The sequence below is a fragment of the Acidobacteriota bacterium genome, assembly GCA_016196035.1.
GTDB lineage: Bacteria > Acidobacteriota > Blastocatellia > RBC074 > RBC074 > JACPYM01.
Window position 1 is genome coordinate 57,672 of sequence record JACPYM010000023.1, and the last position, 43,406, is coordinate 101,077.

The following is a 43,406-nucleotide window of genomic DNA, read 5'->3' on the forward strand; positions in this document are numbered from 1 at the left end:
ACCCAATTTGACGGCTTCTTCCTGAAACACTTCGATAAATTCATTGCCGATGATCTTTCGTTTGCGCTCCGGGTCAGATTCTGCTTTAAGCGAATTCAAAAAGCGCCCCCCCGCCGCGACTCCGACGATTTGCAAATCATCAATTTGCTTAAACGCCTTAAGCACATCCTCAAATTCGTGCTTACGTAAGACCCCATTATCAACAAAGACACAGGTTAAGCGTTTGCCTATAGCTTTTGAGACCAGCGCTGCGGCTACTGAAGAATCAACCCCGCCGGAAAGGCCGCAAATAGCCCTCCCCTCGCCAACTTGCGCACGAATCTGTCGAATTGCATCTTCGATGAAGGACTCAGACGTCCAATCCCCCTTACAGCCACAGATGCTTTTGACAAAATTCTCTAGAATGTGGCTGCCATCAGGCGTGTGCGCGACCTCAGGGTGAAACTGAATCCCATACCAGGATTTGGCGGTGCAAGCCACTGCCCCCAACGAATTCTCACTTGCGGCAAGCACTTCAAACCCTGGCGGCGCAACTGTGACGTGATCTCCATGACTCATCCAAACCGGAAATTCGGTTGGAACATTAGCAAATAAGGGGCTGGTAGCTGTAATGCGTATCGTTGCGGCACCGAATTCACGCCGGGCCGAAGGTTCAACCCGTCCGCCAAGAAAGTAGCTGAGCAGTTGTAAGCCATAACAAATGCCGAGAACCGGAGCACCTAGATGCAAAACCTCAACGGACGAATGCGGAGCATCCTTGTCATACACAGAACTCGGCCCGCCGGATAAAATGACCCCCTTGAGATTTCTTTGTTTCAGCAGTTCGGTTGATTGATTGTAGGGGTGGATTTCGCAATAGACCCCCAGTTCTCGAATGCGCCGGGCGATCAACTGCGTGTATTGCGAGCCGAAGTCCAGTATCACAATAGTTTCGAATGAATTGGACACTCTTTGCACCTCAGTATTTTTCTGATTGAAGATAGGTAAGAGGCCGTGAGTATACGCGAGCCATAACCAGAGAACAACCAGCCTGGCTGAAGCTTGACTGCAAGAACGGTGGCAGGGCTAGCTTATACTTCGATAGAGCCAGATGCTTCATTCGTCTTGCTTTTAGACGGTTGCCGCAGGCGCCCAAACAATCCTAGTAATTTCAAAAGCGGGCCGTGGATGACATACCCAAAACTCAGTACCAACAGCATCAGTTGAGAGTGAAACCAGATCAAAGCCAATAAGAGAGAGAAAAGCGGAAGGGCGATAAATGGCTTGTTTGATTGAAAGCCAATGTCTTTAAAACTGGTATACCGTAACGTACTCACCATTAAGACAGCTAAGAACCCCATCCCTGCAAGTAGTGACCAACTCAAGAACTCTTTTTGTGGTGGCGAATACATGGCAATCGGCAAAGGGGCAAAATGAACTACAGCAGCCAGCATTCCTGCGGCTGGGGGGATGGGTAAGCCAACAAAATAACGTTTATCCAGCTTAGGAGTATTGCCGGGTTGAGCAAATTTCGGAGACCTCGCCATCACATTGAATCGGGCCAGGCGCAAAGCTCCGCAAATCAGGAAAAAAAACGAGATGGCCCAACTCCATTTTTCCAGGCCGATCGTTGAGCCATACCCCCAGGTGTAGGCCAAAACTGCAGGAGCAACTCCGAACGTCACCACATCCGCGATACTGTCCAATTCAACGCCAAATTCACTGGTGGTCTTTGTCATGCGGGCAATTCGGCCATCTAAGCCATCGAAAAGGACAGCGACCCCAATCGCAATCGCGGCCTTATCAAAAAGGTGCGCCGCTTCCGGAGCGGCCAGGTTTTGAAAAGCTTTGGCAGAGTTTATCACTGCGTAAAATCCGCACAAGATATTCCCAATAGTGAATGCACTCGGAATGATATAGATACCTTTCCGAATGCCTCGGCGCGGGGGATTGCCTAGATTCGTTTCACTTGTATTCGTCAATGCGTGTCTCCGCAAATAAATTACACCTATCCAACCTGCGAGGCTCTACTCAACAGATAGTCCCAGGTTATGCACCTTAATCTGGTTAATTGATGGCGTGGATTCTAACACGAAGAGGGCGGAAACGCTGCTGCGTCTCCGCCCTCTCAACTCTTGTTCACATATTTTGCCAAACCAGCCAGCTTAATGCGAGGTATTGCTCGACTTATACTTATGGACGATAGCCTCCATCTGATCTTTCAGATGGAGCTTTTTCTTTTTAAGCAATATCTCTTCCATTTGTTCATCAGTGTTTGGGAAGGATAATTCGGAAAGTTCATGTAATCGTTCATCGTATTGATGATGTTCACTCGCCAAAGCACGATAATGCTCGTCATTAGCGAGAAGAAATTCTTTCAAGGATGTTTCAGTTGCTGGAATGCTCATCGGCTTGTCCTCCTTATAGGTAAGAGTTAGCGTTTAGGCGTCTGGTATCAGACAGGATGTGCAGATGGGCCGGATAATAATCCAAAGCCATTCGGTTTTCAAGATAGTCTCAAATTCAAATCGTGCTCTGCGTCCAAAATCTCAAGTCGAAAAAGGAGTGCGTCTTCTGGCGGGTCTCTGTAATAATCACGTCGTTTGCCAACCAGTACGAATCCGATGGATTTGTATAAACAGGTTGCTGCCAAATTGCTTTCCCGGACTTCTAAAAACGCTTGTCTGACTCCGCACTGCCAAGCCTGCCTAATGGCTACTGTCATCAGAGCCAACCCAATTCCCTGTCGGCGTGCAGTAGCAGCCACTACCAAGCTGTCCACTTCCAATTCATCAGGAACAATATACCCCGAAAACATCCCAATTAAGCTTCTGGAAGATCCCGAATCATGGACTTCTATAGCAGTTAAAAGCAATGATTGAGAATTGGAGACCCGCCGCAATAGAGCCGCTTCACCTAGACTTTGCAGTCCTGAATCAATTTCGAGTTGGCAAGCGGCGGCAACGTCGGGCGCTGAGAGCAGTTCAATTTTATATGCTTTTTTTTGCATATTTGATCTCTGCGTCTGAAGGTCTGAGGTAATAAGCATGCAGTTCGGGATTGGGGTCATTTTCAAGAAAGTCATCCGCGTACAGTGCGAGCGTGACTGCCAGCGATGATTCCGGCCATTCGCATCGCTGCAAATAGTTAAGGGTAGACCGAAGGGACTCCGGGCCAATTATCGAAGCGCCCGAAGTTTCTGCACTCAGAAGTTCTGACAATTCAGTAATAGGCACGACCACATCGGGCGCGATCGTTTGAATGGGCATACGATGGCTTACAGACCGTTTCGCAACAATGACTTCATTTCTGCCTGCCTCAAGCACCACGATAAATTCACCCGGCACGCCTACTGAAAGGGCGGTAAGATCAATGGTATTCACTCCCAGAATGCGGCACTGTGCGGCTTGGGCTAAGCCCTTGAGAGCAGAAAGCCCAACTCGCAGCCCGGTAAAACTACCAGGCCCGGTGACTCCGGCAAAAAGATCTATTTGCGTTAGGCTTAATCCCGCCTTAGTTAATAGAGTTTGCAAATTACCAAAAAACGATTGTGAATGTGGGGCCTGGCTTTCATTGCATAGCGCAGCGATTAACGTGCGGTTTCTTGCCACAGCATAACTAGCCAGGGCTGCCGTTGTATCCACAGCAAGTACAATTTTCCCATCCATATATCGGTCGTCCTTTAACTGATTTGGCATGTTTGACAGCCCTGTAAATCAAATTATATATTGCGCTCGACCTGACAACAATCAGCCGGATTTGCAACCCCTTTTCGCAAAGAATGATAGGATAAGTAACATGAGATCAACCGAAAAGGCTCCACAGCTTACTCCCATGCTAAGGCAATATCACGAGATAAAAAGACAGTACCCCGGAACGCTACTTTTTTTTCGTTTGGGTGACTTTTACGAGTTGTTCTACGACGATGCTTTAATCGGTTCGCGCGAGATGGAAATCACGTTGACGGCACGCCACAAGGAGCGCGGCTCGCCCGTGCCGATGTGCGGAGTACCCTATCACGCGGCGGCCAATTACATTGCCAAGCTGGTCAAGAAAGGCTACCGCGTGGCAATTTGCGACCAAGCCGAACCGGCACAAACCGCCAAACTGGTCAGACGCGAGGTCGTGCGCGTGATCACGCCCGGCACGGCGCTGGAAAACCAGTTACTAGAAAGTAAGCAGAACAATTATCTGGCTTCAGTCTGCGGGTCGGGCGAGGGGATGGGTTTGGCCTTGCTGGATATTTCTACCGGCGAATTCCTGACCACACAGTTTCGCGGAGCCGAAGCGTGGCAACAGCTTCAGGAGCAACTGGCGATTTTTGCGCCGAAAGAGATCATCCTGCCGCACTCCCTGTCACCTCTCTTTGCCAAACCAAAAAGTGCCGAACCCGCGCACACATCAGTCATCCCAACGGAAACAACCAATCCCCAAATATCAAGCGAATCAAAAACCACCCCGTTATCAGACTATCGAACTGCCAGCGAACAGGCGGCCTTGACCCATTTGGACGATTGGCTGTTCGGCTTTGAGCATGCGGAGTCTTTGTTGCGCACCCAATTGGAAGTGATTTCACTGGACGGGTTCGGGTTAGCGGGCAAAACCTTTGCCATCTGCGCGGCGGGTGCTGCGGTACATTATGTCAACGAAACGCAGCGCGCACAGGCGACGCATTTGAGCGAGATCACATTCTTCGAGCAACACGACGCGCTGATTCTCGACGCACCGACGGTCAGTAATTTGGAGTTGGTCAGTGCTTCCAACGGCAGTACTGAGGGGAGCCTGTTTGGAATTCTGGATGAAACGATGACCGGGATGGGGGCGCGGTTGTTGCGGCAATGGCTATTGCGGCCGTCGGTCAAGCTGGGCGAGATCAACACGCGTCTGGATGCGGTCGAGGAATTGAAAACCGCGCCGATCAAACGCGATCAGATTCGGCGGCAGTTGGAGCCGATGGGCGACCTGGAACGGCTGGCCGGCAAGGTCACGCTGGGGCGGGCGAATGCGCGCGATCTGGTGGCGTTGCGGCAATCGCTGGAGGTCATTCCCACGCTGCACCACACCATCGCCGAATCGCGGACTTCCCTGTTGCAGGTGTTGGCCGAAGGGCTGGATGAATTGGAAGACGTGCGTACCCTGATCACCGAAGCCGTCGCCGAGGAACCGCCCGCCGCCAGTAATGAGCCGGGGATGATCCGCGCAGGGTACAACCCTGAACTGGATGAGTTGCGGAATCTGGCGCAGAGCGGCAAAAGCTACATCGCGGCCATCGAAGCGCGCGAGCGGGGCCGTTCAGGTATCGCTTCACTCAAGGTTAAGTATAACAATGTCTTTGGTTACTTTATCGAGGTTAGTAATTCACATAAAGATAAAGTCCCATCTGAATATGAGCGCAAGCAAACTCTTGTGAATGCAGAACGGTTTACAACACCTGAGCTAAAAGAATATGAAATTAAGGTTTTAGGCGCGGAAGATCGCATCATTCAATTGGAAATAGAGCTATTTAGCTCGATTCGCCAGAGCATCGCTCGCGAGGTCAAACGCATTCAGGCCGTGGCCCGCGTTTTGGCGGCGCTGGACTGCCTGACTTCGCTGGCCGAGGTCGCGGCGCGGCGCAATTACACCCGGCCCGCACTGCACGAAGGCGATGAGATCAAGATCATGGGCGGGCGCCACGCGGTCATTGAGACGCTGGGCGAACGCTTTGTGCCGAATGACCTGCTGGTCAACAACACGACCGACCGGTTGCTGATCATCACCGGGCCGAATATGGGCGGCAAATCGGTCTTCCTGAAACAGACCGCCCTGATCGTCATCCTGGCGCAGATAGGCAGCTTCGTACCCGCCGCATCGGCTTCGTTGGCGCTGGTGGATCGCATCTTCACGCGGGTGGGCGCGTCGGACAATCTGGCGCTGGGCCGTTCAACCTTTATGGTAGAGATGACCGAGACCTCGAACATCCTCAACACCGCCACGCCGCGCAGCTTGGTGCTGCTGGACGAGGTCGGACGCGGGACGGCGACCTTCGACGGATTGTCGCTGGCCTGGGCGATTGCCGAATACCTGCACGACCACGGCCAGCACAATGCCAAGACGCTCTTCGCCACGCACTACCACGAACTAACCGAACTGGCGAAGCTGCGCCCCGGCGTGCGCAATTATCAGGTCGCCGTGTCCGAAGCCGGCGGCGACATCGTCTTCCTGCGCCGCGTCGTGCCGGGGAGCGCGAGCAAAAGCTACGGTATAGAAGTCGCACGGTTGGCCGGGTTGCCGAAAACGGTGATCGAACGGGCGCGGGAGATTCTGACGAATTTGGAGCAGAACGAACTGGATGTGACTGGCAAACCGAAGTTCGCGCGGCATTTGAAGAAACCCAGCAAGCACGTCAATCAACTTTCGTTGCTTGATCCGCCGCCCGATGAAAGCGAAACGTAAATCCGCTTGTCAGCCTGCCGCTTGCGGGGGAGAATGCGTCTGTCTCAAAAAGCGCAAAAGAGAGGCCCGTGATGAGTTTGCCGCAGCGTGAATTGCAATTTACTGTCGCCGAATACCACGCGACAGAACATTAAACTGTGGAACGGAACGAATACCTGGACGGGTTCATTTACCGAATGGCTGGTGAAAGCACGGGGCAATCGGTACCAACCTTACGCGCGTCATCAGTACGCAGTTGCTGGGCACCCCTTGCCAAGTTTTCAGCAAGGACACCAAAGTCCGCAGCGGCCCATTACCAGAGCGTTTCAATTCAACCAAAGGACTGTTTTCTTATCCTGATGTGGTTGTCGTTTGCGGCAAGCTGCAACTCCTGGACGAACATCGCGACGTGTTGCTCAATCCGACGGTCATCATTGAGGTCACTTCCCCAACCACCGAGCATTTTGACCGCACGGAAAATGGATGCGCTATCAACGCTGGCTACTGACCTTGAGCGACTACATCCTGGTAGCCCAAACCCGCCCCCGTCATCGAATATTACCAACGCGCCGCCGAGAACCGCTGGACGTACACGGCGGTGAGCGAAACGGGCAGCCTGTTTATTGCTTCGATTGAATGCACATTGGTGTTGGCGGAGGTTTATGACCAGGTTGAATTTCCGCCGCCAAATATGACTAATGACATAGATCATTCAACTCAATCAATAAGTTAGCTCAGTTGTCGGCGCGCCGACATTCAGCAGTTACAATCCACTGTTCAAATACGATGTTCTTTGATCGGGATGGATTTTGGAGATATTCGTTGCAGAGTTGTCCAAAGAACATCAGCCTCGGAATTTTGTTGCAGGGTTTCCCTGATCAGATACCCTTCGAAAATTTTGCCAATTTTCGTCTCTTCAACTTTCCCCCAACGTTCGTCATATGACCCGTTAAAAATGTCGCATGGCAAATGAACGCTAGCATGCGGGTTCTCGTACACGACAACTCGTAAGACTTTTCTGGTGATAATACCTCTCTGTTTCAATTCTAAAATGTTGTTGAGAGCAATTACGGCCTCTGCAACTCCATCATAATCTGACGGCAAAAGCCTGTGTTGATCGTCCAGCATTTGCGTCATCTCGGTTGGCACCACAGTTACTTCCTCAAGCACAATAACAAAGCTAAAGTGCTGATAGCACGGTTCTTGTTTTTGATAATCGAACATGCGCCCAGCCCGAAAACCTATGTCGCGCCAATCGCCGAAAGAGGTTTTTGTCGTGCCGGATTCATCAAATTGCCACGACATCACACCAAACATTGCACCCAAGACAATACCTGGCTCCAGAAAGATTGGATCTGAACTGTTGTTGTATAACACCACGGAGCACGAGAACTCTTTGTAATCGTCGAACTGCTTCGAAGCCTTCTTGATCTTTGTGAATATACGCCGGTAAGGATCAAGCTCTTCTTCAGCAAAAATTCCCGTACCGGGCGGCAAAGATTGGTCACCCTCAAATTCTTTCACATCGAAATACAAGTCTGCTCCCCCGATAGACACACGGTCGTCAAGCTGGTGCGTTTTCCCCGCCAGCATTTTCGGTTGGGGTTCAAATACGTAGCCGCGCTCGGCTAGGTATTGATCGAACAAAAGTTCTGATTTGGTTCTTTCCTTTGGCATTTGTCCTCCCTTGATTATTGGTTGTCTCTCCCGATAAACGCGGAACCACGTGATTGCCGCGCACGAAGGCCATCGGCGATGAAGTCCGCAAGCTTTTCCGCTTCCTTCCATTTGGCGGTTCGGCGTGTGGCGTCCATATCTTCTGCGCGGATGATTGCACGCAAAACAGGGATTGACTGATCGCGCAGCCAAAGGCGAAAGTCCGTTTCGTCGCGGGAGTTCCACTCGGCATGAATGTCAGGCAGATTCTTCGGCAAGCGCACCGTCGGCGTTTTCTTCGGCTTTGCTTTCTTTTCGGGCAGTTCAGATAGCAGGGCTTCAAGCTTGCTCGAAAACTCCAGGTTGCGCGCGGACTCCTCGGCGAGCAAATCCACTAAGCCGCGCAGCAAATCAATCAGTGCTTTTTCTTTTCGCATAGCTGCTTGATCTCCTGAGTAAGGCCGCGCAATGGTTCATATGCGTTGCCGTATTTTCCCTTGAAGGTATGGATGTCGGCATCCACGTCCGCACCACGAGCAACTGCAACGGCCTGCGGAATCTCGTTGTTAAACAATGGCGGCTGCGGCAATACACCAGGCTCGTTGAAGTGACCAAGCCGTCTCTCCCTAAGGTCAGCGATAACCCTAGGGTGCAGATTATTGTTAGCTTGTACCTTGGTAGCTACGATTCCCAGTGGGGGAATTGGACGACTGATGTCTTCAGCGAAGCGCACCACATTCTCAACAATCTGATAAATGCCCCACGTTGATAGAATGTCTGGGATGGTGGGAATCACGTACCCTGTGGAAATTCTCAGTCCGTTTTTTGTAACGATGCCAAGACTTGGAGGACAGTCAATGAGGATGTAGTCATAGCGGTCAATGATGGGTTGGATCGCCACGCGCAGGATTTCGAGCGGATTGGCGGTGAAGTTGCCGGACAGCGCAATCATTGGGATGCTTTCCTGGAGATCAAGGAGCCGGATGCTCGAAGGCAACAAATCAAGCCGCGCGATGCCGTCATTGATAGTTGAAACCCCGTGGACAATTGCTTTTTCGATATCGAACTTTGGTGCCTCGCGCGGTTTCAGCCGATCTTCGAAAAGTTGTGCGATGGTACGACCTTCCTTATCCAGGTCCTCCCATTGCTTTTCCTTGATGACTGCAATGGTCGCGTTGGTTTGTGGGTCGAGATCAATAAGAAGTACGTGCTTGTGCTCTTCCTGCGCCAGCATTTCGGCTACAGCTACCGCTGTGGTGGTCTTTCCAACGCCACCCTTCAGGTTAATGAAGCTTAGGACATGAGTTTCCTTCCTCTTGAATATCTTTACCCAAGCTTCGATTCGCTCCCGTTCCCAGACCGGCCCACTCTGTAGGTTCTGAATAGGGCGTGGAAAGTCGTCGTATCGCATGCGCCAGTTGCTGACTACTTGCTTGGAGACTCCTGCGAGATCAGCGATTTCAGCTACTCCAACGAGGTTATCAGTAGGCATAAATAAGCTCCTTTCAGCTTTCAAATCTAATAATCTAGTGCGAATAACCCACACAATACGCCATATTTGTGTACAATATCAACAAAACATTGTTCTTGTATAGAAACCTCCTTCGGCTAAATATCAGCCTTTGACGAATCGCTTGATCTTCTCCCAATCGAAATTCTGTGCGCGAGGTGATGACGAAGCGGCAGCGCGGATAGGTTTTGATCTGCTGATCTACCCATTGCGAGAGTGCGCGCCGTTGGCGCTGTCAGCCACTTCACCCAAGCCATCCAGCAGAACAAGGCACTGATTGGCTTTGAGTTGTTGCGCAACCAAGCGGTGGGCGGGTTGAGTTTGGGGTAATGGTCTTTACGGCTGAAATAGCTTTGCGCCAGCTCGGCCAGCGTCAACGCGGGATTAGCGGTCACTGCCGCTAGGTGATCGCGCAGGAAGAGCAGGATCGGCGTGTAGGAGGTAACGCGATAAGGGCGCTGCCGGTTGGGGCCAGCGTGATGGCGGCGTGTTGCAACGGCGTTATCTTGCCATAGCTTCACAGGAAAGAGGGCGGGCCGATGATCGCCAAGGCACACCCATCTTCGGAGCGGTCTTTGATGGCGCGCACATAATTCCACAAGCTGCGCGCGTTCTCGAAGGCCTTTTTCGCCAGCGAGTCGTTGAGGGTGCGCTCAAAACATGCGGAAGCGATTTTGAGGTACACGAAGACGCGCTCTAGCTTGCTCGTGTGCGCGCCGATCAGGCCCAGGCCTTCGATGTTGAAGACTTCGTAATCGAGCGCGACTTGGCAGCGGTAGCGTTTGGCAAAGCCGGGCGAGTATTTGGCGGGCAGAGCTTTGAGCCAACTGGCTGTGGCGACGAGGGTGCTGTCCTTGAAATGCTTTTCCCAGAGCTCGCGGCAGGGGTAATGGTTCAACTAGGAGAACCATTACCCGCGTAGGAAGGCGGGCGCAGAATTTGGCGATTGCCAACAGCAGGAGCGCGAATCCGTAGGCCAGCACGATTGCAACCAAAGTGTTTTGATCACGTCGAGGCGAAAAGGCCAAGCCGTAGCGAGACCCGCCAGCAACAACGGTTGCGCAGAGGGCAAGGCCTTCTTGATGAATTCGAGCAATTCGCCGATGACTTTCTCTTCGTCGGACACGTGCACGCGTTCCTCTTTGGCATTTGGGTTTGGGGGTTGCGGCGTTGCTGAAGTGTACAAGGTTCTCAGCGCGGGCATTTTACGGAGTAGGTTCGCAATTGGCTAGCAGTTTTTCGGGCCGATAAGCTTGTGTTTTCCGTATGCAGAGCGGGCTGATCGCTTCCTGCGGTCCGAAGGACAAACGCATTGGCGACCCGGCAAGGGTAGTTACCGTGACAGAGCAAACCAACAATTTGCCCTATATCGGCTGTCGGCGCGCCGACCAAAACCAGAAACCATTTCGGCTTAATAAGAAAGCAAGTCTCAGCTAAGCATACAGTTAAATGAAATTAGGGCAAATCTCAGATTAAACTTCAGCTTCAACTGAAATTTCAAATACTATATTTTTCTATTATTTACAGAACTAAACCAATCAATTACTAGAATCATTCTCAAGTAAATTCACATTCTATATTCAGATTTTAAGCTTCCCTTTCAGTGCCATTAAGGGAATTTCGTCAGATCAAAGCACCCATGAAAGCAGTCATTCATCGGCGGAATAGCAGCACATTAGTGTGTTCGAAGCAGTTGTAATTGCTGAAGCTGCCGAGGGGAGACCTTTGGTCTCAACCTTATCAGATGTTTCTCCATTGCGAAGAATGGCGGATGCGAGTTTGTTGACTGTGCTGCGGTCATTGCCTACGCATATGTTTATGCTAAGATGTGCGCGCATTAAGGCAGTATTCTCAATTCGCACGTTCCAGTTGCATTCATTCCTAAGGAGGCTAGCCAAGTGCCAAACCCATTTGCGCTACAAACTTCGCAGCAGGATGGCTTATCTGTCATCACGCTGGAAGGGTTTGTTGACGCCCACACCGCGCCACAATTTGAGAGCGCTGTTCAATCCGAAATGGACGCGGGCCGCACCAAAATCATCGTGGATTGCATGAAGCTCAATTATATTTCGTCTGCCGGGTTGGGCGTGTTTATGAGCTTTATTGAGGAGATCCGCGAGCTTGGCGGCGACATCAAAATTTGCGGTCTTGTCCCCAAGGTCAAACATACATTCGAAATTCTGGGCTTCCAGGACATCTTCGAAATGGTGGACGATCTGCCCACCGCCGCGCAGCGTTTCGCGCAGGGGTAACACCCATTTCACCTCACTTATCTGCCCCACTTATCCGGAGGACGACTGCGATGGCATCCATCGAAAGACGTTTTACGCTGCAAGTTCCCTCTTCTACTGAAAATCTGGCGCTGATCCGTGAGTTCGTTGTCGGTGTGAGCGGACAAGCCGGCTTAGACGAGGGCGAAATTCCCAAGCTTGAACTGGCTGTAGATGAAGCTTGCGCCAACGTGATTGAGCACGCCTATGGGCACGACATAAGCCAGGACGTAACAATACGAGTGACGTTTGACGAATCCGCCCTACGCATTTCTGTGATTGACGAAGGGCGCGGATTTGACCCGGGTCACCTACCCGACGCGAACGTTGACCGGCTGGTACATGAACGCAAATCGGGCGGCTTAGGCGTGCGGCTGATTCGCACCTTGATGGATGAAGTCGAATACCAAAATGTGCCCGGCCAGAAAAACGAACTGCACATGACCAAACTTATTCGCAAAACTGCCTAAGCCGATTATGGCGGCCTCTTTCAAAATAGGCTGATCACATCCAGGCGCTATCCCCATTTCTCTATGACAACCTCGCTCGCACCTTCCCGGCTAGAAGCCCTGCTCGAATCCGCGCAGTTGCTCCATTCCTCGCTCAATCTCGAAGACCTGCTGCGCCACCTGCTGCGTTCCGTGATGGGCCGCTTGCTGGTCACCAAAGCTTTCATCGCCGTCGCGCACGAAGACGGGATGAAACTTGAGTTGGTGCGCGGTCTGGCGAAACTCAAGACCGGCAACGCCTATCGGCCTGAAGACGCTCGCGAAGTCGGTATTGATCTGATCTTGCCGATTGGCGATGAATCCAATCCCACCGGGCTGCTGGGCATTTGCAAACCTGGCAATCGCGAATTGGATGACGAAGAGATTGCGTTTATTCAGGCTCTGCTGGGTATGGCCGCCAGCGGCATTGACAATGCGCGTTCGCACGCCGAAACCAACCGGCTAAATCAAGCGCTGGATCAAAAGGTACAGGACATGCAGGCGCTGATTGATCTGGGACGGGGATTGACATCGAGTTTCGAGCCTGAAGAAGTTGCGCAACTGCTGATGCTGACCTTGTCCGGACGCTGGATGGTGCGCAAGTACGCCCTGATTGCCTGGAAAAAAGGCCAGCCGCCGGTCGTTCGTCAAAAGGGCATGAGCCTCGAAGCACTCACCGATTACGACCGCTATGGTTATGACCCCGAAAAGCTGGACGATGCCTTGCGGCCCGACCAAATGCCCGAAGGCTGGGTCAGAGACCTGATCGAAGCGGAACAAGGCAAGATTGTTTTCCCGATCAAAGCCGGTGACGACACCACTGGCGGCCTAGTGATCTTAGGCGCGCGTCCCGGCAATCTGCCCTACTCCGCGCCTGATCTGGAATTCGGCGCGGGCCTGGTCGCCCAAGCCGCCGTAGCCTTTGAAAACTCCTGGTTCTTTCGCACGGCGGTCGAGCGCAAAAAGGTCGAGCAGGAATTGGAATTGGCAGCTTCGATTCAACAAAACCTCTTCCCTGGCAATTTGCCCAAACTGGCAAATTATGACCTGGCCGCGCGCAACCGCCCCGCGCGCCAGTGCGGCGGCGATTATTATGACTTGCTGCCGATGGGTGTTGGCTACACCGACGACCAGCATTTGATTTGCGTAGCCGATGTTTCCGGTAAAGGGCTGCCGGCCTCGCTGCTGATGAGCAATATGCAAGCGACCTTGCGCGCCTTGATCGGTCGCCTTCCCTGCCTGACCGATCTCGTCACACATACCAATGCCCTGCTGTTTGCGACGACGCCTTCCAATAAATATGTCACGGCAATCTTGCTGGAACTGGATGCGGCCACAGGCAAGTGCCGCTACGTCAACGCCGGCCACACCGATTGTCTGCTCCTGCGCGCCGATGGCGAAGCCGTCTGGTTGCAATCTACAGGAACGCCGCTGGGATTGATGGCCCCTGACGTCGTGGCAATGTTGCAGCCATACGAACAATGCGAGTTCATCTTGAATCCCGGCGACCTCGTGGCGCTCTTTTCTGACGGCGTCACCGAAGCACAGGACATAGACGAGAACGAATTCGGCGAAGAACGCACGGCCAACTTTATCAGACCCATCGCCCACGAACCGGCAGCCGAGGTTGTTGAAAAAGTCTTCAACGAGATTGACCGGTATGCGGGTGCCGCGCCGCAATACGACGACATCACGCTGATGGTGATCAAACGATTGGCCTAACGCCAACCCCTGCGTTCTGTGGGAAGCCTTTTGAATATCCTTAAAGCAGTGAGCCGCAAACTATGAAGCCTCCATCGCGCTGGGTTCATGTCTGTATTCTGCTTGGCCTCTGGGCGCTCCTTTACGCCTCTGCCTTCGCACAAGCGACGCCCTTTACGCTGACTGCCAACAGCTTGCGCGAGGGCAAAGCGGTTGAACTCGACAAGCCGGGCTGGAAATATACTCCCGGCGATGAGCCGCGCTTTGCCGATCCGCAGTTCGATGATCGTGCGTGGGAAACCTTGCCCGGCACAGCGATCACGCTCGACAGTATTCCAAAGAGAGGCTGGCACGGCAGCGGCTGGTTTCGGCTGCGTTTGCAAGTTGATCCGGCGCTCGCCAATCAGCCGCTGGCGCTGGTGATGGTGCATTACGGCGCGTCTGAGATTTTCCTGGATGGCAAGCTCGTCGAGCGTTTTGGCATGGTCGGGACGACACCAGAAACGGAAGTCGTTTACAACCCCAACACGCTGCCCATCAATATTGTGCTGGACGCACGCGGCGAGCATGTGCTGGCAGTGCGGCATTCGTGTATGGAAATGCGGGATATGTCCAGCGGCTGGGGTAAATGGATCGCGCGGCAAAGCGCCAGACCAGTAGTAAGCGCCTATGCCAATCGCACCAACAACTATGGCGCAGGGTTCGGCGTCTGGCTGGTAGAGGCCGGGCAGGCACGCGACGACCAGGTCACCAGAAGGACAGCCGGTGGCTTATACTTGCTGAATTTCGGACTGCTCCTAGCCATCGGGTTATTACATCTGCTGCTGTTCTGGTTCTATCCGAGCCAACGCGCCAATCTTTTCTTTGGCTTGTTTGCCTGCTCTTCCGCCGCCAGTAATATCATCTACTACCGTTGGAGCCTAAGCCATCAAAGCGCGACAGGCATTCTGTTGCAGAATGGGGCGAACAATACGTTGTCCTTTCTGGCGTTGGGAACGCTGCTGGCATTTATGTACACGGCGTTTGCGGAGTGCATTCCGAAAGGGCGCTGGCCGAAATGGTTCTGGCTCTGGGTCATGGCGGCGGCGCTCTATATTCCAATGAATTCAATTTTTGTGGGACTGGCTGAGACACGTTATTGGTACTTGTACATCCAGGCACTGACCTGGTTCCCTGTCATTGAGGTTGGGCGAGGAATGAGCCTGCCAGTTAAGAACAAGGTCTCGGGCGCCTGGATCGTCGGTGCCGGGATGCTCGGTTATACCTTGTATATGGCGTTGAACGTACTGATTCTGGTGCGGGGATTGTCAGGGGCGAACTTTTCAATAGCGATCAGGAGTGTGGTCATCCTCTTTCTGACCGGAGCCGTTTCGATCTTCCTAGCACGTCAGTTCGCTCGTACTAATCTCAATCTCGAAGAACAACTGGTACAAGTCAACCAACTCTCCGCCGCAGCGCTGGAACACGAGAAAGTCAAAGCCGAAAACGACCGCCGCGCCGCTGAACTGGAAGAAGCCCGCCAGTTGCAGCTTTCGATGCTGCCAAAGAAATTGCCCAACCTGCCGTATCTCGACATCGCCGCGTATATGAAAACCGCTTCGGAGATCGGCGGCGATTACTACGACTTTCATCTGGGCGAAGACGGCACGCTGACGATTGCGGTGGGCGATGCGACGGGACACGGTTTGAAAGCAGGCACGCTGGTCGCATCCATCAAAAGCTTGTTCGTCTCGCTGGCCTATCATTCCGACATCCCGCACATCTTCCACCGGATGAGCCGCGTGCTGAAAGAGATGAAACTGCGCGGCTTGTTTATGGCGATGACAATGGTCAAGGTGCAGGACCAGCAACTGTCCGTCTGCATTGCCGGGATGCCCTCCGTGCTGATTTATCGCGCCGCAACAGGCGAAGTCGAAGAGGTGCCGATCAAAGCAGTGCCGCTGGGCAGCCTGGCCAATTATCAATACCAACAACGTGAACTGACGCTGGCGGGCGGCGACGTGATCGTCTTGCTCAGCGACGGCTTGCTCGAACGCTTTAACCCCCAGCAGGAGATGTTCGAGGAAGCCCGCACCAAAGCAGCCCTCTGTGCCTGTGCGCAAACGGCTCCGGCAACCATCATCGAACAGCTTGTCAAAGCGGGTGAAGACTGGGCCGCAGGGCAAACACAGGATGACGATGTGACGTTGGTTGTGGTGAAGATGCGCTGACAAAGAGGTGTTCAGAGTTCACGCTTCAGCGTGTCTAAGTCGAAGGCACACGCTGAAGCGTGAACTCTGAACCTTAATTCAGTGCCATTACCCTGATAGCGCGTCGCGTCTGGACTCCCACCAACAGCTCCGGTAGATTGACGCTGGTAGATTTCAGCTTGAGTAGTAAATGCCGATTGATCCGGGAACACGCTTCGACCGTTATCGAATTCTCGCTCCACTGGGGTCGGGCGGGATGGGAGAGGTTTATTTAGCCCAAGACACCAAACTCGGGCGCAAGGTGGCACTCAAACTCCTACCTGAGAGATATACGCAAGACCCGAAGCGGCTGCGACGCTTTGAACAGGAGGCACGGGCGGCTTCGGCACTCAATCATCCCAACATCATTACCATTCATGAGATCGGCGAGGTAGGCGGCGTTCATTTCATCGCCACCGAATTCATCGAAGGCATCACCTTGCGCAAACGGCTCAGGCAGGAACGGCTGAGTATCAAAGAAGCCTTGGACGTTGCCATTCAGGTCGCCAACGCGTTAGTGGCGGCGCATTCCGCCAGCATCGTGCATCGCGACATCAAACCCGAAAACGTCATGCTGCGGCCCGATGGGTACGTTAAGGTTCTGGATTTCGGCTTGGCCAAGTTGATCGAGCAGAGTGTGCCCGCACAAACAGAAGCCGAAACGCGCACGACGGGAGAAAATGCTGACGAGGCCACAGGCGAAACTTCGCTTAACCGGCTAACTGACGACTCGGAAATGGTTTCTACGGAAACAATTGACCAAGCGACAGTCGCGCGGTCAACCGTCAAGCCCTTTGCAAACGAGCTTGTCTTTCCGGTGCTGGATCAGACTTCACCGACCGAGGTGGACACGGCGGGCGCCCAGTCATTGAGCGGCCATCCAACGCAGGCGGACGCCCCGCTCGGCCAGACGGTTCCCGGCTTGGTGATGGGGACGCTGCATTACATGTCGCCGGAACAGGTGCGCGGATTACGGATAGATACCCGCACGGACATTTTCAGTCTGGGTGTCATGATTTATGAAATGTTGGCGGGGCAGATGCCGTTTGAGGGCCGCGTGCGCAAAGACATCATGGCCGCCATCCTGTCTGACGAACCATTGCCCATCACGCGGCTGCGGCCTGAAACGCCTGATTTGTTGGAATGGATCACGGCCAAGGCGTTGATCAAAGAGCGCGAAGAGCGCTATCAGACGGCACGCGAGATGCTGAATGACTTGAAACGTTTGACGCAACGTTTAGATGTCGAAACAGAGTTGGCACGCAACCGCCGCGGGTTGGAAGACAGCGGCGGGGCGGAAGCCGAGTCAGCGCGCGACAGTGGTAGTCAACGGCTAACCAGAGATTCAGCCGGTAATCCAATTCCTCAAGACGCCGCGCAAAACCAGGTGCTATCAACCCAACATTTCAAAATGACCGAGCCCTCAGGCCCGAATTTCTACCCCGTCACTGATACGGCCAGCGTCAGGCGCCAACGCACGTTGCAGAACTTCCTCATCGCGATTCCATTGCTGCTGCTGAGTGGCTACCTCATCTACAATTTCGTTATCAGCCGCAAGACTCCGCCACTGCCCTTCTCGCAGATGAAAGTGACGCGCTTTACTTCCAGCGGCAAGGCGTTGCGCGCGGCGCTTTCGCCGGATGGGAAATACGTGGTCTATGCGGCGGGCGACACACGGCAACAACGCCTCTTGGTGCAACAAGTCACGACCGCCGGTTTAGCCGAGGCCGTGCCCGCCACCGAAGCGATCTATCGCGGGTTGACCTTTGCGCCGGATAGCAACTCCATTTTTTATGTTGTGCAAGAAGGCAACAATCCGACCCAGACGTTGTATCAAGTGCCCGTCTTGGGCGGCGCGCCGCGCAAGGTACTCACGGAAATTGACAGCGCCGTCAGTTTTGCGCCCGATGGCAAACGCCTGGCCTTCGTGCGGCGGTCGTTGGGCGCTAAAGAAGACTTGTTAATCATTGCCGATCCAAGCGGGAATGAATTGCAGCGACTAGCCGTGCGCAAGGGCGCGGAATTTTTCCAGACGACTGGTCTCGCCTGGTCGCCCAACGGCAAGACAATCGTCTGTCCGGCAGGCACAAATGAAGGTGGCCGTCATTTGTTCTATGTCGCGGTAGACGCGGTGACAGGGCAGATGCGCAAGCTGGCCGAAACCCGCTGGTCGAATGCCGGCCAACCGGCTTGGCTGCCTTCGGGTCAGGGCTTGATCGTCAGCGGCATCGAGTCCGGCACGACGCAGGCCCAGATTTGGCAAATCACCTTTCCGCAAGGCCGCGTGCAGCGATTGACCAATGGCTTGAATGACTACCGGGATTTGAGCATCGCGGCGGATGCGCACACGCTGATTGCCGTGCAAACCGAAGCGCAGGTCAACATCTGGATTACGCCGCAAGGCGCGCCGGGGCAGCCGAAACAAATTACGTCCGGCATCGGCCAATACAACGGCGTGCGTGGGCTGGGCTGGACGCCGGATGGCCGCCTCACCTATGTCTCGCGGCAAAGCGGCAGCCAGGATGTCTGGATCATGAATGGCGACGGTACACAGCCGCGCCAATTGACGACGCCGGAAACACGCGCCGATGTTTATCCCGTTGTCACGCCGGATGGGCAAACCATCGTCTTTGTTTCGACGCGCACGGGCAGTTCCAACTTGTACAGCATGGCCTTGGATGGCACGAATCAAAAACAACTGACCAACGGAACGAGCGATGAATTCCCTGTCATCACCGGCGATGGCCGCGCGGTGATATACACCATGACCGGCTCGACGCTGTATACCCTGTGGCGCGTGCCCATCAAGGGTGGACAGCCCGTGCAATTGACCGATCATTTATCGCAATGGCCGGCGGCCTCGCCTGACGGCAAGTGGATCGCGTGTTGGTATCGGCAGGAAACCAAACAACCCTGGCGTTTGGCGCTGCTCCCGGCCACAGGCGGCGCGCCGATGAAAACCCTGGCCTTGCCCGCCTCTGCCGACAGCGCGTTGCCGGTGCGTTGGTTGCCGATGCACGGCCCTGATGACGCGGGGGCCATCTGTTTTGTGGACACACGCAATGGCGTTTCCAATCTCTGGGCCTATCACATCGCGGATGGCACGGTGAGACAATTGACGGACTTCAACAGCGATCTCATCTTCTGGTTCGACATTGCCCCGGATGGAAAACAGATTGCCACCTCGCGCGGAACGCTGATCAACGACGTCCTCATGTTTTCGTTACCCAAAGAATGACCCCTTAACGGCAAACATTAAATCCCGTTAGGTGCGGTTTCGACCATTGGCCTTCCTCAAACTTGCGGCTATACTCTGCGGCACTTACAAACCTCTTTTTAGCAAACACAATCAAGACCGCCGCTTTTGCGGATGTACCACGGGTTGTCTGAAGTTGTGCGGGAGCAACATTCAGACAAACAGCTTGGCGTTTGGTGCGTGTGTGTGGACTGTCCACGGCAAGCGTGCGGGTTTCAGAGACTATAACCGACCAGTGTTTTAGGGCTTCAAATCGGTTGCCAGTTGCTGAAACTGAGGTGTTGAGGTGTGCCCTGTCCAGGCGCGCGCCAACGGCGGTGAATTCCGCCTTGAGCGCGGCTGGCTTGGCGTCATTCCCCACGTTTACGCTGAATCAACTTTTTGGGTTTTGTGCTGCTGAGCCTGCGATCCAGGTTTTGTCAGCAATGGGGTGTTGTGCGCCTATCCTCCGCTCAAACAAGCGCCGCAGCTTTCCCATCGTCACCAACTTGAAGGAGAAATCATGTTCGAACTTCGTTGCCTCCCCCTTACTGTTACTACTTTGTCCCTGCGCGGCGTCAGAGCCGCAGCTCTATGGCCCAGATTACTTTGGCTGTTGCTGATGACTTTGCTCTTGTGCCTGCCGGCGTTAGCCCAAACTGAAGACCCCTGGAACCGGCTCTATGTCACCAATTTTTTATCCAATAACGTTTCGGTGGTAGACCTGACGGCGGGCAAAGTGATGGCGACGATCCCCGTCGGAAAAAATCCAACCGGGATGGCTGTTTCACCCGACAAAGAAGAGGTTTACGTAGCCAATATGTGGTCAGGCACGGTCTCGGTCATCTCGACCGCCCAGAATGCCGTTACGCATACAATTCCGATTCCGACCTTCAATGAGCCGGCAGTACCTTTTGGACTGGCGATGATGCCGGATGGCAGCAAGGTATATGTCACCAATCTCAACGATGGCACAGTCCGGGTCATTGATACGCAAACCAAAAAAGTTGTTGATACCATCACGGCGGCTTACGACTGGGCAATGCGTTACATCGCGATTTCGCCGGATGGCGAGTACGCTTGGGCCATCGGCACCGGCGACGGCAAAATTTCAATAATTCGTACTTCGGACAACACCGTGGTCACCAAAATCCTGGGCCTGCCGAGCGCCCGGCATCTGGCGTTCACGCCGGACGGGACGCGCGCCTATGTAACAGGCGAGAAATTCAGCCGGGTTTATGTGATTGATGCGGTCAAATTTGTGCTGCTTTCGGTGATTCAATTTCCGGCAGGGGTCGGCACCATCACCACGGACATTTGCCGGGATGGCAAATTTGCAATGGTCTCGAACTTCTTTGGCAAGCCGACGCTGATAGACATTGACCCCCAATCGAGCCGCTATCATCAGATCATCGGTGAAGTCCCGCCCAAGAGTTCTTATGAATACTGTATTGTTATTGCTCCGGACGGAAAGTTTGCCTATCTGAGCAATCAGGCAGATCGCGGCGCGACACCCAATTCAATCAACATCATTGATCTAGATGCGGATTCGCCCACGCGGAACACCATCATCAATAGCATCCCGGTTGGCACACAACCCTGGGGCATTGCGGTAGTCAGGCAATTGCCCAGCTTTGAAAGCAACGCCCAAAATTGAGCCGTTCTTGGGAAAAGGAAAAGTTGCGGCGCATTGCAAAGCGCAAGCTGAGCCGCCAGGATTTTAGAGCGGGTTGCAATTGCGTGTACGGTAGAGCGCGCAGCGCCGAGGCGGTACCGCGCGCGTGAGCAAGCGGCGCGTCAAGCTTACGCCCTTGCCCGAATCGCCCAGGTGCCGCTTGCTCACGCGCGCGGTACCGCCTCGCGGCGCGGCTTTTCCCGTCAACTGAAGTGAAAGTCGGCGCTAGGATTGGTGGCGGGCATGTGGCCGACGGCGGAGTTGAAAACGAATGGCGCTGAAGCAGTCCCGGCAGTGGTACTGCTTCAGTGCCATTCTTCAAAACCAGTTGGCTGGAGTTGTAGCGGTAAAGCCTTCAGCCAAGCTTGCGAATCGGCCCGCTGTAGGCGTACTTCACGGTGACTCCATCCAATTGCTCAGGCAGTGCTGCGCGCAACTTTGGATCTTTCGTATCCAAATAAACCGTGAGCTCGGCTTCACCCGAATCTTTGATGTCAATGTCCAGGCCGACCACACCGGGTTGCCGCAAGAGTTCAGCCGCATACTTGCGCTTCAACGCGCGTACTTCATTGAGCGTTGCCATCATCGTCTCCTTCAAAGCCGGAGGCCGCCGCCAGCGTTTCAGGCCAAGCGCACTTTCAATTGCGTCAACACATCCGTGATGTGATTTGCAAAAGTGAAGGCGCCATTGGTCGAACCGGCGAACAGCAGGCCCACGACTTTATTGGTGTCGCGCTCCAGAATGCTTGATCCCGAATCGCCCGAATCACTAAACCGTTTGCCATTCAACCCACGAATCGCGATTTGATCCGTGAATGTCACGTCGCCGACTTCATAGGGCACGGTGAGATCGAATAAAACGCTGCTGACGCGGCCCGCGCGATATGAAGTGGTACGCCCGAATTTATGCACGATCATATCCTTCGCCGCCGTCTTGGTGCCAGTCGGTGCGCCAATGAAAAGAATCTCGCGCTTCACCTGGGCAGCCAGCACCACTTTGGCGATGGCGCAATCCACCAGGTTATCCGTGCGATCCGCGCGCAAGTCCACCCATCGCGTTAGCTCCGCCAGCTTATCGGTTGAAATTTTGCCGCCATCCAACAACCCCGGTTGAAAGATAGGCGCACCCGGGCTGAGCGCCTGCCGTATGGTCGTGCCATCGGGTTCCACGCCGCTTTCAAAGGCCAGCACATGATTGTTGCTGAGGATGTACAGGTTCCCTGCCGTATCCTTCACCAGCGCACCAAAGGTGCCGGCCATGACAAAGGCATCAGACGGTTCGCGAAATCCCACCGATGAACCGGGCTGAGCGGGTCGCGCTCGTTTCTTTGGGTCGGGCATGGCGGCTGCCGCCGGAGCCGCTGCTTTCTTGGCCGCCTTTTTCGCCGCCAGCGGCACGATCATGCCGACCTCCTCGACATCGGTCGGCATCCCGTCAATGCTGGCGGGCAGCTTTTCTTGTTTGGATAAAGCGGATTCGCGCAGCTTCGTGCGCACCAAAAACTTGATCGCCATCACCCCCGTGGGCACGCCATCCACGAGCTTTTCGTCAACCCCGACGCCCACAATGTTATTGGCCGTCGCCGCCGCGGCCACGGCTCTGAAGGTGATCGCCCGCCCTCGCACATTGGTCTGGCGGCTCAGATATTTGGAGGACATGGCGGACTTGGCTTGCGTCAAATCGGCCATTTCAGTTGCTGATAAGGTGGAAAAAAGTTTGGTTGCTGAACTCATCTGAGATGCTCCTTTCAAGGCTTGAACGTTGGTTGTTTACGTGAAGGCTGTCACTGCGATTCAGTTCGGCGCCTTCCGCAATTTGTTACTTATAGCATCACTTCCAGAATACGCGTCAGACGATGTGCATAGGTATGATGCTTGAGCGCTTGCTCTCTGCCCGCGCGTGCAATGCGGTCACCATCACTGCCCAGCAGTCGCGCGGCCCAGCGCAAACACTCTGAAGCAGTACCGACTTGAACTAAATGCTCGCCTTGGATAAGTCCCAACCTTTCGTATGCATCTGAACGTGAGCAAAGGAAGGGCTTCCCACAAGCAAGCGCTTCAAAAGTCCGCATACTGGTCATGACCGTTTTGGCGATGCCATCCAGGCCCCTCCGTTGGTTATTCAACCCAAGCACTACCTGGCCATGCCGATACTGTTCCGCTGTCGTTAGATAATGCGTATGTGCTCGCCAGTGGCGTCGGTACGGGTCAGGCCACATAAAATTCTCATAGCAATAGAGGGTTAAGGTATGCCCGATGTCTAACAATGGCTTCACTACCGTTTCTACGGCCCAGCGGCGCGCTTGATTGGAATACCAGTTGGCGCTGATTACAAATTCCGTGGCGTCCTCCGCAATGGGAAGAGGATGATGTATCTCAGGGCTGCAGGCGAGCGGGAGCCAAAATATACGGTCGTGACCTAATCGTTCCCGGTATAGAGGTAAACATTCTTCGTCGGTGGTAAAGACATAGTCAGCTAAGCGCGCTTGCGTGATGAATGCCTCAAACCAGTTGGGGTCTTCAATCGTCCACCAAGCGATAGGCTTTTCAAAATGACGGGCTTCGGCCAGTTTAACCACCGCGTCCGCCGCAACGCTGTTGAATGCCAAAATAATATCCGCCTCTTCTGGATGCCCGACAAAATGCGCGCAAGGTGTCAGGAAAGGCCCCAGGAACTCACCGCCGAGAGGATAGATGCGGGCACTGGCGAACTGGGTGTCGAATTCGGCTTCAACTTGTGCGGATGGCAATTCGGTCATCATTGTGTCGAGAGCGCGCTTGAGTAATGGCTGTGGGCGACAAACAACGCCACCAGTCAAAGGCACGAATACCTTCGCACGGTTGAGAGCGGCCCGTCGTTGATTATCGGCACGAGTGACCACTTATCGAGCAGATGTTGCCGGCGCTTGGCGAAGAGACCCGCGGCGTCAATGCCTTGAGCACGCATGTTGCGGATAGAAGAACGCGCATCCCGATGTAGGTACGTCATCCCATGAAAGCATTGGATTTGGTATCCCTTCAGCTCCATTTGAAAAGCCAGGTCGTTATCTTCAAATCCCCAACCCGCGCCGTTGAACGGCCCGCTCTCATCAAATCTGATGCCGTCAGCGAAGACCTCGCGGCGGAACATGCCATACTGCGTCCAGGCAACGATGTTACTTGTCTCGATCTTCATCCCGCTGACGCTGAAAAGTGTTGTCGCCGCGCGCGACCGTTGCGGAGACTGCCAGAATGAATTCGCCCCGATACAGCCTAACCATCGTTCGCTATTTTCCAGGTGGCGCATCATGGCGAAACTCGAGCACGGGACGATTTCAATGTCCCCATCAAGAAACAATAAATAATCCGCGCCCGCTTCGAGAAAGTAATCAATGATCTGATTTCTGGCGATTGAGTTCCCCAGGTTTTCGGTATTGAGAATCAGCCTGTATGGTACATCAATCTCCGGCTCGAGCGCGCGCAAGGCCGCCGCCATTCCGTCAGTCGAACCGTTATCGCAAAGGCAGAGAAAAGGCTGCTGGCCGAGCCGCCGCAGCATCCGCGCCTCCTCCAAATGAGCGCGCACTGAATCTATGCTGACATCACGTGTGTTCCACACGAGCAGGGCCAACATGACTTTCTTGCCTAAGGGCAGTTCAATCTGTGCTGCTGCCTTTTGATAGATACCGGCGATGCAGGCGTGGGGATAGGGCGGCAGGTTGAGGAATAGAGTTGAGTCCTCTTCGCGCGGCTCTGCTACTTCTTCAACCAAGGGCAGCAAACCGTTAGCTCGACACGCTGACTCAAGCGCTGCCGGGGTAACTTTATTCCAGCCGTTAAAAACTTCGCTGCGATCTGGCCGCATCACACCCAGCTTAAGCATGGCTGGCTCTTCCCAAAGAGAATCAAAGTAGTAATCGGAGGTCACAATCAGCAACCCGCCCGGTTTCAGCTTGCGTGCCATTTCCGCCAGCAGCGTTTCCCGTTGCACAGCCAACAAATGTTCCAGCGTGTTGATGCAGAAGACGCGCTCGAAAGCTTCGTCGGGAACGTCCACAGGCAACTGAAAACGCCCTTGTTGAATGGGGCTCCAATGCTGGTAGCGCACGTCAGGATACAGCCGGGCCAACTGCTCACCGAACCCGGCTGGATTGATGGTACAGTCCAATACTGACATTGTGTTTCCCAACCGCGCTTGGAATAAGGCAAAGGGCAATTCCCATTGCCGCATACGCGGCAATGCCTTTCCAGCATTAAAGGCTTTGTATTCGGGCAAGCTTAGGTCGGTTTGTTTGGCAATCATCATGACGCTATTTCCCTCCGCTGAAACCATTGACGAGACCGCTGCCGAGGTGCCGCCCGCTTTCGTCAGGTCAAGCTGTAGTGCTGGAGACTGCGTTATCAAAGCCTGAGATGGTTGATAACAGTCCCATTCCGCGCCCATCACCTGGCGAATCTCGGCGAGTGCACAAGGATGATAGCGGGCGTCTTGCGTGCGTTTCGGACTGGTATTTTGGTCGTGAATCAGCGCCACAAAGAACGACGCATCCGGCAGCGCCAAAATCTTCTTGCCACGGGCCGCGCAAGCCCAAACGAAGCGCGTGTCTTCGCCCGTGTTGATCTCGGGAAAGGGCTGTGCCTGCCAGACCGCTTTGCGGTAACAGAGCGTCCCGCCCGCCACCCACGCCCGCAGCCCCGCCGGATAAACATACTTCCAAGCCCGCGGCGCTACCGGATCGAAAAAGAACAACTCGCGCAACCCGCACACCTCGGCCTCGTGCGCCAGCAACTGCTCGACTTGATAACCGATGCGCCAATCGGCCATCCAATCATCATCATCCCAATGCAAAATGATCTCGCCGCGCGCTTGTTGGCAGGCGAGATTGCGTTTCGCGCCCAGGCTGTGGCGTTCGGGCAAGCGGAGATAACGGATGCGGTCATCGGCTGGAAGGAGGTCGGCCACGGCGTCTGTACCATCGTCCACGATCAGCAATTCTTTGGCAGGATAGTCTTGCCGCAGAAATTGGTGAATGGCGCGGGGGAGAAAGGCGCGACGGTTATGCGTGGGTAAAATGCAAGAGACGAAGAGCTGTGGATTCATCGGGTGCTCGCGCGAGTTCAATCAACGTCGCTGAATTGGGGCAAGGTCGGCCAGCATTGACAGGGCTTCGAGCGCTTTCACGCGTTCAATGCGTGACGACGATTCGCTGCCGCCCAGCGCCAGCGCGGGCACATAGGTGTACATTTCGTCCCAGGCAAGAGCGCCGGCTTTTTTGCGCGCCTTACGAACCAGCCCAGGCAGGTATGTTTGCGGCGCGAAATCGCTCGCCGTCAACATGCGTGAAAAGAACCGATCGGCATCACCAACCGTCATCATAATCAGCGACTCGTGCACCATCACAAACCAGAAGACGCCTTCATCCCACACGAAAAGATCGCCGATTGCCGTGCGCGCCAGGACTTGTGCATGCGGCGAATTCGCAAACCACGCGGCTGCCGCGTTACGCCAATCATCGGGATCACAAAGCCATAAGACCTGCTCCTTATATGAACACCAGCCTTCTTTGCTCAGTATCTCGCGCATCACCGGCGGAATTCGCTCACCCAGGCGCGCCTCGTCGGCGGCGCTGTAGTCGCGATAACATTCGCCCGGGCCGAAGGCTTGTAAAAAGCTTTCCGCTGCAGATAACTTGGAACGACGTGCCATTTTGTTTTCCTCAGTGTTTTAACGAAACGTTCATCTTAACCTGACGCCAAAATGCGCGGCGTATTCTCAAACGCTTCATCGCCGCCTCAACACCCTTTTTAAGCACACTCGCCAAGTGCGCCGGCTTTCTTTTAGCTTGCCCCCAGTTTGCACCAATATCCAGATTGACCGGGCCTGAGCCGAGACCTGTTAGTTGGTCATAGCTTCCGCCTACCCGTTGATCCGGCGAATGAAGCGCCTGTTGTGTCGCCATCCACTCATCCACTCTTGCCGTGGCGGTACTTTCGGCCAGGCCCTTGCGTTGAGTGGTCACAGAGTAATCGGCAAAAACACTCGCAACGAACACCGCGAGATGCGGATCGGCATTAATCGCTGCGGCCTCAGGCCCGGTCGCGTTAATTCCCAGCTCAAGACGCTCGATCAACTGCTGTCTGATTACAGCGCGAAGGTTCTGTTGAGCCTTGCCCGATTTAGGATGCCGTCCTGACGGCTTTTGCTTTCCTTGATCTTTCTCCAGTTTTTTGCGTTCATCATAGCGATCGTAATTTGCAATCCAATCAGCCACCACCATCGCATTGATTCCCGCTTCTTGCAGTGCCAGTTGCCGTGCATACTCGGTCAAATCAAGCCCCTGCTCCACAGTGAATTGAACTTTGATTGGCGGTGTGATCTGTGCAGGCATTTTCACCTCGAGCGCGTTCAAGATATTTGCCAAAAGCGGGCGGAGCGTCTTTTCATCGCCTTCGATCTTGTTATCGAGTTTGTTGCGCTGGTCGGTATCAATGACGGCAGAGGCCGCGTGCTGCGAATCCTTCTCGATGGATTTTGCGAGCGGCAAAGCTTGTTTGATCCAACCCAGCACTTGATCGCGCGTGGTTTTGTCATCAATGTCGCCGGCCTGTGTGCGGAACTCGTCGAGGTATTCCGAAAGCGGTTTCGGTTTGCTTGCCAGCATCACCGTCACGACTGTGCCTTTGACCTGCACCCAGAGGCGATGCGCTTCTGTGCCTGCTGAAATTTGCAGCGTTTCGCCGATCTCGCCGTCAGCCGGGATTGGCTTGCCCGCCAGCTTTGCAGCCTCACCTGGCGGCGGCTTCTTCCCTTTCTTCAACGCTTCTTCCTGATGCTGCTTAACGAGCTTGCCGCCTTTTGTCTTTGCATTCGGGTCAACGTTCTGATCGCCTTTCTTCCCCGCCAAACGTGGCGTTTTGGCTGACGGCAAGGCGGCAGCTTTGCCCTTCGCAGCATTACCTTGCGGACTGGTTTTCGCGGGTGGGTCGGCGGCAGCGCTGTTCTTTTCAGCCCATTTGCCTTTTTGTTCGACTTCTTTGCCCGACCCCGATTTGGCCTTGTCTTCGTATAGATTGGTCGTGAACTTGTCGGCGTCGAACTGTACCGGTTTGAAATCGAACTTCGGGTATTGGCCCGAACCGAAGACGTAATCCACCGAGACCAGCATGCCCAGGGTGCTGCCGAGCGGCCATTCTTTGTTGAAGAGCGGCCAAGTCCATTTCTTATCGGGCACGGGCGACCACCAGGGCGCGTCAATCTCAACAAAAAGATCGCCGCTCAAACCCAGGAAGGGTTGCGCCGCGACTTCCAGGTCGCCGCGAATGAACCATTCGCCTTTCTTGTCTTCGCCCTCCGCCGCTTTTTCGCGGTAGCCGATGATGGGTGTGGCTTCGGCATAAGCTTTCACGCCCGCGATGGCGTTGATGCCCGCGCCGGCTTTGATGTCGTGCGCCAGGATGGTCAGCACGGCGCCGATTTCGGCGCGCAAACGCGCGCCCGCCGCTGCCGAGATGTTCAGGCTGCCACGAATCGCGAAGTCCTTGGCCACGGTCGGATCGGTCGAATAGGTGCCTTCGACAACGATGTTATAAAACTTGGCCGGCCCCAACTTGGCGAACAAATCCATGCTGAGGTTGCCAAAGATGCCGATGCTGCCGACGACGGGAATGCCGTAAGAAGCCCGCGCTTCGAGTTTGAAAAGCTGCTTAACATAATCTTTCTGCTCAAAGAGGATGAACTCTTTCTGCGGCGTGATCTTGCCGATGACTGTGACGTTGCCTTTCGGATCAACAATCACATGCGCCGTGCCGCTGAGCCAGGTGGTGAAGCTAAAACTCAAATCGCCTTCGCCGAACACCACGTAATCGAGCTTAGCCGGTTTCTTGGCCGCGTTGGCGTTGGCTTTGGGCGCAGCGGCTTCGGGCGCTTTTTTGGCGGCGGCGAGTTGCTGCGCTTGATTCTTCTCCATCAACTGCAACGTGACTTCGCCAGAGAATTTCTCGCCGCGATAACCGACTTTGCCGAGGCCCGTGATGGCGACGCCATCCCAGGCTACTTCGACGTTGCCAGTAAAACTCTTGGGCAATACCAGCCCGATGGTGGCTTTGCCGGTAATTGCGCCATTTGCCGCGCGCTGCAAATCCAACGCGCCGTTCGCCAACCCTTTGACGGCCACGGCGGCATTGCCGCTGAAAACTACATCGGCGTTGCTCACCTCAAAGTTGAAGGTACCCGCGAAAGCCGCGCCGAGCGCAAACTTCACACCCTTCAATCCGAAAAGCAGATTGCCGTTTTCGAGTTTGTTGGTGAGGGTTGGCAGCGAGTTGATCGTGAATCCGGCGAGGCCCAACAGCTCCGGCGCTTTGGAAAGTTGGGGCGCGAACGCTTGAATCTTTTTGCCGCTGAGCAGCGCGACTTCACCCGTGATCTTGCCGTTGCTGGCGCTCACCACCAAAGCCGGGGTCAAGCCGGGCGCAAACTCAGTCACGCGCGCCAAGGCCGGATGCGTCAAAGGCAGCGGCTGTTTTTTAATGCGATATTTGCCTTTTGCGGTTTGCTCAACTTCGATAGGCCCCTGTGCCAGATTGCCGAAACGCGCGTTGATGGTCGAAGTTTTGTTTTGCTCTAAAACCTCGGCCAACGGCCCCAGCGGCTTGAACTCTGCCAGGCCTTTGAATTCCAGCACGCCCGGTGTGCCTGTGCTGGCTGGCGCATTCCCTAACCGCACGGCGGGCGGGCCGGATTGAACCGACGTGGGCGCCGGCACGCGGGCTGGGGCTGCCGCTTGGGTTGCCGGTTGAGTCGTAACAGGTCGCTTGGTTTTTTCGGGTCCTGGCGGCATTTCCGTTGCGAATCCTTTGCAGCGTGCCTTAGTAAGCCATCCAATCCAGCGTCGAACGCAAAGGGCAAACCGCGCCTGCCTTGCGATATTCGCGCTGCACGGCGGCTTCCAAATGCGCCGTGTTGATGACGCCGTGTTCGTCAAGTGCCAGCAAGGCGGCGTGCAGCGCGGCGTTGCGCACCTGGCCGCCTGTCAACGCGCAACGCCCGGCGATTTCCAGCAAGCGCTCGGCCTCCACTTTATTCGCTTCGGGCAAATGCAATTGCCAGATGCTCAGGCGTTCGGCGGCGTCGGGCAGGCGGAAATCCACGACCACATCCATGCGGCGTTGAAAGGCGCTGTCAATGCGTTCGGCGGCATTGGTCGTGACAATCAGGATGCCCTCGAACGTTTCGAGCCGTTGCAACAGGTAATTGGTTTCGAGGTTGGCGTAGCGGTCATTGGCGTTGGTGACATTGGTGCGTTGCGTGAGCAGCGCGTCGCCTTCGTCGAGCAGCAAGATGACATCCAGTTCTTCGGCGCGCGCAAACAGCCGCTGCAAACCCTTTTCCGTTTCGCCGATGTATTTGTTGACGATGGCTGCGAGGTCGAGCCGATAGAGGTCTTTGTGCAAAGTCGCCGCCAGCAAGCGCGCGGCCAGTGTTTTGCCCGTGCCGCTGGGGCCGCAAAACAACGCGCGCACCCCGGCATTGAGTTGCGCGCCGAGCGCCGCGCCCGCGCTGTCGAGCAAACGTTCGCGCTGGCGGCAACGGCGGGTCAGGTTGTGCAATTCGGCCAGCGTGGTCGTGTTGGCCGCGAGCTGGTTCCAGTCGCCGCTGACGTTGAGGCGCGTCGCCAGCGTATCCAGGGCTTGGCGGTTGAGCGTGCGGCCCGCCTGTTGCACATCGTTCAAATTGATTTGCGCGCGTCCATCCAAGGCCGCGCAGGCGCTTGCTAATTGGGCGGCGCGGCGAATGTTGCCGCCCGTCAGGCGATAGCGTTCGGCAATCGTGGTCAGCGTGGCGGCGTCCTGCTCCGGCAACGCGCTTTGCCAATGTGCCAAACGCGCGGCGGCTTCGGGCATGGGCAAAGTCAGCGTCAGCGCGTGTTCGCTCGCCGCGCCGCTGACACCGCCTTGTTGCCCCAACACCACGCCCAACGGCCCAGTGAAAGCCACCAACTCAGGCAAGACAGCCGTTTCGCCCGGCGCAGGTTCGCAACTCAACACCGGCAGCGCGTGCAGCGCCGTCGCCAGCGGCCCCAACCAGCGCCAACGCGCGTCGTGCGGTTCGTGCACGTCTTTGGCGACGAGCACACCGCGCCCGAGTTGCCGCGCCAGCGTGCCCAGCAACGTCTTGCGCCCGTTGTGTTCCGGCCCGCGCAGCAGCACCGTGCGCACTTGCCCGGTGCGCAGCAGCGCCGGCAATTGGGCGAGTTGCGCACGCAATTCGTCAGGCACAAGCAACTGTTCTAATGGCAATAATTCGGCGGGCGCGTGATAGCGCAACCCGGCGGCGGGTTGCGCCGCTTGCTCGCCACGCAAGGCATCCCAGAGCGCGCCCGGCACTTGCAAGGTCCATTCGCTGCGCGGGGCTTCGCGGTTGGCGATCTGAATCAAGCCGTGTTCTTCGAGGTGGCGGATGCGCGTGTGCAAGCCGGTCGGCGCGCCGCTCGCGCTCCACCACATATTCAACAGGCCCACAGTGGCGCGGTGCTGGCCCGGCGTGCCCTGTTGCGCGGCAAAGAGCGCGCCGAAGCGCGCGTCTTCTTCGGCCAGGCCGATGCTCAGCCACAAACTCAACGCCGCATCATCCAGTTGCGCCGCTTCACACACAGCGCGCAAGGGCAGATGTGCGGCGCTCTGTTGTTCCCAGGCGTGCAGTTGCTCAAACCAACACTGCCAGGCTTCCGCCGGAGTCAAACCGCCCACGCCTTGCGCCGCCAGTTCGTTGTTATAGCCGGTCAGAAACGGGAATTGCGCAAAGGCGGCTTCATAGGAACCGAGCATGAGCGCGACCTGTTCGATCACGCGCAACACCGCCGCATAAAAACAGCGCCGAAAGTGTTCGGCGGGCGCGTCAGGCGTCGCTTGATTGGTGGAAGGGTCTATGAACATAACACAATCACACTCACTCAAAATGAAGTGATGGATCAATGGGAAGCGAGATTACGGAACAGGCGGAAATAACGGAACAGGCGGAATCAAGTTTGCTGGTGAGTTTCCGTCTGTTTCGTCCATTCTGTCTGTTCCGTATTCTTCCCTTTGCCTTCTCTGCTTGCGTCGCTACTCAAAATGAAAGGCGATGAAACGCCCCGCCGCAGGCACCCAGCCCGGATCGCGGTCGAGTCCCGCCAGGCGTATCGCCAGCGGCAATTCAGCTAAACAAAACCAGACGTCCAAATGCGTCGCGGTCACGGTCACGCGGGCGGATTGACGGCACAGCCAAGCGGGCAAATCCGCGACCTCGCGCAAGCCCAACGCGCGTTGCAAGCGGGCGCACAGATACGGCAACAGCCAAGCCAGCCAGCCCGACCACGCGGGCGCATCAGGTTGCGGGTTTTCAGTTTCAGCAGCGGCGACATCCAGCACGCAAAACCCGGCGGGGTGCCAGGCGCACAGACGTCCAGCAATCGTCTCGACCGGCAAAACTTCCTGCTCGGCAAAAGGCGTCAACCATTCCGCCGGCATACGCCATTCCACCGGCGCGTCGAAATCCGCGCCCGGCGCAGCGTCGGCAGCCCGCCCGGCCAGCCGCGCCAGCAACGGCCCCAGCGGATCGGCGCGCCAGTCTTCGCCTAGCCAGGCCGCGCCCAGCATTGCCAGCCAATCCCACAGCGGCAAATTCAACCCGCGTTGTTGCGGCGCGGTGAAATCGTCGTAAAGCTCCAGCGCCAACGCCAGGTTGATCAGATAAAACACGCCGCCGCAGGCCGTTTCGATTTCGCTTTGGGTTAGCCGGTCTGTTAGCGCAGGCACAGGCAGCGCGGTTTGTGCGGTGCTGATCAGAATCGTTTCTTCTATTGCAGCGGTGCTTTCCGGGGCGCGCCGACTTGCAGCAAGTGCGCGCCCCGCAGTGCCTGGCGGCGAGTCAACATCCATTGCGTGTGCCGCGCTGAAGGCTATTCCGGCCTCAGCCGTCGCTATCGGCGTAACGCCACGCGCAGCCGTCCGTGGCGCTGTGGGCACTGTGGCAAACGGTTCCAACGGCGGTGGCACGGACGGCGTTGCAGGCTCAGCGCAAGCAGCGTCGTGCAAGCGAGCCGCTTGCGCCCAAGCACGCGCGGCTTGCGCAAACACAGGCGCACGCACCACGGCAGGCGCGCGCACCAACATCAATCCGATACCTAACAAGGCCTGTTGCTCGGTTCCCAACAGCAACGAGTGAGCAGGTACATATGGCAACCACGGCGGAGCGTATTCAGATGGCGGCGGTGTTGTTGCATCTGCTACCACACTCAAATTGTCCGTCAAACTTTCAGCCAACGATGTGAAGTGAGCAGGCACATATGGCAACCACGGCGGGGCGTATTCAGATGGCGGCGGTGTTGTTGCATCTGCTACCACACTCAAATTGTCCGTCAAACTTTCAGCCAACGATGTGAGCAGAAATTGCCGAGTCACGGCGTCGCGCAACCCGCGCGCTTCTGTCGGAGTCAGTTGCTGCAAAAAGTTCACGGCCTGACCGCGTGTGTCCAGGCGTTCCAACGCCGCCGGGATGAAGGCGGGCGCGCTGTGCCAAGCTTGCCAGACGGTCTGTCGCCAGGTGGCAGGTGTGCGCGCCAGGCGCAACAAACTTTGCCACCACCAACGTTCACCCAAACATTGCACGCACCAGTCTTGAGCGAGACAGGCCAACAGTTCAGCGCGGTCGGCAAACAGCACGGCTTCGGCGTTGGCGGGCACGGCTTGCAACGCGGGGCGCGCGGCGGTGCGGGTCAATGCTTCAAGCCGTGCGGCGAGGCGGCGTTCCCAGGCTTGGTCAGCCAATCCGGCGCCGGGCATTTGTGGTCGTGTAATCCGCCACGGTGCGCGCAACTGCCGCACACAAAGGATGGCTCCGGTCGGCAACTGCGTTGCTGCTGGTGTGACTTGCGCCAGGGCGCGGCTCAGTGACAGCCGCCACGCCCAGGCGTCCGTCACGCCACCAGTAACACGCAATCGGTTGATTTCCAGACGCCCCTCCGTTTCCAGCGCGTTACGTTAGCCGCTGGGCTTTCAACGCGAGCGCTTCTTCGATAATCGCGGCGTAGCCATCTGCGGCCTGCGCCAGCGTAAAGTCCCGGCGGATGCGCGCGCGCGCCGCCGCCCCCAGTGCACGGGCGCGGCGCGGTTCGTGCAAGAGCTGCCAGGCTTGTTCGGCAAACGCCGCCGCATCGTAAGGATCGAGTTGGATGCTTTCGGTTTCCGAAGCCAACACTTCGGGCACAAAGGCGCGATTCGAGGTCACAATCGGCAAGCCCGCCGACATGGCTTCGAATAAACTCCAATTGGCCGCGCCCTCAAAAATCGGCAGCACCGCCAAATCCAAACAGACCAGATGGCGCAGGAATTCGTCGTGCGGCATCATGCGCCGCCACACGACCGCCTCTTCCGGCAAGCCGGCTTGGGCCAGCGCATAATCTTTGAAGGTGCGCCCCCCCAGATAGCGCGTCTCGTTGCCATAAATCGTTTGGTCTTCGCCGACGATGAGGAAGCGCAAGCTGGCATCGCGCTCGTACAAGCGCCGCGCCATTTGGGCAAAGATGTCGAAGCCGCGCACGGCTTCGAGCGTGCGCCCGGTGAAGCCCACCAGTTTGGCCTCCACCGGCAACCCCAACGCGGCGCGCGCGTCCGGCCCGCCCGTGGGCAAATGCTCGGTCTCGAACCCTTCCATCTGCACGCGCACTTTGGCCTGCAATTCCAGCGGGAACAGGCGGCGCGCGTGGGCCGACGGCGTGATGCAGAGATCTGAATGCAGCACGCTGCTCGCGATCAGCGCTTCATAAACGGTGCCGACGAGCGCATTTTCAAAGGTGGGCGGGAATTCCAGCCGCGCCGCCGCCGTTTGAAAGCTGGGCAATTCGACATACGAGATAAGCGCGCCATCAAAGAGGTACTTGAGAAACAATGTCGCGCCAAAGGCCGCGTGGCCGATGATGGCGTCGAAGCGATACGTTTGTTGCAAGGCGGGCAACACCGCCGCGATGCCCAAGCCGTTGCGCGCGCCCGACTCAAAAGTTTCCAGTAACGGATAGGCGTGCGTGGCACCTTGCGCATCCGGCACAAAACCAAAATACGGCAGCCCCGGCTCAGCCGCTGCGACAGCGGGCAGGAAGGCCTGATTCACCAGCCCATAACATTCAAAGCCGGGCTGTGCGTTTAGCGTGGTGGCCAGCGCCGAAAATTGATTGGGGAAGGAAGGGTGAATGAATAACACGCGCCGCACGGCTGTCGGCGGCGCTGCTTTCTTTGCGGCTTTGCGCGCCACGGGGGCAGCGGCGCGCGGGCGTGCTTTGGTGGGGCGTTTGCTATTCTTTTTCATGGTGCACCGCTCCTGTTTAACGCGGGCCAAGCAGCGCGCGCGCAATGCCGACCAGTCCGGCGGCTTCCACTGGTTGCACATTCAAGGTCTCGGCCAGGCGCGCCGGTTCGGCCTCGGCCAATGCGCCCACGTTGCCGATGCCGGCCTCGTGCAACAAACGTTGCTCTTCGCGGCCCAGGCCCGGAATCACTTGGACAGATTCTTCATGTTCGACCAGCCGGTTGATAATCAACGGTTGATTGATCAAGCTGGGGCCAATGCGCGTCGGCCTGATCAAGGTCGGCCCGATCAAGGTTGACTCTACCAGCGTCGAGTTGAGTGTGGCGGTCAGCGCCGAGTTAAGCACCGTGTTCGGCAGCGTCAAGGTGTGTAACGTCACCGTCGAAGTAGGCGTCGGTTGCGCAGTAATGGCATTACTCGTGCCGCCGCCAAGCAGAAAGCGTTTGAGCGGCAGACTGTAAATCCCCCAAACAAAGAGCAGTGCCGCCAGCCGCGCGTTGGCGGCACTGCTTTCCAGATCCGCCGGTACGATCGAGGATAAATAATCGTAACTGATTGCTCCACGATTGGCGGGCACGATGCCGATAAAGGCCGCATTGTCACGCAAGCGTATCGCACGCCCCAACGCGGCGCCGCCCACTGCTGCCAGCGCCGCGCGCGCCGCCGCGTTCAACTGGCTTGCATACGCATCGTGCGTCACCGCGATCACAATGTCTTGCGGCGCGGCTTGCGCGTTGAGGTCGGCGGCCAGGTCGTTGGCGGCGCTGGCCGAACCGAAGGTGTCATAGGCCTGCCGGAACTTGACCGTCAACGTGCTATCGAGAATCACCAAATTTACGCCGCGCGTCACCTGGCTGGTGAGCAGTGGGCTGCCATCCAAAAAGATGCCCCCGCCCGCTTCAAAGCCCGTGCCGAGCGCCACCAGGGTATGCACATCCACACCCAGCGGCCCCAGCGCCAGACCCGTGCCCGCGCCCATTTCGAGCGCGCCCAGCCGCGCCAGCATCTGATTGATCAGGCTGGAACTGATGATGTCGCCGGGTTGCACTTGCAGTAAAGAACCAGTAAACGAACCAGTAAACGCTGCCATAAACTTTTCCTCCATTACCCAAATGCGGTAGTGATAAAAATATAAGGCCGTTGTTTTTGCCGCATAGCGGCAGTTGAATTTAGAAATTCAGCGTGTGATCAGCGCGTCGCGTCAGCGCCGCCTGAATTCAGGCGGCGCTGACGCGACGCGCTGTCTTCTTCGTTGTCTTCCCGGCGTTGAAACGCCGGGCTAAACTCAAGTCGTCGCTCACGCGACTGCAAATCTGGCCTGACATTTTTATCACCACCCTAAAATCAAAGCGTCTCGTTCAGCGCCGTGTAGTTGCTGAAATCCCAGCGCGAGACATCGAAACGCGCCGCGCCGAAAAACGGCAGGTCGCCGCCCGCGAACGCCAGATAGGGCGCGACGCCGCCCGCCTGCCTGTTTTCACGCACCTGATAAAGCCGGATCAATTCGCCGCTGCCCAATGCGATGGGCGGGTAGGCGAACGACAGCCGCAGCAGATGCTCCAGCCGCGCGCCTTCGATGATGAGCGGTTGCGCCGCCACTTGCCCGCTGAAAAAGACCTGCGCATTGAACCCGCGCCCCCGGCCCGTGAGCGGCAACACGCCGGCGGGCGGCAGGAAATGAAAATGTTGATTGGCCCGGATCGCCTCGGGCGTCGTGCCGGCCCCGCGCAAGGTTTCGAGTTCTTCCGTAAACTGCCACAACCGCGCCTCGCCTTCGCCCACGCGCCGGTCGCTCAACAGCCGGCCTTCCCGGCTGTGGGCCGGGCGCAAGACGCGGCGGCGCACGGCCCATTGATCCACAAAGGCGATGCGGTTCTGCGTCCAATGCAACACGGCCAGCGGCACCTCGCATTCGGTCAAGGCGGGCGAGAGCGCCAGCGTTTCAAATCCATAACGATTGTCTTGTGGCTCGAAAGGCGAGGCCGCAAAAAAGTTCGTGCCGAACCCGAAGCATTTGGCCGCCACCAGATTGCGCAAACGCGGCGCGTCGTTCAATTCGCTGGCCGTCACGTCCAGCAGTTGATGCAATTTGAATTGCACGCCTTCGAGCAGTTGATCCACATTGCAATCGGCGCTGCGCGCGCTCAGGCTGCTGACGGGCGCGCGGCCCCGGCGGCCTTCAGCGGGCGCGATGCCCAGCACATACAGACCCTGGCCCGTGACATACACGCCCGCCTGAAACGGCAGGCATTCGCTAAACAGCGCCTGGCCCGTCGGCGGCGCGAGCGGTTGCGCGGGCGGCACCAGCGACAAGGTGATCGGCTGGTTAAGCTGCAACAATTCGCCCTTGCGATTGAGCGCCAAGCCGGGCGTGACGGTGAGTTGCGGCGCGCTGGTCCCAGTCTGGGCGATGCGCGCCGTGTTTGCATTCACAGGCTGTGTAGCCGTGACGTTGGTGATAGACGTAGGTGGCAGGGCGATTTCCAGACCGTAGGCGACGCCCGTGCCAAAGGCGCGGCCATAGCCCGACAACTTGGCGCGTCCAGCCCGACGCTCTTCGGTCAGGTCTTCCGCCGCCAGCAAGCGGCCATTAAAGAAGTTCACCGCCGGTTGGCTGTCGTTGAGAATCGGTTCGAGTAACGAAATTGCACTCATCGTTCAGTTCCTCCCGCACCATCAAATGGCAAACCGGCTGACTTCGATCATCAAAACGCTAATGTTGAGGACGTCCTTTGCAATCGGTTTTTGCTGGCTATCCATGAACCCCAAGCTGAAAGCTGGTAGGCCTGTGGTTACCGGTTCGTTTTTGAAGTCACGAAAATAAATAAACATCGGAAAGGGAACATTGCCTACATTATTCAATCCTAGAAGCACTTTGACGATGTACTGCGAACTCTTGTCAGGTAGCTGCATATTGTCGAAAGTGAAAACCGCTTCTCCGTTATCAACGCGCAACACATGCAAATTGTTATAGACCGGAAAAGGATTCCGCGCGGCCGGGTTGCACAGCACGCGGCCCGCCGCCACGATTTCATAACCCGGCAAGTCCGCCGGATGTTCAACCGCATTCGGGTTGCCGCCGCCCGTTACCGGTTCAAGCTGCCACTGTTTGTTGCGAAAGGTCAGCACCCGCCCTGCATCGGCGGCGCTAGGTTGAACCACCGGGAAATTCTGTAATCCCGTCACCGTGGCACTCCCGACAACACCGCTGAGATCGCCCTTCAGGTCGTGCGCATTCGGATTGCCGACGTGCGGCGGGATCGGGTTGGGCATCGTGCCGTGCGTGTGATCGGCGGGGCTGTATTGCGTTACGCTGCCCGCGAAGTCGGGCAGATCAAAATCCTTTTCTTTCACAACAGTCGTGGCCGGGCTTGGCGCGGCGGGCAAATCGCGTGGCTCCCACACGCCATGTCCGAATTGCAAAACCTGCTTCACCTTAGGCGCGGTTTTCGCCAAGGGCTGTCCCTGCAAAGCCGTGACTGTCGTCGCGCTCACCGGCCCTACCACATCGCCCGCCAACACGGGCGGCGGCGTGACTGGCGCGCGCGCGCACAGCAACATTTCCTGCAACAGCCGCAAATGAATCAGGTAGGGACGCTCGCTCTCGTCAATCACGATTTGGGCGGGCGCGCCCACCTGCCATTGCGCGCCGCTTTTGAGAATCGGCAGATTGACCGCCGCCAGCAGCAAACAATCTTCGAACTGGTCATCTGGCGTGACGGTCTGGCCCGCGCAACCGCGCCCCTGACCAAACCAATCGGGCCGCCGTTGCGGGCGCAATTCGGTTGCCCACACGCGCATCGCTTCGCGCAGGTAATGGCATAGATCATCCTGATGAATTTTGTGCGCGGCGGGCGGCGAACCCACCGTGGCCGCGCGCACGGCGTCGAGGAAGACTTGCAAATCCACACTCGCGCCGGTGGTGACGACTTCGATTTCATCGTGCAACCAGTCCACGAAATCGCGCACCGCCTGCTCTTCCTGTTGCGCCGGTTTGACTAGCCGCAGTTCCAATTGAAAGTCGTCGGTGCGCCGCGAGGGCACGAGCAAATCCTCTTCGCTGCGGCAGGGTTCGCCCGCAATCGGCACGGGGTCGGACAGGCATTCGCGGTAACAGAGCACGACATAGGCCGCCACCGTATCGCCGCCGGTATTGCGGTTTTGCAGTTCCGTGCTGATGGCGTCGAGCTGCAACCAATCATTGAGCGCCGCGCATTGCGCCGTGGGTACGCGCAACAATTGCCCGCGCGGACTGAGCGCCGTGCCGCGTTCGACCACCAGTCGGGGGCCTTGCGTCGCATCCACTTCGCTCGTCACGCGCAATCCGGCGATGGTGCCGTAACCCAACAGATCGCGCGCCAGCCATTGATCGCGCCCGTTTTGATAGGCGAATTCCTGCTCGAAATCGTCCGCGCCCAGCACCATGCCCAACTGGAAATTGACGTGCTTCGTCGGGTCGAGCGCGGGCGTGCTCAGCGTGTTGGTACGGGTGGTAAAGCTACTCATAGTCGGCTCTCCTGTTTATTGGTTGAGCGGTGTTGCTGCGTCAAAATCGCCGCACGCGCATGCGCCAAGCGTGGCGCTGCCGAGCAACAAACGGTCGCCTGTCGCGTCGGCCAGCCTGTCGGGCAGCCTGACGCCCAGCCAGCCCTCGCCCAGAAAACTTTCGTCCAGCACGAAGGGCGGCAACAAATCCGGCGCGCGGCTGCCCTGATCGAGCACCGTGTCGAACCCCAGCCGCACCGCGCCAACCCGAAACAAATCGCGATAAAACCGCACGTCGAAAACGGTGTGCGCGGGCTTTTCCAAAGCGATGATGCGCGCGGCGATGGCCTGCCGCTGACGGCGCGCCTCTTCTGCCGCCGCGCGTGTCATCGTGCCTGCTGTCGTGCCTGCTGTCGTAATAGGCAACAACACCGTGAAGCGGTGCGCGGTGCTGTGCATGGCCTGCACGACGCCTTCAAATTGAAACCAATCCGCCAGGCGTTGCGGCGTCTCAGGCACGGCTGACGGCAAAGGGACGGCGGCAAACGAAGCCCAGGCGCTCTGGTGCGCGGCATTCAAACTGGTGAGGCTGCGGTAACGGCGCGCCAAAAAGTCCTGCCAGCGGCGGCGCGTGACCGTCGTCACACCGCTGAGGGCCGCGATGAATTCCTGCCAGTCCGCGCGCGGCACCGCGCCAACTGGTTCGCGGTCGGGCAACGTCACTTCGGCAAAGCTGCCAAACGCGGTGGCGTATTGCGCATTGAAGGATTCGATGTCGGCATATTTGCCGGTCAAAAAATCGCGCCACAACTGCTGCTCGCTCGCGCTGACCGAGGGCACGAAGCCCAACGCCTGTTGCGCAAAGGCGCTCCAGGCGGCGGCTTTCTCGCTGATGAACGCATTCCAGGCGGCCAGCAACGGCGTGCCCGGCGGCACGGCAATAGGGAAAACGCTGCTGATCTGACCGGTTTGCCGCAAGACAAAATCATTCCACAACGCGTCATCGCCCAACTCGCGCGGCGTGGTGAACACACTCGCGCCCGCGGGCGGCGCCTGGCGCAACGGCAGCAATTGCCAGTCGGGATTGCGTAGCGCAAAGCGCAGCGCCGAGGGCAGCGTCGTGCGGTAACGCCCGTTGAGAAATTCGCGATAGCGCCGATGCAAATCCGCCGCGCCCGCGCTGGGTTGCCAACGCGCCCGATTGCTCGTCGCGGTCGGCAAATTGGCGGCAGGGGCCGTAACATCGCCCAACGCAAGGCCCGGTGTGCGCCGCGTGCGGAACTGTTCGATGATGCGGATGCCCTGCCGGTGCGGTTCGACGTGCGCGCAGGTAATCAACGTATCGTCCACCTTGGCATCCAGCGCCAGCCGCAGCGCCAGCCGCAAGCCCGCCACGGTGCCGCGCGCTTGAAAGAAGGTCAGCGCGTATTTGAGCAACAGCCGTTTGCGCGCTTCGTCCCAGGTCGGATCGGTCACCAACCCAAACCAGTCGGCCAGCCAATCCAGGGTTTCCGCCGGAGCACTGCGCCAATCAAACAGCAATTGCGCGGCGGCGATGCGGTCTTCGATGCCGGTCAGGATGCCTTCAAAATTCGCCAGCAGGCGTTCGAGCAACGAAGCCGACGTGGCGTCTTCGCGATAGACGGCGGGCAGGTATTGGGCGAGATAGGAAAAGCGTGGAAAGTACACGCGCAACGCCGCCAGCCGGGGCGTCGCGCGCCCATCGCCCAGCAACGTGACTTCGAGTTGCAGATAGCGCCCGCGCGCCCGTTGCAACAACAGCTCCCAGGTAGCGCGACCCGGCGGGTGCGCGATGAAAGGCAATTCGGAGCCGCTGCGGCGCAGATAAAATTGTGGTTCGCTTTGCCAGGGCGCGGCGTCCAGCGCGGCTTGTTCATTGGCGGCACGGCTGCGCACACTGACGCGAGTTTCCGGCGGCAGGCAGGCGTCGAGCATCACGCGATGCCAGACGCAATCGGGTTCGGCGCTGTCAAAGACTTCGCTCAAGATCACCCCCGCCACCGCATAGCGCGGACGGTTTTGCGCGACCAATGGAATCCAGCGGTCGGCGAAGTCGTAATAAACCTGCGCGCCCGCCGCGACCAGCCCCTTGCCGCCAAAAGCGCGCAACGGCAGATATTCGGGCAGCGGCTTGAGTTGCCATTGCCCGCCGCTTTCAGACAAAGCAAACGCAAAAGCCTGATTCCCTTCCGGCGCGACAAAATAAAGCGTGCCGCGTTTGCTGGCAGCGGCTCCGTCCGGCGCAGGCACAAAAGCAAAATCGTGGGCGCGCAGGGTGAAGCTTGCGTGCTGGGCCGGTTCGATCATTTGCTGAATCACCGCCGTCGTCAGCGGCGCGTCTGGCGCTTGCCCCGGACGGCGCGGAAACACTTGCGCAAAGCCGCTGGCCGCGTCATCGGCCAGCACCAGCACCGTGTTGTCCGGCAAGACTTCGATAGCCACCGCGTCCAGCCCAGGCAAGGGCCAAGCGTCCGCATCCAACACGGGCGCGGCGGCGGGCGGCGGCACTTTGGTCACGGCGGGTTGCAGCGGCGGCAACGGCGTTTTGGGTTGGAACAAATCCGACGCAGACGACGGCGCATAGGGCGCGGCGACAGGATTTTGCGTGACGATGTGCAGATGGCGATCCATTTCCCACAAACGCGGCACGCGGCTGGGAACGTTGAAATCGCGGTCGAGAATCCACGCGCCACCGCCCGGACGCGCGGCCAGATCGAACGGCGCAAACGGCGTTTCGCTCGTCCACAACAGCCACTGCGGCGGCCCGCCCGCGTGCAGATCAAAGACCAGCAAGCCGCCCGGTTCCAACGTGCCCACCAGCAAAAAATGGTCAACCGTGATGGTCAGGCCGCGCAATTGTCCCGGCACCGGTGCGGGCGCGGCACCACGGGTTTGAAACGCGCCGAACTCGCTCGCCGGTTCGCACTGCACGCCGTCGCACGCCGCCCAAAAGTGCGTGGTGTTGTGCGTGCCCGCCGAATTGACCAGCAATTCCTGGCCGCTCTCAGCGATCCAATACCAATTGCCGTAACGGTCGCGCGCGGCCCCACGCCGCGTCGGCAAGGCCACCGGGTTGGCTTGGCCCGCCTGTCGAAATTCAAAGAGTTGCTGGCGCAAGGTGAGTTCCGCGCGCGCCTCATCCCAATCGCACGGCGGGTCGCTTTCGATGATGGGCGCGGAACTCGCCACGCCTTCCAACTGCCACGCGCGGAAATTGCCAAGCTCATGCCCGCTGCCGTGCACATCGGTGCAGCGCGCCCAATCGGCGCGTCCGAGCAGCAGTTTGAATTTGGTTCCGTTGGCGTCCATAGCGTGCTTGATAGAGCCACTTCTAAATCAACCCAATGAAGACTGGCGCACTGACTGAATCTACAACTCAAGCGCCACGGTGTTTAGAGTTCCGCCTTTAGGCGGTCAGCGCGCC

At 57.1% G+C, this 43,406-nt stretch carries 31 protein-coding genes (1 of these 31 only partly in view); 8 read left to right on the forward strand and 23 right to left on the reverse strand.

Going from position 1 to position 43,406, the window contains the following annotated elements:
* From guaA to tsaB, 5 genes are all read right to left on the reverse strand, one after another.
* On the reverse strand, positions 1-948 hold the 5' portion of the coding sequence (gene guaA, locus HY011_08080) for a glutamine-hydrolyzing GMP synthase (GenBank protein ID MBI3422884.1). The gene continues 594 nt to the left of window position 1, outside the view; the window shows 948 of its 1,542 coding nt (coding positions 1-948); the start codon lies at positions 946-948; its stop codon lies beyond the left edge, outside the window.
* Between the two features lie 122 nt (positions 949-1,070).
* Positions 1,071-1,961 (reverse strand): CDP-diacylglycerol--serine O-phosphatidyltransferase, encoded by an 891-nt coding sequence (pssA, locus tag HY011_08085; GenBank protein ID MBI3422885.1) that lies wholly within the window; start codon positions 1,959-1,961, stop codon positions 1,071-1,073.
* Positions 1,962-2,144: 183 nt separating this feature from the next.
* Positions 2,145-2,387: a DUF465 domain-containing protein gene (locus HY011_08090; GenBank protein MBI3422886.1), complete on the reverse strand. Its 243-nt coding sequence runs from the start codon at positions 2,385-2,387 to the stop codon at positions 2,145-2,147.
* Positions 2,388-2,485: 98 nt separating this feature from the next.
* Positions 2,486-2,989 carry a GNAT family N-acetyltransferase gene (locus tag HY011_08095; GenBank protein MBI3422887.1) on the reverse strand — a complete coding sequence of 168 codons (504 nt, stop codon included), beginning with the start codon at positions 2,987-2,989 and terminating at the stop codon, positions 2,486-2,488.
* Positions 2,970-3,647: a tRNA (adenosine(37)-N6)-threonylcarbamoyltransferase complex dimerization subunit type 1 TsaB gene (gene tsaB / locus HY011_08100; GenBank protein ID MBI3422888.1), complete on the reverse strand. Its 678-nt coding sequence runs from the start codon at positions 3,645-3,647 to the stop codon at positions 2,970-2,972. The genes HY011_08095 and tsaB overlap by 20 nt, the downstream gene beginning before the upstream one ends.
* Positions 3,648-3,777: 130 nt before the next feature.
* On the opposite strand from tsaB, the gene mutS reads away from it, so the two are divergent.
* Entirely contained in the window at positions 3,778-6,414 is a 2,637-nt protein-coding gene (gene mutS / locus HY011_08105) for a DNA mismatch repair protein MutS (protein MBI3422889.1), read from the forward strand.
* 199 nt (positions 6,415-6,613) lie between these two features.
* Positions 6,614-6,901 carry a Uma2 family endonuclease gene (locus HY011_08110; protein MBI3422890.1) on the forward strand — a complete coding sequence of 96 codons (288 nt, stop codon included), beginning with the start codon at positions 6,614-6,616 and terminating at the stop codon, positions 6,899-6,901.
* A 269-nt stretch (positions 6,902-7,170) separates the two neighbouring features.
* Here HY011_08110 and HY011_08115 read toward each other — a convergent pair whose 3' ends face one another.
* The 5 genes from HY011_08115 to HY011_08135 all read right to left on the reverse strand — a co-directional run bounded on the left by HY011_08115 (position 7,171) and on the right by HY011_08135 (position 10,685).
* The gene (locus tag HY011_08115; GenBank protein MBI3422891.1) at positions 7,171-8,070 is read right to left on the reverse strand and encodes a hypothetical protein; all 900 of its coding nucleotides are present in this window, start codon (positions 8,068-8,070) and stop codon (positions 7,171-7,173) included.
* A 14-nt stretch (positions 8,071-8,084) separates the two neighbouring features.
* Positions 8,085-8,486 (reverse strand): hypothetical protein, encoded by a 402-nt coding sequence (locus HY011_08120; GenBank protein ID MBI3422892.1) that lies wholly within the window; start codon positions 8,484-8,486, stop codon positions 8,085-8,087.
* Positions 8,465-9,373 carry an AAA family ATPase gene (locus tag HY011_08125; GenBank protein ID MBI3422893.1) on the reverse strand — a complete coding sequence of 303 codons (909 nt, stop codon included), beginning with the start codon at positions 9,371-9,373 and terminating at the stop codon, positions 8,465-8,467. The genes HY011_08120 and HY011_08125 overlap by 22 nt, the downstream gene beginning before the upstream one ends.
* 703 nt (positions 9,374-10,076) lie before the next feature.
* Complete coding sequence (locus HY011_08130) at positions 10,077-10,457, reverse strand: hypothetical protein (protein MBI3422894.1); 381 nt, start codon at positions 10,455-10,457, stop codon at positions 10,077-10,079.
* A 12-nt stretch (positions 10,458-10,469) separates the two neighbouring features.
* Positions 10,470-10,685 (reverse strand): hypothetical protein, encoded by a 216-nt coding sequence (locus HY011_08135; protein MBI3422895.1) that lies wholly within the window; start codon positions 10,683-10,685, stop codon positions 10,470-10,472.
* Between the two features lie 772 nt (positions 10,686-11,457).
* Here HY011_08135 and HY011_08140 point away from each other — a divergent pair.
* The 6 genes from HY011_08140 (at position 11,458) to HY011_08165 (ending at position 21,138) form a co-directional block, all read left to right on the forward strand.
* On the forward strand, positions 11,458-11,811 hold the full coding sequence (locus HY011_08140) for an STAS domain-containing protein (protein ID MBI3422896.1): 354 nt from the start codon (positions 11,458-11,460) through the stop codon (positions 11,809-11,811).
* 50 nt (positions 11,812-11,861) lie between these two features.
* On the forward strand, positions 11,862-12,299 hold the full coding sequence (locus HY011_08145) for an ATP-binding protein (GenBank protein MBI3422897.1): 438 nt from the start codon (positions 11,862-11,864) through the stop codon (positions 12,297-12,299).
* A 63-nt stretch (positions 12,300-12,362) separates the two neighbouring features.
* Positions 12,363-14,039, forward strand: a complete 1,677-nt coding sequence (locus HY011_08150; GenBank protein ID MBI3422898.1) for a PP2C family protein-serine/threonine phosphatase — start codon at positions 12,363-12,365, stop codon at positions 14,037-14,039.
* Positions 14,040-14,101: 62 nt separating this feature from the next.
* Complete coding sequence (locus HY011_08155; GenBank protein ID MBI3422899.1) at positions 14,102-16,228, forward strand: PP2C family protein-serine/threonine phosphatase; 2,127 nt, start codon at positions 14,102-14,104, stop codon at positions 16,226-16,228.
* A 169-nt stretch (positions 16,229-16,397) separates the two neighbouring features.
* Complete coding sequence (locus tag HY011_08160; protein MBI3422900.1) at positions 16,398-19,484, forward strand: protein kinase; 3,087 nt, start codon at positions 16,398-16,400, stop codon at positions 19,482-19,484.
* A 619-nt stretch (positions 19,485-20,103) separates the two neighbouring features.
* Positions 20,104-21,138 carry a beta-propeller fold lactonase family protein gene (locus HY011_08165; GenBank protein MBI3422901.1) on the forward strand — a complete coding sequence of 345 codons (1,035 nt, stop codon included), beginning with the start codon at positions 20,104-20,106 and terminating at the stop codon, positions 21,136-21,138.
* Positions 21,139-21,511: 373 nt separating this feature from the next.
* On the opposite strand, the gene HY011_08170 is transcribed toward HY011_08165, so the two are convergent.
* The 13 genes from HY011_08170 to HY011_08230 form a co-directional block, all read right to left on the reverse strand.
* Positions 21,512-21,742, reverse strand: coding sequence for a hypothetical protein (locus tag HY011_08170; GenBank protein MBI3422902.1), 231 nt, complete (start codon positions 21,740-21,742; stop codon positions 21,512-21,514).
* 35 nt (positions 21,743-21,777) lie between these two features.
* Positions 21,778-22,890, reverse strand: coding sequence for a hypothetical protein (locus HY011_08175; protein ID MBI3422903.1), 1,113 nt, complete (start codon positions 22,888-22,890; stop codon positions 21,778-21,780).
* Positions 22,891-22,979: 89 nt separating this feature from the next.
* Positions 22,980-23,918 carry a glycosyltransferase gene (locus HY011_08180; GenBank protein MBI3422904.1) on the reverse strand — a complete coding sequence of 313 codons (939 nt, stop codon included), beginning with the start codon at positions 23,916-23,918 and terminating at the stop codon, positions 22,980-22,982.
* A 53-nt stretch (positions 23,919-23,971) separates the two neighbouring features.
* Positions 23,972-26,236 (reverse strand): glycosyltransferase, encoded by a 2,265-nt coding sequence (locus HY011_08185; GenBank protein ID MBI3422905.1) that lies wholly within the window; start codon positions 26,234-26,236, stop codon positions 23,972-23,974.
* 21 nt (positions 26,237-26,257) lie between these two features.
* Complete coding sequence (locus HY011_08190; GenBank protein MBI3422906.1) at positions 26,258-26,842, reverse strand: DUF1851 domain-containing protein; 585 nt, start codon at positions 26,840-26,842, stop codon at positions 26,258-26,260.
* A 10-nt stretch (positions 26,843-26,852) separates the two neighbouring features.
* Positions 26,853-29,975, reverse strand: coding sequence for a hypothetical protein (locus HY011_08195; protein ID MBI3422907.1), 3,123 nt, complete (start codon positions 29,973-29,975; stop codon positions 26,853-26,855).
* Between the two features lie 28 nt (positions 29,976-30,003).
* Positions 30,004-32,070: an ATP-binding protein gene (locus tag HY011_08200; protein MBI3422908.1), complete on the reverse strand. Its 2,067-nt coding sequence runs from the start codon at positions 32,068-32,070 to the stop codon at positions 30,004-30,006.
* A 168-nt stretch (positions 32,071-32,238) separates the two neighbouring features.
* Positions 32,239-34,113, reverse strand: coding sequence for a hypothetical protein (locus HY011_08205; protein MBI3422909.1), 1,875 nt, complete (start codon positions 34,111-34,113; stop codon positions 32,239-32,241).
* Between the two features lie 37 nt (positions 34,114-34,150).
* Positions 34,151-35,476: a glycosyltransferase gene (locus tag HY011_08210; GenBank protein ID MBI3422910.1), complete on the reverse strand. Its 1,326-nt coding sequence runs from the start codon at positions 35,474-35,476 to the stop codon at positions 34,151-34,153.
* A 16-nt stretch (positions 35,477-35,492) separates the two neighbouring features.
* Positions 35,493-36,566: a hypothetical protein gene (locus HY011_08215; GenBank protein MBI3422911.1), complete on the reverse strand. Its 1,074-nt coding sequence runs from the start codon at positions 36,564-36,566 to the stop codon at positions 35,493-35,495.
* A 254-nt stretch (positions 36,567-36,820) separates the two neighbouring features.
* Positions 36,821-38,131: a hypothetical protein gene (locus HY011_08220; protein ID MBI3422912.1), complete on the reverse strand. Its 1,311-nt coding sequence runs from the start codon at positions 38,129-38,131 to the stop codon at positions 36,821-36,823.
* 21 nt (positions 38,132-38,152) lie between these two features.
* Positions 38,153-39,982, reverse strand: a complete 1,830-nt coding sequence (locus HY011_08225) for a hypothetical protein (GenBank protein MBI3422913.1) — start codon at positions 39,980-39,982, stop codon at positions 38,153-38,155.
* Between the two features lie 15 nt (positions 39,983-39,997).
* Positions 39,998-43,291, reverse strand: coding sequence for a hypothetical protein (locus tag HY011_08230; GenBank protein ID MBI3422914.1), 3,294 nt, complete (start codon positions 43,289-43,291; stop codon positions 39,998-40,000).
* Between the last annotated feature and the right edge of the window lie 115 nt (positions 43,292-43,406).

Excerpts from the sequence above, each read along its gene's own strand:
- mutS (MBI3422889.1), top strand. The coding sequence starts at position 3,778 with ATGAGATCAACCGAAAAGGCTCCACAGCTTACTCCCATGCTAAGGCAA.
- HY011_08190 (MBI3422906.1), bottom strand. The coding sequence starts at position 26,842 with ATGGCACGTCGTTCCAAGTTATCTGCAGCGGAAAGCTTTTTACAAGCC.
- HY011_08230 (MBI3422914.1), bottom strand. The coding sequence starts at position 43,291 with ATGGACGCCAACGGAACCAAATTCAAACTGCTGCTCGGACGCGCCGAT.
- HY011_08115 (MBI3422891.1), bottom strand. The coding sequence starts at position 8,070 with ATGCCAAAGGAAAGAACCAAATCAGAACTTTTGTTCGATCAATACCTA.
- HY011_08160 (MBI3422900.1), top strand. The coding sequence starts at position 16,398 with ATGCCGATTGATCCGGGAACACGCTTCGACCGTTATCGAATTCTCGCT.
- HY011_08090 (MBI3422886.1), bottom strand. The coding sequence starts at position 2,387 with ATGAGCATTCCAGCAACTGAAACATCCTTGAAAGAATTTCTTCTCGCT.
- HY011_08225 (MBI3422913.1), bottom strand. The coding sequence starts at position 39,982 with ATGAGTAGCTTTACCACCCGTACCAACACGCTGAGCACGCCCGCGCTC.
- HY011_08195 (MBI3422907.1), bottom strand. The coding sequence starts at position 29,975 with ATGCCGCCAGGACCCGAAAAAACCAAGCGACCTGTTACGACTCAACCG.
- HY011_08185 (MBI3422905.1), bottom strand. The coding sequence starts at position 26,236 with ATGAATCCACAGCTCTTCGTCTCTTGCATTTTACCCACGCATAACCGT.
- HY011_08155 (MBI3422899.1), top strand. The coding sequence starts at position 14,102 with ATGAAGCCTCCATCGCGCTGGGTTCATGTCTGTATTCTGCTTGGCCTC.
- HY011_08180 (MBI3422904.1), bottom strand. The coding sequence starts at position 23,918 with ATGATGACCGAATTGCCATCCGCACAAGTTGAAGCCGAATTCGACACC.
- HY011_08150 (MBI3422898.1), top strand. The coding sequence starts at position 12,363 with ATGACAACCTCGCTCGCACCTTCCCGGCTAGAAGCCCTGCTCGAATCC.
- tsaB (MBI3422888.1), bottom strand. The coding sequence starts at position 3,647 with ATGGATGGGAAAATTGTACTTGCTGTGGATACAACGGCAGCCCTGGCT.
- HY011_08165 (MBI3422901.1), top strand. The coding sequence starts at position 20,104 with ATGACTTTGCTCTTGTGCCTGCCGGCGTTAGCCCAAACTGAAGACCCC.
- HY011_08095 (MBI3422887.1), bottom strand. The coding sequence starts at position 2,989 with ATGCAAAAAAAAGCATATAAAATTGAACTGCTCTCAGCGCCCGACGTT.
- HY011_08170 (MBI3422902.1), bottom strand. The coding sequence starts at position 21,742 with ATGATGGCAACGCTCAATGAAGTACGCGCGTTGAAGCGCAAGTATGCG.
- HY011_08175 (MBI3422903.1), bottom strand. The coding sequence starts at position 22,890 with ATGAGTTCAGCAACCAAACTTTTTTCCACCTTATCAGCAACTGAAATG.
- HY011_08210 (MBI3422910.1), bottom strand. The coding sequence starts at position 35,476 with ATGAAAAAGAATAGCAAACGCCCCACCAAAGCACGCCCGCGCGCCGCT.
- HY011_08120 (MBI3422892.1), bottom strand. The coding sequence starts at position 8,486 with ATGCGAAAAGAAAAAGCACTGATTGATTTGCTGCGCGGCTTAGTGGAT.
- HY011_08215 (MBI3422911.1), bottom strand. The coding sequence starts at position 36,566 with ATGGCAGCGTTTACTGGTTCGTTTACTGGTTCTTTACTGCAAGTGCAA.
- HY011_08200 (MBI3422908.1), bottom strand. The coding sequence starts at position 32,070 with ATGTTCATAGACCCTTCCACCAATCAAGCGACGCCTGACGCGCCCGCC.
- HY011_08220 (MBI3422912.1), bottom strand. The coding sequence starts at position 38,131 with ATGAGTGCAATTTCGTTACTCGAACCGATTCTCAACGACAGCCAACCG.
- HY011_08145 (MBI3422897.1), top strand. The coding sequence starts at position 11,862 with ATGGCATCCATCGAAAGACGTTTTACGCTGCAAGTTCCCTCTTCTACT.